A 53,115-nucleotide genomic window follows, 5' to 3' on the forward strand; every position below is an offset into this window, starting at 1 on the left:
TGATGGGGCAAAATGCTCGCACATTCTGACCCACCTACCCGTTAATCAAAATTGCACTTCAAACTTGAATCCGCGAGGTTTTTTGCACCGGCTGAAAGCACGACCCTGGCCACCCCCCACGAACTGTCCGAATTTCTCAAATCCGTGGAACGGCGCGCCTACAAACAGGCGCAGTTCGCCGTGGGCGACGGTCATCTCGCTCTGGACCTGGTGCAGGAGGCCATGCTCAAGCTGGTGGCGCGTTACGCCGATAAGCCTGTTGAGGAGTTGCCGCTTCTTTTCCAGCGCATCTTGCAGAACGCCATCCGCGACCATTATCGCCGGCAAAAGGTGCGTAACCTCTGGGTCACCCTCTTTTCCGGCCTGACGCCAAAAGAGAGCGAGGCGGAGCATGACCCGCTGGAAACCCTGGAGGCCGCCGGCGACGGCCTGGAGGCCGTAGGGGCCAACCCGGCCACCAGCCTGGAACGGGCGCAAACCCTGGCGGCCATCGAGGAGGCGTTGCAAAGATTACCGCTTCGTCAACGTCAGGCCTTCCTCCTGCGTTATTGGGAAGGACTGGACGTGGAAGAGACGGCCAAGGTCATGGGGTGCTCGGCAGGCAGCGTGAAAACCCATTGTTCCCGCGCCGCCCACGCCCTGGCCCAGGCCCTGAAGGCAAAAGGAATCGAGCCATGAATGAAAGCGAGTTGGGACGCAGAATCCGCGACCATCTGAACCTTGGCCTGCGTCACCTGGACCGCGAGGTCCTGCGCCGTCTGGAGGATGCGCGCCGCAGCGCCCTTGGCGCCCTCGAGGCCCAGCCGGCCCACGCGCCTGCCTGGCAATGGGCCGGCGGCCCCCACGGAGGCGGTGGCGGCCATACGGTGGTCCGCCGCTGGCTGTGGCTTGCCATGTTCGTCGCCCTTTTGGGGGGCGCCCTCTACTGGCAGCAGCAGATGACCTTGCAGGAAGAGGACGTGGATGCTGCGCTGCTTGCCGACGAGCTGCCCCTGGATGCGTACCTCGACCACGGCTTCCAAGCATGGCTCGAACGCGCCTCCCAGCGCTGATCGCGGGATTTTTGAGCGGCCTGGTGTACGCTGCGGGCGGCCCCCTGCCGCCGGCACACCCCCCTTCCCCACCCCCTGCCCAGCCCCAGGCCCCCGCACCGCAAACGCCTGCCCAGAAGCCGCCCGCCCAGCCGGCGGCGCCTGCCGCGGCAACGCGCAGCAAGTCCGCCCCCGCCTGGCATCAGCTCAGCCCCGCCCAGCGCCAGATCCTCGCCCCCCTGGCCGCCCAGTGGGACCACCTGCCCGAACGGCAGCGCAGACACCTGCTCCTCGTCGCCCAGAAATATCCCAAAATGACCCCCGTGGAACAGCAGCGGGTGCGGGAAAGGCTCGCCGAATGGGCGCGGCTGACACCGGAGCAACGGGAGCTGGCGCGCCAGCGCTACAAGAAGCTCAAATCCCTGCCACCGGAAAAACACGAAGAGGTCAAGCGCCAGTGGCAGCAGTATCAGACGCAGAAACAGGCCCCCGGGAGCGAGGAACAGGCCTCACCCCCACCCTATGTTTACGGGGGCGGAGAAGAGGAGTCGTCCCCGCCTTAAGCCATCATCCCCGATTTGTCATGCGGCGGGCCGCCTCCTTCGCTTGGCCTTTCGCCAAGTCAAATGCCCTCTGCCTCCCTTCCGGCCTGCCCGCGCCCCAATGACAAATCCGGGATCATTCGTGGGCGATTTCGTCCAGTGTTTCCATCACCTGATTGATGGAGGCAGCCTTGTTTTCCAGCATCGCCACCACATTGCCGATGCTGCAGACCGTCAGCCGATCCCCCCGCACGATCCAGCCCCGCGACGGAGTCCAGCCGCTCATCTGGGAAAAGAGGGAAAAGACATCGGTGTTGCCAGAAATCATGCGCCGGTACCAATGGGCGAAGCGGGCAAGATTGCTCAGCATCTCGTCGGGGATGACGCCCAGGCCCTCAATGATGCTCCCGTCATCCTGAAAACGGCAGACGGCGATCACGCCGTCCAGCACCAGCAAGCGTTTCAGCATCGCCCCCCCTTCACCGTCCCAGCTCACCGAGGGCGGCAAAGGCCGCTTCGTAATCCGCGTCCCGGTTGCGCACCACGACGCCAAAATTGCCATTCACCACCGCCGACCAGTCGAGTCCCACCAGGGAAAAGCCCTGCAATGGCTCGAAACCCGTCTGGCCGGTCAGCGCCTCCCAGCCGCGTGCCTCCAGCGTGGCCACGGCCAGGTTGGCGACACAGGTATGGGCGAGCAGATCCAGCACCTGCGGGGTGAGTTCGCTGCCTTCCCGGATCTGGTGGGCGATGAGGTCACCCTTGTCGCTGTACTGGAAGGCGGCCATGGCGCCCGGCACTTGCATCAGACGGTCGAGATTCATCTATGACTCCTAAAACAAATGGCGACTTGCCGTGGATCAGTAGAGTTTCTCGTTCACATCGCCGCCGATCTTGGCGTACATGTAAACGAGGGGGTTTTCTTCGATGTCGCCCACCTTGGCGCGCATGATGGTCATCACGTCATTGAGCAGACCCGGCGTGTTCTGGCAGAAGCAGAAGATGTTCCCCACCACGCACACGGAGAGGTCCCGCCCGCGCACGATCCAGCCCTGCAGCGGCTTGCAGCCGCAGTCCTCGGGCGCGAAGGAGGAAAACAGTTCCACCTGCATGTTCATGCTGAGGGTATTGGCCCGACACAGGATGGAGGCCATGCGGGCATATTCGGGGGAGAGGTTGCCCTCGTAGGAATAGCGGTCGCCGCGGTAGGCGTATTCGCCGGCGGCGATGACGCCCGGAATCTGCATGAGCTGCGAGATGATGCGCATTGACTTCCTCCCATGCTGCCGCTACCGTCGCAGACTGTCGTCCACGCCGATGGCACGTTTTGACCAGTTGGTTTTAGTCCCATGATAGAGACCGCGACAGAATGTCGCAATCCCCCGCCGGGCCTCCTGCGCCGCCTGGCCGCCATGCTCTACGAAGCGCTGCTGGTGCTGGCCGTGCTCTTCGTCGCCGCCTTTGTTTACCTTCTTTTCCGCAATCCGCAGGCGCCGGGCGGCATGGCCTTCTTCCGCCTTTATCTCGCCTTGGTCGTTGCCGGCTATTTCCTCTGGTTCTGGACCCATGGCGGGCAGACCCTGGCCATGAAGACCTGGCATCTGCGCCTCGTCGGCACTGAGGGGGGCAGCGTCACCTGGCGGCGGGCCTGCCTGCGCCTTGTGCTGGCGGCGGCGGGACTTCTTGCCTTCGGCTTCGGCATCTGGTGGGCCCTGTGGGACCGGGAAGGGCAGTTCCTCCACGACCGGCTGGCGGGCACGCGCCTGATCCGCAGCCGCTAGCCCCAAGGGGGATGAGCCTCAGCGACGCTCCACCCAGGCCATCATGGCCAAAGCGAGCCCCAGGAAAAACAACGTGGGGAGCACGGCGGCAAGCACCGGCGGCCAGTCCTGCAATAGCCCCAGGTTGGCAAACACCCGGTTCAGGAGGTGGAAAAAAAGGCCCACCATGATGCCGCCGAAGACGCGGCCACCCACTCCGGTAAGCCGCGGCTGGTAAAGGGCGAAGGGTACCGCCAGCAGAATCATCACCAGCACCGCCAGCGGATAGACGAACTTGCTCCAGAGGGCGATTTCGTAGCGCGCGGTCCGCTGATTGTTCTCCTCGAGGTGGCGCACGTAGGCGAAGAGATTCACCGCCGACATCTGCTCGGGCACCACGAGGAGGACACTGAGCATGTCGGGATTGAGCACGGAGGTCCAGTGGGCCTCGCGCAGATGGCTCACCCGCACCGAAGCCCCCTCGAAATGGGTCTGTTCCACCTCGAGCAGACGCCAGTGGGAATCCCGGATATGCCGGCCTTCCGCGGCGTAGCTGATGGTCCGCAGGTTATAGGCCGGGTCGAATTCGTAGATTCTCACGCCCATCAGCGTGGAATCCGGCAACACCTCGCGCACGTTGACGAAACTTGAGCCGTCCTTGAGCCACAATCCCGAGCGGAACTCCTGGGCAACCACGGTATTCATGGCCCGCGTGCGCAATTGGGCCGCCATGCGCTCGCTGTGGGGGACGATGAACTCGCCGACGACGAAGCCCAGCAGGACGAAGAGCAATCCCACCCGCAGCCCGGCCAGCGCGATGCGGTAGATGGAAAAACCCGACGCCCGCATCACCGTCAGCTCCGAGTGATGCGCAAGTTGGCCCAAAGCATAGAGGGAGCCGATCAGGGCGGCGATGGGAAAGAGCTCATAGACGTGGCCCGGCGTGAGCAGGAGCACGTGGGCAATGATCTGCGGCAGACCATAATTGCCCTTGCCGAGGGAAGGCAGCTCGTTGATGAGATCGAAAAAGGCGAACAGCACCACCAGGGCGGAGAAGACAAGCAGGGTGCCGCCGAGGATTTCGTGGGCGAGGTAGCGGTCGAGGACTTTCACGCGCGTCGGCCGGAAAACAGGGGCGCCAGGACCAGGCGCCGGTGGAAGAGGGCACTGACCACCAGCGCCATGGCAAGATGCACGCTCCACAGGCCCACCCACGGCGACAATCGCCCCTGGGCCACCCAGGCCTGGGCCACGGACAACAGGTTGCTGTAGATCATGTAAACGAAAATCGCCGTCACCAGGTGGAAGGAACGCCCGCTTCTGGGCTGGATGTAACCCATGGGTACCGCGAGCAAAGCAAGCAGCAGGGCGCCGATGGGCAGGGCGGCACGCCACTGCAGCTCGGCCTGGCCTTCGGGTGTGGGATGGAAGAGCAGAGCCAGCGTGGGCAGGGCCTTGATGCTGGGCTCCACCACCTTCGCCTCGTAGGGCTCAACGCGCAGCAGATAACGCTCGAACTGCAGGATGCGGTAGTCGAGTCGGCCGGCGATGCCCTCGTAGCGGCGGCCGTTTTCCATGACGAGGAAGCGGTCCTGGTTGGGCGCCACCCATTGGCGGCCCTCGCGGGCGACGATGATGCCAAGCCGCCCGTGCTGTTCCGAGCGGACGAACACGTTGTGCACGCTGTCGCCGGCGAGACCGAGACTTTCCACGAAATAGACGCGGTCGGCCTGTTTGCTCTCCCGGAAAAGCCCCGGTGCGATGGCCGACAGCTCCTCCCGGCTTTCCACCTGACTGCGGTATTCCGCGCTCTTGTGCACCGCCCAAGGGGAAAGCCACAGACTGATCAAGGCAATCACCAGCGCCAGGGGAATGGCCACCGTCAACAGCGGCCGAATCCAGGCAGTGACCCCCAGACCGACGCTTTGCCAGACCACCAGCTCATGGTCGCGCCCCATGCGGGTGAAGGTGAGCAGCGTGGCCACGAACAGGGTCACCGACAGCAGCACCGGCAGGTAACTTACGGTGCTGAAGCCCAGGATCACCAGCACCGCCTCCGGCGGAATGGCGCCACTGGCCGCGCGGCCGAGGAAGCGGATCCAAAGCGTGGTGACGAAAATGCCCAGCAACACCGCGAACACCGCCAGCATGTTGAGGAGCAGCTCCTGGACCAGGGCACGACGGTAGAGCATGGGGGTCGAACTTTGACTTTTGGCGGCAAAGACGCGAATAATTCAGAGGGATGCCGGGTTTGGCCCGCTGTCCGCCCGCAGCGCCCGGCCCGGTGCGCGCAAGGCTTCGCAAAAAGAAAAAGGAGTCCGAGGTGGAATTTAACATAAAAAGCGGCAGTCCCGAGAAACAACGTTCGGCCTGCGTCGTCGTCGGCGTGTATGAGGCGCGCAAACTCTCGCTGGCCGCGGAAATGATCGACCGGGTGGCCAACGGGTATTTGTCCGACATCGTCCGCCGCGGCGACATGGAGGGCAAGCTCGCCACCACCCTGCTTCTGCACAACGTGCCCAACACCCTGTGTGACCGGGTGCTGCTGGTGGGATTGGGCAAGGAGCGGGAATTCCGCGAAAACGAATACCGCAAGGCGGTGCGCGCTGCCATCCGCACCCTCAACGACACCGGCGCCATGGAAGCCGTTCTCTATCTCACGGAGCTTCCCGTGCGGCGCCGCAGCGTGGAATGGCGGGTGGAACAGGCGGTGCTGGTGGCCATGGAGGCGGTCTATCGCTTCGACCGCATGAAGAGCAAGCCGGAGGAAATCCGCCGGCCGTTGCGCAGGCTGACCCTGTCGGTGCAACGGCGCAACGAGATCGCCGGCTGCGAGGAGGCCGCGCGGCGCGCCGAGGCCATCGCCCAGGGGGTGAACCTTGCCAAGGACCTGGGCAACCTGCCGGGCAATGTCTGCACCCCCGCCTATCTCGCCGATCAGGCGTTGGGGCTTGGCCGCACCTATGGCCTGGAGGTGGAGGTGCTGGAACAGCCCGAGCTGGAAAAGCTCGGCATGGGGGCCTTTCTCTCCGTGGCCAAGGGCAGCCGCCAGCCGCCCAAGCTCATCGTGCTGCGCTACGAAGGGGGAAACAAGGGGCGCAAGCCCCTGGTGCTGGTGGGTAAGGGCATCACCTTCGATGCCGGCGGGATTTCCCTCAAACCCGCCGCGGAGATGGACGAAATGAAGTTCGACATGTGCGGGGCGGCCAGTGTGCTGGGCACCTTCAAGGCCCTCGGTTTGAGCCGCCTGCCCCTCAACGTGGTGGGGATCATCCCCGCCTGCGAGAACCTGCCCGATGGTGCGGCCAACAAGCCGGGCGACATCGTCACCAGCATGTCCGGGCAAACCATCGAGATCCTCAACACCGATGCGGAAGGGCGGCTCATCCTCTGCGATGCCCTCACCTACGCCGAACGCTTCCAGCCGGAGGCGGTGGTGGACATCGCCACCCTCACCGGCGCCTGCGTCATCGCCCTGGGTCACCACGCCTCGGGGCTGTTCAGCACCAGCGACAGCCTGGCGCGGGAGCTGCTGCAGGCCGGCGAGGAAGCCTGGGACCGGGCCTGGCACATGCCCCTTTGGGAAGACTACCAGGAACAGCTCAAGAGCCCCTTCGCCGACATGGCCAACATCGGCGGCCGTCCGGCCGGTGCCGTCACCGCCGCCTGTTTCCTGTCCCGCTTCGCCCGCAAATACGATTGGGCGCATCTGGACATTGCCGGCACCGCCTGGAAATCCGGCCAGGAGAAGGGCGCCACCGGCCGGCCCGTACCCCTGCTCTTCCACTGGCTGGCCCGGCGCGCCGCCGGCTCGAGGGCTTCGGCGTGACCCGCATCGATTTCTACACGCGGGTGGAGGACCGGCTGCGCTTTGCCTGCCGCCTCTGTGCCAAAGCGTGGGCGAGCGGGCTCAAAGTGGCGGTGCTCACCGCCGATGAGGCGGACACGGAACGCTTCGACCGGCTGCTGTGGACCCTATCGCCCACCGGTTTCGTTCCCCACGTGCGCGCCGACCATGCCCTGGCGGCGGTGACCCCCGTGCTCATCCACCACGAGGCGGAAAGATTCCCCCACGATGACTGCCTCATCAATCTGAGCGGGGAGCGCCCGGCGGTGTTCGCCCGTTTTCGGCGTCTTTTGGAAATCGTCAGCAATGAGGAAGAGGACCTGCGGGGCGCGCGGGAGCGCTTCCGTTTTTACCGCGACCGCGGCTATCCCCTGACCACCCACGACATGGCCGGCGATGAGTGAGCCCGAGGACGATCTTCTTGGCAAGCTGGATGCCCTGATGAAGCGGCACCGGCCGGAGGTGGACGTTCCGGTCCTCACCGACATCGTGGTGCCCTCCCCCCTCGACCTCGACGCCATCCCGGTGCTGACCGAGGCGGTGAGCCACCCCGACGAGCCCGCGCCGGAAGACACTCCCCCCTTCCCCGAATTGCTGCCGGATCTGCCCCCCGAATCCCTGCCCCTGGTCTCCAGTGCCCCCACGAGCGCCGAGACCCAACCCGCCGCCCCGCCCCCAGGCGAAGCCCCGCCGTCCCCCCCGCCGGTGCTGGAATTCGAGATTCCGCCCGAGGCCCGCTATGTGCGCCTGGCCGACCTTACTCCCACCCCGCCTGCCGGGGAGAGCAGCCCCCCCGCGGCGCAAGCGCAGCCGCCCGCCCCTGCTTTGCATGCGCTGTCGGAGGAAACCATCCAGCTCATCGCCGACACCATCAAGGCCGACGTGGCAAAAATCCTCGATGCGCAATTACAGCAGGCTCTCGCTCAGCAACTGCAGGCCAGCCTGCACCTCGCCCTGGACCGGGCCCTTGCCAGCATGCTGGACCAGTTCATGATCCACATGGAGGAAGTCGTGCGCCTGTCCATCGCCAGCGAACTGCAAAAACAACTGGGGCGAAGCGAATCACCGCCAGCGCCAAATGGAAACGACCTGTAGCCAGTATCGAGCCCCCGCTCGCACCCGAGGGGCCACACGCACAGTACAGAACATCCGCCAGGGATCTCGCGCCCTCTGAGCGACCCGGCGCCTTAAGCCAGCCTTGCTATAATCCGCGCTTTTCCGCGCCGGAAGCCTCACCATGGAACTTCCCAAGAGCTTCGAACCCCACGAGATCGAACAGCGTTGGTACCGCATCTGGGAGGAGCGCGGCTATTTCGCGGCGACCCTCGACCCCACGCGCCCGGCCTACTGCATCATGCTGCCGCCGCCCAATGTCACCGGTACCCTGCACATGGGCCACGCCTTCCAGCACACCCTGATGGACGCTCTCATCCGCTACCACCGCATGCAGGGCGACAACACGCTGTGGCAGCCCGGCACCGACCACGCCGGCATCGCCACCCAGATCGTGGTGGAGCGGCAGTTGGAGCGCGAGGGCAAGACGCGCCACGACCTGGGCCGGAAGGCCTTCGTCAAACGGGTGTGGGAGTGGAAGGAGGAATCCGGCTCCACCATCACCCGCCAAATGCGCCGCCTGGGCGCCTCTGCCGACTGGTCCCGGGAGCGCTTCACCATGGACGAGGGACTGTCCCGCGCGGTGGTGGAGGTGTTCGTCCGTCTCTACGAGGAAGGCCTCATCTATCGCGGCAAGCGGCTCGTCAACTGGGACCCGGTGCTGATGACGGCGGTGTCTGATCTGGAAGTGGTGTCGGAGGAGGAAGAGGGCTTCCTCTGGCACATCCGCTACCCGCTGGAGGATGGTAGCGGGCATCTGGTGGTGGCCACCACGCGGCCAGAAACCCTGCTCGGCGACGTGGCTGTGGCGGTTCATCCGGACGATGAGCGCTACCGTCATCTGGTGGGCAAACACGTGCGTCTGCCGCTGGCGGAGCGCTCCATCCCCATCATCGCCGACAGCTACGTGGACCCCGCGTTCGGCACCGGCTGCGTGAAAATCACCCCCGCCCACGATTTCAACGACTGGCAGGTGGGGCAGCGGCACGGCCTGCCCGCCATCAACATTTTCACCCCGGATGCCAAACTGAACGACTTGGCGCCGGCGGAATACCAGGGACTCGACCGGTACGAAGCCCGCGCCCGCATCATCGAGGACCTGGAGGCACGCGGCCTGCTCGCCGACACGCGCAAGCACCGGCTGATGGTGCCGCGGGGCGACCGCACCCATGCGGTGATCGAGCCCATGCTCACCGACCAATGGTTTGTGAAAATGGAAAGCCTGGTGCGGCGGGCGCTGGAGGTGGTGGAAACCGGGGAGCTGCGTTTCGTGCCGGAAAACTGGGCCACCACCTACCGGCAATGGCTGGAAAACATCCAGGACTGGTGCATCTCCCGCCAGCTTTGGTGGGGTCACCGCATCCCCGCCTGGTATGACGAGGAAGGCAACGTCTATGTCGCCCGCAACCGGGAAGAGGCGGAACGGAAGGCCGGCTGCAAGACCCTCACCCAGGACGAGGACGTGCTGGACACCTGGTTCTCCTCCGCCCTGTGGCCTTTCTCCACCCTGGGCTGGCCGGAGGATACGCCGGAGCTGGCGATGTTCCTGCCCACCTCGGTGCTGGTCACCGGTTTCGACATTATCTTCTTCTGGGTGGCGCGCATGGTGATGATGTCGCTGCACTTCACCGGCAAGGTGCCCTTCCGCGAGGTCTACGTGACGGGGCTGGTGCGCGATGCCCACGGCCAGAAGATGAGCAAATCCAAAGGCAATATCCTCGATCCCCTGGACCTCATCGATGGCATCGATCTGGAACATCTGGTGGCCAAGCGCACCGCCAACCTGATGAATCCCAAACAGGCCGCCTCCATCGAAAAGGCCACGCGCGCGGAATTCCCCAACGGCATTCCCGCCTTCGGCGCCGATGCCCTGCGCTTCACCTTCGCCAGTCTCGCCACCCACGGCCGCGACATCAAGTTTGACCTCAAGCGTTGCGATGGCTACCGCAACTTCTGCAACAAGCTCTGGAATGCCAGCCGCTTCGTGCTCATGAACTGCGAAGGCCACGACGTGGGTGTCGATGACACCCGGCCGCTGCAATACTCCGACATCGACAAGTGGATCATCGGCCGCCTGCAGCAGGTGGAGGAGGAGGTGGTAACAGCCTTCGGCCAATACCGCTTCGACCTCGCCGCCCAGGCCATCTATCAGTTCGTCTGGGACGAATACTGCGACTGGTATCTGGAGCTCGCCAAGGTCCAGCTCGCACAGGGGAATGAGGCGGAACGGCGCACCACCCGCCGCACCCTGATCCGGGTACTGGAGGCCACCCTGCGGCTCGCCCATCCCTTCATCCCCTTCATCACCGAGGAGCTCTGGCAGAAGGTGGCACCCCTTGCCGGGGTAAAGGGGGAGAGCATCATGCTGGCGCCCTACCCCAAACCCCAGCCCGAGCGCATCGACCCGGCGGCCGCGGAAAAGGTGTCCCTGCTCAAGGCCCTGGTGGGGGCGTGCCGCACCCTGCGCGCGGAAATGAACCTTCCCCCCGGGCAGAAAGTGGCCGCCGTCGCCCTGGGCGACCCGGCCGTACTCGCCGAACTCAAACCCTATCTCATCGCCTTGGCGCGGCTTGGCGAGCTCACCATCGAAACCCAGGCCCTGCCCCATTCGCCGGCGCCGGTGCAGATCGTCGGCGATTACCGGTTGATGCTGAAGGTCCAGGTGGACGTCGCGGCGGAACGGGCAAGACTCACCCGGGAAATCGAGCGCATCACCGGCGAACTGCGCAAGGCGCAGGCCAAGCTGGACAACCCTGCCTTCGTCGAACGGGCACCGGCCGCGGTAGTGGAGCAGGAACGCCAGCGGCTGGCCACTTTTCGCGCCACCCTGGACAAGCTCAACGCCCAGCTCGCCGCCCTGCCCGCCTGATCTTCAGACGGGCCTTGCGCTGAAATGCCAACACCCGTGTCCCATTTCAGACGCAGCGCCGACCCTGCTCCTTGAGCAGTTGGAGGAAAACCTCGGGGCTGATTTCCTCCACCAGCAAGCCCTCGCTGGGGGGTGGCGCCGAGGCCGGCGCCTGTTCCCGCGCCCGTTCCCGGGCACGGGCGCGGGCGTTTTCCACGGTTTGGGATTTGTGGGGACGGAGCCAGTGGAACATCGCAAACCTCCCTTTTCGTTGCACAGGGAAGCTTTGCAAAAGGCGTGCCATGCTCCGGTGCCTGCCCCGCCCCGCATTGACAAGGCAGGCGGAAGTCCCCAACATCGGCATCCCTGGGCTTACAGGGAGAGGACCATGCCCCACCAGATCATCCAGCTCAAAGACGAGGAAATCCAAATGCTGCGCCGGGAGCTGGAACTCCTCATGGGGGAACGGGAGCTTCTGCTGCGCATCGCCGGGGCGGCGGCAGCCTTCGTCGCCGAGCTCGACACCCAAAGCCTCCCGGAGGAAACTTGGGAGGCAGCGGAACTGCTCGCCGAATTGCTGAACCGTATCCCCGAAGAAACCCTGCGCGAGGCTTTGGAAGCGGTCAAGGCCCACATCGTCAGTGACGGGGCGCAGCAGCACCTCTAACCTTCCGTCGCGCCCTTGCCCTCCACCGGAGCGCCTTTCACCGGCAGCGCGCCGCGAAGCGCGGGCGTTTCCAGGGTGCCCATCAGGACGAGGGGGACGCGGACAGTGGTCGCCTTGGCGCGCAGCTCGGTCACGAGGCTGCCGCTCACGCTGTGATCGGGCTCGATGGTGACCGTCCCAACGGCGCTCAGCAAATCCTTGCGCAGACGCAGCCCCCGGTAGTGGTAGCGGCCCCGTGCCAGCTCCAGATAGCCGGAAAACTCGTTGAAGCGGGTTTCTCCACCAGTCACCACGCTGCGGGAGGCGGCGTTCACCGCCCGCACCAGATCGATGCCTCCCAGCGCCCCCTCCCGGGCCACGAAGGTGGCGCGCACCGTTGGCGCGCCAGCAAGCCCACCGAAGGTGGCGGCAGCCGCTTCGATGCGCACTTTGGCATCCAGGGTGCCCTCGGTGCGCAAAAGGGGCGTGAAGACCGGCATCGCCTGGGCGAGATTCACCCCCTTCACCTCGCCATCGAAGAGGACGCTGAACCCCTCCTGCCAGCGGGCGCGGCCGCTGCCCCGCACACTGCCGCCGTAGAGTTCCCCCTCCAGGGTGGGCACTTCCAACACCCCATCCCGCACCATCCCCTCCGCCGCAAGCCGGTCGAATTCCAGGCCCACGCCCACAGGCGGTATCCAGCGGGTGGCCGCAAGCTCCACCCGGAAGCCTCCCGCCATGGGTTGTAGCGTAAACCTCGCCCGCCGGTCCGCGGTGCTGAGCACCGCCTCCCGCAGCCCCTGGCCCGACCACTCAAGGAAACCGCCGAAGGCCGGCAGCTCCAGGCCCGGCAGAATGAGCCTCACCTGATCCAGCTCCACCCGGGCAAGTCGCAGCGGTGCGGCGGCCTGGCGCTTCGCCCAGGCGCCAAGACGCGGCAGGGCATCCGCCTCCAGGCTCACCCCGGTTAGCCTCACCTGCTCCAGCACGACGACGTCCCTCCCCCAATCGGAAAGCTGCGGGGTGAGCTCGGCGTGGCTTACGCGAATGTCCTGGGCGTGACCAATCGTTACCTGCTCGAGTTTCCAGTGGGGCATGGGATAGGCGGAAAACCGCAGCCCACCGATGCGCACCGGCTCCCCCAGGGTCCGGGAAAGTGCTGCCGCCAGTTGTGGCGCGTAGAAGTCGAAGGAGACCAGGTGCACCAGTAACACCCCCAGAAGCAGGGCGATCCCCAGGAAGGCGGCGGCGGTTTTCAGCCCCTTGCGCCAGTCGAGGTGCACCCGCCACAGCCGCGGCTGCCGGTCCGCGGCGAAAAGGGAGGCAAAGGCCGCGGCGCGGGCCTCCGCTTCCGCCCTTTCCCTTTCCTCCTCTGCGAGCAGGGCGCGGGCCTGCTCTTCGGCGAAACGGCGGGCCTCCTCGGCGGCCTCCCGCGCCGCCCGCTCGGCAGCCGCCTGGGCCGCGGCGCGTTCGGCGGCACGGGCGGCAGCCGCCGCCTCTGCCGCCGCCCGTTGTTCGGCAAGTTCCCGGGTGCGCCGTCTAGCCTCTTCCCGTGCCTGCGCTTCCTCCTCTGCGCGTCGGCGGGCCTCCGCCTCTTCCTGGGCGCGACGTTCCGCCTCCTCCCGCCGCCGCGCTTCCTCCGCAAGCCGCGCCTCCGCTTCCGCCCGCGCCCGGGCCGCCTCCTCCGCCCTGCGGCGAGCTTCCGCCTCTTCCCGGGCGCGGCGTTCCGCCTCCTCCCGCCGGCGCGCTTCTTCCGCAAGCCGCGCCTCCGCTTCCGCCCGCGCCCGGGCTTCTGCTTCCGCCCTGCGGCGGGCCTCCGCCTCTTCCTGGGCGCGACGTTCCGCCTCCTCCCGCCGCCGGGCTTCTTCCGCAAGCCGCGCTTCTGCTTCCGCGCGCGCCCGGGCTTCCGCTTCCGCCCTGCGGCGAGCTTCCGCCTCTTCCTGGGCGCGGCGTTCCGCCTCCTCCCGCCGGCGCGCTTCTTCCGCAAGCCGCGCCTCTGCTTCCGCCCGCGCCCGCGCTTCCTCCTCCGCCCTGCGGCGGGCTTCCGCCTCTTCCCGGGCACGACGTTCCGCCTCCTCCCGCCGCCGGGCTTCCTCCGCAAGCCGCGCCTCCGCTTCCGCCCGCGCCCGGGCTTCCGCTTCCGCCCGCGCCCGCGCCTCCTCCTCCACCCTGCGGCGGGCTTCTTCCTCTTCCCGGGCCCGGGCCTCCAGGCGCCGTTTCACCCGCGCCTCCAGCTCCGCAGCGAGGCGGGCCTCGGCAAGCTGGCGCGCCAGCCGCTGCCGTTCCGCTTCGGCGCGGGCCTTCTCCGCCTCGATCTCCAGCAGACGGGCTTCCAGCGCGGCCTTGTCCGCAGCCTCGGAGGTCTTTTCCCCGGTTTCGGCCTGATGTTTCGCAGTGCCCGCCGGAACCTTCTCCACGGGCTCGGGTGTATGGGTCCCGGCCGGCCGGTTTTCCGGGTTGGTGCGGGCTGGTGCGGGGTTCGCCTTTGCCGCTTCTGCGGCCAGCTCCCGGCCCAGAGCCTCCCGTTCGCGGGCTTTTTCCTCTTCGGCCCGTTGGGCTTCGCGCCGCGCCCGCGCCTCCAGCTCGCGCTGCGCTTCGAAAAAGGCCTGGGTATTGGCCTCATCGACGATGATGGTGGAGGAAAAACCCAGGTCTTCGGCTGCCACGGTGTGGCCTGCGCCGCCCAGGCTGCGGATGAACCCCTGGGCGAGCAGAGTATTCACCACGCTTTCCAGGCGGGACTCGGAAATACGGCCGGCGCGGGCGAGGATGTCAGCCAGGGTGGAGCGGCCATCGACGAGGGCAAGCACGCGGCTTTGCTCGCGGTTGAGGAGCCGCGACTTGCCGGCAGCCTCCAGGGCTCCCTTCGAGGTTTTGGTGAAGACGGTCTTGAGATCCATGGAGATTTCCCACCCCCTGGCCGACAGGGCGGCCATTCCCTTTCATCGTCACGCCACCGCCCGGCTTGAGGCCCAATCGGCGATTATAGACAGACTTATGACGCAACAGCCCCCCATGCCTCACGGGAAAAGCGCTGTCCTTCAGGCGCTTGCAACCCGGAGCGGCAAGCCGGGAGAAGGTGAGAATTTTGTCATTTTTGCCCCTTGAGCGCAGCCAGGCGGCGACGATAGGGCTCCCCCACGACATCGGCCACGCCGGGCAGGGCCAGCACCGCCTGGGCCGCGCGGCGGGCGAGTCCCTGCCGCCATTCCGGCGCGGCCTCGACAATGGCGAGGAGATCCTCAAGGGCCTCGCCATAGGCATCGGCAAGGAGATGGCGGGCTGCGCGCTGGAAGCGCGCCGCGTGGTCGTCCGGCGCCTCCCGCACACGCGCGTCAAGGGTGCTTATTTCTGGTGCCCCATCGGCAGCGAGGATGAGGGTGAGATGGGTGTGCAGGTTTTCGATTTCGGGATGGCTCGCCAGCGCGGGCGGCAGATGCTCGAGCAGGGCATGGGCCCGGGCGTGCTCCCCATGCTGCACCATCAGGCGGGCGAGATCGAGGGGCGGGCGGGGGTCGTCGGGACTGTCCAACGCGGCCTGAGCGAGGCGGGCGTAGGCGGCCTCCACCTGTCCCTGGCGGAAGAGTCGCACGGCCTCAAGCTGCGCCGCGCTCCGTGGGCGGGGCAGGTGGCGATCGAGGGCGGCGCGCAGGACCGGCTCGGCTTCCACCCCCAGGAGGGTTTCCACCACCTTGCCGTGGCGAAAAAACTTCACCGTGGGCAGGCTCACCACGCCCCACTCGCGGGCCAGCGGGCCAAGTTCATCCGTGTTCACCCGCACCAGCAGAAAGCGGCCGCCATAGGCTTCGGCGAGCTGGATCAGCCGCGGCATGAAGACCATGCAGGGGCCGGCGCGGGGCGACCAGAAGTAGGCAAGCACGAGGCCCCGTTCGGAATTGCCCAGCACGAGGGGAGCAAAAGTCTCGGCAGTGGCGTCGATGACGAAGCGGGAGGCCATGATTGATCATACACCCCAGCCGAGGACGCTTGCCGGGCGGAAGGGGACGCAGCCGCGTTGCCGCCGCTTCAGGCTTCGAGGGCGGCCTTCACCCGATCAAGCCGCGCCCGGGCCTCCTTGGCGATTTCGCACACGGCCTTGTTGCTCACCAGCTCCACCATGATGTTGGGATCGAGCAGCAGGATGCTCACCTTGCCATCCGGCTCCTGGCGGACGACGACATTGCAGGGCAAAAGCAGACCGATGTCGGGCTCCAGTTCGATGGCCTTGCTGGCAAGCACGGGATTGCAGGCGCCGAGAATGCGGTAAGGCAGGCGCTCCAAACCCAGCTTGGCCTTGAGGGTGGCGGCGACGTCGATGTCCGTCAACACCCCGAAACCTTCCTTCTTCAATTCCTCGGTCACCCGTTCCACCGCCGCATCGAAGGGCAGGTTCAAGGTCACGCTCAGTCCATACATGTTGCCTCCTGATTCCACGTTGAATTGCCCATTATACGGCTTGCCCTCAAGCCGCGGCCGACCCTGCCGCTATAGCGGATGGAAAGCAGCATAGCGCGTCTTTCTTCAGGAATGCCCGATGCTTGGCAAATATTTCAAATTCTTCACCGGGCGTCCGGCGAAGGAGGCAAAGCCACCTGCGGATGATGCGCCGGCGGGCGCCCCCATCGAGGAAATCGTCCCCCTCCTGGACAAGCCGCCACGGCCCGTGGCGGCGGAAAACCGGGTGGTGGACACCGCCGCCACCCAGTCGGTGGTGAACGACCTGCTGCCCATCGAAACCCACGGCAAACGCACCCGCGTCGCCGACCTGTTGCAGCGCTTCCTGGGACGCCAGCCGGTGCTGGATGCCGCCGGCCACATCCTCGGTTATGAGCTGCGGCTGAAGAAAACCCTGCCCCCGGCAGCCTCGGCCACGCTGCAACAGATGCTGGACGAGATGCTGCTGGCAAGCCTCCTCGATCTCGACATCCACGCGCTGCGCGGCGGCCGCCTCATCTTCGTGCCCCTTTCCGTGCACACCCTGGACAGCGGCTTTCTGCCACGTCTGGCCGGCGAAGGCCTGGTGCTCGCCGTGCGTGCCGAAGGCGAGCCCGTGGAACTGGCGCGGCGTTTGAGCGAGCTCAAAGGCCTGGGTTATGGGCTTGCCCTCGATGAGCCGGAACTCGACGACGCCATGGGGCCCCTTTTGCCCCTTGCCGACTACCTGCGGGTCGATGCCCATGGGCGCGATGCGCTGCGCCTGGGGGAATTCGCGGTGGCCGCGGCCAAACTGAGCCAGGCACGGCTTGTCGCCACCCGCGTCGATGCCGAGGAACTCTTCCTGGCCTGCCGCAAGCTGGGATTCAAGGCTTTTCAGGGTTATGCCTTCACGCGCCTTGCGCCGGACAAGCCCAGCCGCCTCAACGCCCAGCGCCTGCGCGTCATGGAGCTCCTCAACCTGACGTTGAGCCGCGCCGAGATCGAGGACATCGAGGCGGTGTTCAAACGGGAGCCGCTCCTTGCCTACAAGCTTTTGCGCTACATCAATTCCGCCGCCAGCGGCCTGCTGCAGCCGGTGCGCTCCATCAGTCACGCGCTCATGGTGCTGGGCTACGAAAAGCTCTACCGCTGGCTCACCCTGCTTCTGTTCGCCAGCGGCGAGCCGGATTTCCGCACCCTCGCCCTCATGCGCACTGCCCTCGTGCGCGGCCGCTTCGCCGAGCTTTTGGGTCGGGACCGCCTGCCGCGGGAGGCGGTCGATGCCCTGTTCATCGTCGGCATGTTTTCCACCCTCGATGCCCTGCTCAATCTGCCCATGAACGAGGCGCTGGCGGGACTCAAGCTGCCGCTGGAAATCAAGCAGGCTTTGCTTGCGCGGGAAGGCCCCTATGCGCCCTACCTGGAGCTGGTGCTGGCCACGGAGGAAGGGGAGGAACACATCCTGGAAACCTATGCCGCGGTATGCGGCATCGATGCGGCCACCCTCAACGCCGCCCAGGCGGAGGCACTGCGGTGGGCCGACGAGATGGACCAGGCGTGATGCATCTATGGCCAGAGCGGCCCGCCACCACGCCGTGAAGGGAGCGGTTTGAGCGATCAGCTTTCGCGGCGGGGGCGCAGCGGCACCACATGGGCCGAGGCGGCCGGCTGCGTCAATGGCGCAGGCTCGCTCAACTGGCGCACCGACCAGAGGAAGCCGTGGTCGCCATAGACCAGTTCCCACATCATCCTGGAGAGTTTCAGACAAGCCTGCAGGGGATTGTCACAACGCGCCCGCTCCATGTCGATGCGCCACTGGAAGCGTTGCAGGCGTTCCCGCACGTGGGGCGGGGCCTGGGCGATGAGGGCCTCGATGGCTGCCTGGCGGCGCGACTCGAAGGCCGCCGGATCACTCTGCGCCAGGCGCATCCACTCATCGAAATCGAAGCGGGAACCACTCTCGCTCATGACGGGTTCTCCTTGGAGGACCTGTCGTCGATTATGCCTGAGGCTACGCCGCAAAATCCACCAGCCTGGACCTCGCACCCGGCTTTCTGTCTAAAGTGTCATGGTTAGCGCCTCCGCCAGGCTAAGGCTTGTTGCGCCCGTCCCCCTGACGAAAAGGGGCGTGCGCTTGCAGCTCCCCCATCACCTGCGCCACCTGGGCAGCCTCCGCAGTGAGGACGCGGCCGATGAAGGCGGCGAAATCTCCATCGGCAAACCAGTGGGCCGACCAGGTGAGGCTGGGAACGAACCCCCGCGGCAGCTTGTGCTCCCCGCCCGCGCCGCCTTCGAAACGCGCCAGACCCCGTTCGATGCAAAAGGCAATGCCCTGGTAATAGCAGGTTTCGAAATGCAGGCCCGGCACGAATTCGAGACTTCCCCAATAGCGGCCATAGAGCGCCTCGCCATCGAAAAGATTGAGTGCCGCGGCAATGGGCTTGTCGCCACGGCGCGCGAGCACGAGCAGGCACGCCTCACCGAGATGCGTGCCCAGCTCGAGGAAAAACGCCAAGTTGAGATAGGGCGCGCTACCGTGCTCCCGGTAGGTGTGGCGGTAACAGCGGTTGAAGAAATGCCAATCCGCCTCACTGATTTGGGAGCCAATGCGCCACTCGAAGCGCACGCCGGATTCAAAGAGTCGCCGCCGCTCTTGGCGGATTTTTTTGCGCCGCTCACGGGTGAGGGAGGCGAGAAAATCATCGAAGCTGGCATACCCGGCATTGTGCCAGTGCAACTGGACACCCTGCCGCAAAAGGAGACCCCCCTGCGCCAGTTCCTCCGCCTGCTGTCGGGTGGGGAACAGACAATGCCAGGAGGACACCCCCAGCGCGCGCGCCAACGCCAGCGCGCCTTCGAGGAGGCGCTGGCGCGCCGCCGCCTCGCCCAGAAGGCGCGGGCCCGCCACCGGGGTGAAGGGCACGGCGGAGACCAGCTTGGGGTAGTAGGAGCGGCCCCATCGCGCCGCGAAGGCGCGCGCCCAGGACCAGTCGAAGACGAATTCGCCGTAGGAGTCATGCTTGAGATAGAGGGGCAGCGCCGCCTGCAGCCGCCCCTGCCGGCGCAACGCGAGATGCATGGGCAGCCACCCGCTTGCGCCTCCGACACAGCCGCTCGTCTCCAAAGCACGCAGAAAGGCATGGCGCACAAAGGGCTGGCTGCCTGCCAGCGCATCCCACTGGGATGCCTCCACATCGGCGAGGGAGTCGAGCTGCTCAAGGGTTGCCGCCGCTTCCTTACTCATGGGATTTCCTGGACAATTGGCGCTTCCCACTGCCGGATTGCATGACGATGAATCTGCACGAATACCAGGCCAAGGAACTGCTCCGTGAGTATGCCATCCCCACGCCCCGGGGGGTGGTGATCGAAAACACCTTGCATGCCGAAGTCGCCACCAATGAACTGGGAGGCACCAGTTGGGTGGTGAAGGCGCAAATCCACGCCGGCGGCCGCGGCAAGGCGGGCGGTGTGCGCATCGTCCACTCGGTGGATGAATTGCGCCGCGCGGCGGACGAACTTCTGGGCGCGCGCCTCGTCACCCGGCAGAACGCCCCCCAGGGCCAGCCCGTGGCGCGGGTGCTGGTGGAGGAGACCCTGGCGGTAGCGCGGGAGTTTTATCTTTCCCTGCTCGTCGATCGGGAAAAGGAACGCATCGCCGTCGTCGCCTCAGCCAGCGGCGGCATGGACATCGAGGAGGTGGCACGGGACAACCCCGCCAGCATCCTGCGTGAGCTCTGCGATCCCCTGCTCGGTCTGCAGGAATTCCAGTGCCGGCATCTCGCCTTCGCCCTGGGACTTCAGGGGCCTGAGGTGGCGGAGATGACGCGGCTTTTGCGCAATGCCTATCGCCTGTTTGTCAACAACGACCTCTCGCTTCTGGAAATCAATCCGCTGGTGCTCACGGCAGAGGGCAGGCTGCTGGCGCTGGACTGCAAGATGAGCGTGGACGACAACGCGCTGTGGCGGCGGCCGCGGCTTGCCGATCTGCGTGACCCCACCCAGGATGATCCGAAGGAAGCCGCCGCCCACGCGGTGGGGCTCAATTACATTGCTCTCGACGGCAACATCGGCTGCATGGTCAATGGCGCGGGGCTGGCCATGGCCACCATGGACCTCATCAAGCTGCACGGCGGTGAACCCGCCAATTTCCTCGACGTGGGCGGTAGCGCCACGGCGGAGACTGTGGCCAAGGCCTTCAAGATCATCCTTTCCGACCCCAAGGTGAAGGCCGTGCTGGTCAACATCTTTGGTGGCATCATGCGCTGCGACATCATCGCCGAGGGCATCATCCAGGCGGTGAAGGAAGTGGGCGTGAAGGTGCCGGTCATCGTGCGTCTGGAAGGCACCAACGTGGACCTGGGACGCAACCTCCTCGCCCAGTCGGGGCTCACCATCACCTCCGCGGCAAGCCTCACCGAAGCGGCGCAGCTTGCCGTGGCTGCGGCCTCCTGACGCCCTGCTCCCCCATCCCGGGGACCTGATCGCCCCTCAACCCGCGCGCAGGGCCGCGCGACGGCCCCGGTGCACCCGCACGCCGGCGAGGATGACAAGGCCGATCACGAAATAGGCGCCCACCACCAGCATCGCCAGACGGTGATCGCCACCGGTGAGCCAGGTGCCCACGCCATAGGTGAGGGGACCGAAGACCGCCGAGAGCTTCACGGCGAAGCCCCACAGACCGAAGAATTCGGCGCGGCGGCTTGCCGGCGAGAGCAGCCCCACCAGGGCACGGCCCGCCGATTGGCTGGCGCCCATGCACAGGCCGGCGATGTTGGCGGCAAGCCAGAAAAGGAGCGGGCCGCGCGCGGCATAGGCGAGAACGATCATCAGCAACCAGCCGACGAGGGTGAGGGCCACCGCCGCCACATGGCCGATCCGGTCCTGCAAAGCGCCGAAGAGCAGCGCCCCCACGGCGGCGGTGATGTTGACGACGAAAATGAGCTCGATGGTCTGCCGCACGCTGAAACCCATGACCTGCTGGGCATAGATGGCGGCCAGGGCAATTACCGCCTGGATGCCCGCCTGATAAAAGAGCGTGCACAACAGGAAACGGAAAAGATCGCGGAAGCGCCGCGCCTCCTTAAGGGTTTGCAAAAGACGCCGGAAGGCCTGCTGCGCCGCGCCGGCGGAGTCGGGCGCAGGGCTTGCCCGCTCGCGCAGAAAGAGAAAAGTGGGCAGGGCGGCGAACCCATACAACGCCGCCGTGATGAGGAGGGTGACCGCTACCGCCTCTGCCGGCGGCTTTCCCCGCGCCTGCGCCCAGCCGATGTAGGCAAGGCAGAGGGCGAGACTCACCAATCCCCCCAGATAGCCAAGCCCCCAACCCCAGGCAGAGACGCGTCCCACGGCGCGGGGCCGTGCCAATTCCGGCAGAAAGGCGGCGATGAGATTCTCGCCGGTGCCGTAGAAGAAATTGGACAACACGAGAAACAGCACCGCCGGCGCCAGGCTGCCGGGGCCGGTCAGGGAAAGCAGCGCCGTGAAGACGACACAGCCCAGGGTGGCCACGGCCAGGAGCAACTTTTTCGCCGCCCGCGCATCGGCATAGGCCCCCACCAGGGGGGCAGTGAGCACGATGAGGAGATAGGAGAAGGACAATGCGAGCGTCCACGCCAGCGTGGCCCAGGGCGCGCCGCCGGCGATCACGGAGACGAAGTAGGCATTGAACACCGCCGTGATCACCACCGTGGTGTAGCCGGAATTGGCGAAGTCGTACAACGCCCACGCCCAAACCTCCCGGGGCATCACACCGGAATTGAGCAGGGCGGAAGCGGACGTCTTCTTCATGGGTGACAAGCATAGCGGAAGCCCGCTTTCTGTCGTGGCTTTTTGTCTGCGGTTTACCGTGCCGGTGGGAACGGTTACCCTTCACGGTTGCCCCAGGAAAAGCGGACATGAACGACACCGATCTTTCGCGCCTCAACATCGACCGCGATCTGCCCCTGCGGCGGCGCCGGCGCTGGCCTTATCTCCTTGCCGCCGTGGCGATGACCGCCGCGCTGCTGGCGTGGGCCTGGTTCACCCAGCGCGCCGTGGCCGTGGAAACCACCACCGTGACGCTGGCCTATCCGTCCCAGGCGCTTGCCTTGTTCAACGCCACCGGCTACGTCACCCCCGCGCGCAAGGCCGCCGTGGCCTCCAAGGCCTCCGGTCGGCTGGAATGGCTGGGGGTGACCGAAGGCAGCCGGGTGCGCGCCGGGGAGATCATCGCCCGCCTGGAAAGCCAGGACATCGCCGCCCAACTGCGGCAGGCGCAAGCCAATGTCGAGGTTGCCCTGGCCCAGCGGGAACAGGCCGCCGCCGAATGGCGCGATGCCCAGCAGGCCGCGCGCCGGGCGCGGGAGCTTGCCCAGCGCAATTTCATCTCCGCCTCGGCGTTGGATACGGCGGCGGCGCGGGAAGAGCGGGCGCGGGCGGCGCTTGCCGCCGCCGAAGCCGCGGTGGCCGCGGCGCAGGCGCAGGCGGCGAACGTGCGCGTGCTCCTCGACTACACCGCCATCCGCGCCCCCTTCGACGGCATCGTGCTCACCAAGCATGCCAATGTGGGGGACGTCATCACCCCCTTCACCTCCGCCCTGGAAACCAAGGGGGCGGTGGTCACCCTCGCCGACATGTCCACCCTGGAAGTGGAGGCGGACGTTTCGGAATCGAATCTGTCCCGGCTGCGGCCCGGTCAGCCCTGTGAAATCCAGCTCGATGCCATTCCCGACGTGCGTTTTTCCGGACGGGTGGCGCGGATCGTGCCCACGGTGGACCGCACCAAGGCCACCGTGCTGGTGAAGGTGGCCTTCGATGCCCTCGATCCCCGGGTATTGCCGGACATGGCGGCCAAGGTGGCCTTCCTCGCGCGGCCCCTCCAGGAGGCGGAACGCCAGGCGCAACCCGCGCTGCCGGCGGGCGCCGTGGTGCGGCGCGACAAAGGCACCGTGGTGCTGCGGGTGAAAGCCGGGCGCGTCGAGGAAGTGCCGGTGGTGCTGGGGGAGCCCATCGGCGATCTGGTGGTGGTGAAAAGTGGCGTGTCGCCGGGCGATACGGTGGTCCTCAACCCCGGGGATTTGCGCGATGGCCGCCGCGTGCGCACGGCCAGGCCTTGACATGGCGCTTGTTGTCATCCGCCATCTGCGCAAATCCTACCGGCGGGGCGCCCAGATCGTGCCGGTGCTAGAGGACATCAGCTTCGACATCGAGGAGGGCGAATTCCTCGGCCTGATGGGCCCTTCCGGTTCCGGCAAGACCACCCTGCTCAATCTCATCGCCGGCATCGACAAACCGGACTCGGGCCTGCTTCAGGTGGGTGGCGTCGACATCACGCAGCTGGATGAGCCTTCCCTGGCCGCCTGGCGCGCCCGCCACGTGGGCTTCATCTTCCAGTTCTACAATCTGATGCCCGTCCTCACCGCACTGGAGAACGTGGAGCTGCCGCTCCTCCTCACCGGCCTTTCCCGCCGGGAGCGGCGCGCCCGGGCGGAACTCGCCCTGTCCATGGTGGGACTTGCCGACCGCATGGACCACTACCCCGGGGAACTGTCGGGGGGCCAGCAACAGCGGGTGGCCATTGCCCGCGCCATCATCACCGACCCCACCCTGATCGTCGCCGATGAGCCCACCGGCGACCTCGACCGGGCCTCGGCGCGGGATGTCCTCGATCTCCTGGATCGCCTCAACCAGGAGCTCCACAAAACCATCATCATGGTCACCCACGATCCCAAGGCGGCGGAACGCGCCCACCGTCTGCGCCATCTGGACAAGGGCGTGCTCACCGACGAGGCCCCCGCCACCGACACCCTGCCCTGAAATGACCCGCCTACCCGATGCGGCTGCGCCAAAACCCCCTGTTGCCCCCGCTGGCCGGGCCGGCGGTTGCGCGACGGGAGGTCTTTCCTTCCCGGAAGCTTAACGCGCCCGGGCCACGCCATGCTCTTCCGGCTGATCCTCAAAAACGTCTTCCGCCACCGCTTGCGCACCGCGCTCACACTCCTTGGCGTGACCATCGCCGTGCTCGCCTTTGGGCTCCTGCAGACCGTGGTGGGGGCCTGGTATGCGGGCGCCGAGGCCACCTCACGCACGCGCCTCGTGACCCGCAACGCCATTTCGCTGGTGTTTCCCCTGCCCTTGTCCTACCAGCAGAAAATCCGCGCCATACCCGGTGTGACCCAGGTCTCCCATTCCAACTGGTTTGGCGGCATCTATGGGAGCGAACGCAATTTCTTCCCCCAGTTCGCCGTGGAGGCGGAAAGCTACTTCCGTCTCTATCCGGAATTCCGCTTAAGCGGGGAGGAGATGCAAGCCTTCCTCCGTGACCGGCAGGGTGCCGTGGTTGGTCGCAAACTGGCCCAGCGCTTCGGCTGGAAGATGGGCGATATCGTCACCCTGCGCGGCACCATCTGGCCCGGCACCTGGCGCTTCGTCATCCGCGGCATTTACCGGGGTGCGGAAGCCACCACCGACGAGGGGCTGTTTTTCTTCCATTGGGATTACCTCAACGAAGTGGCGAAACGCCAGTACCCCCGACGCGCCAACACAGTGGGGGTGTTCATCGTCGGCATCAGTGATGCGGGACGGGCGGCGGCCCTCTCCTCGGCAGTGGACGAACTGTTCCGCAATTCCCTGGCGGAGACGCGCACGGAAACGGAAAAGGCTTTCCAGCTTTCCTTCGTCTCCATGACCGAGGCCATTCTCCTCGCCATCCAGGTCGTCTCCTACGTGGTGATCCTCATCATCCTCGCGGTGATGGCCAACACCATGGCGATGACGGCGCGGGAACGCCTGGCCGAATACGCCACCCTCAAGGCCCTGGGTTTTGGCCCCGACTTCGTGCGCCTTTTGGTCTATGGGGAATCCCTGGCCATCGCCACCCTTGGGGGTGCGCTGGGCATTGCCCTCACCTTCCCCGCCGCCTACGCCTTTGGCGGGCAACTGGCCAGTCTCTTCCCCGTCTTCCGCATCCAGCCGGCCACCCTTTGGCTGCAGGCCGCTGCCGCCATCGCCGTGGGTGTGGCGGCGGCCGCGGTGCCGGCGGAGAAGGGGGCGCGGGTCAACATCGTGGCCGGTTTGCGGAGCATTGCCTGATGTCGCTCACCGGTGTGCCCTTCCCCTATGTGGCGCGCAATCTCGTCACGCGGCGCATGACCACGCTGCTCACCGCAGGGGGCATGGCGCTGGTGGTCTTCGTCTTCGCCACCGTGCTCATGCTGAGCGAAGGCCTGCGCGCGGCGCTGGTGCAAAGCGGCGCGCCCGACAACGCCGTGGTGATCCGGCGTGGTGCCCAGACCGAAGTGCAAAGCGGTATCGAGCGCGCCCAGGCGGCCATCATCGAAAGTCAGCCGGAAGTGGCCTTCGATGCCGCGGGCCGGCGACTGGTGTCCAAAGAGGTGGTGGTGTTGATCAGCCTGCGCAAGCGGGAGTCCGGAGGACCAGCCAACGTCACCATCCGCGGCGTTGGGCCCCAGGGCCTGGCCCTGCGCCCCCAGGTGAGACTCACGGCGGGCCGCATGTTCCGGCCGGGTGCGTCCGAAATCATCGCCGGCAGCAGCGTGGCGCGCCGTTTCCAGGGTGCGGGAATCAATGAGACCGTCCGCTTCGGCCAGCGGGAATGGCGGGTGGTGGGGATCTTCGAGGCCGGTGGCAGCGCCTTCGATTCCGAAATCTGGGGCGATGGGGAACAGCTCATGCAGGCCTTCCGTCGCCCGGTCTATTCCTCGGTGGTGGTGAAGCTCGCCGATCCCACACGGTTTGCTGCTTTCCGCACCCGCCTGGAGACGGACCCCCGCCTGACGGTGGAAAGCAAGCCGGAGACCCGTTTTTACGCCGACCAGTCGGAGGTGCTGGCGCGCTTCATCGAAATCCTGGGACTGGCGCTTGCGGTGATCTTTTCCCTGGGCGCCACCATCGGCGCCATGATCACCATGTACGCTGCCGTCGCCAACCGCATCACCGAAATCGGCACCCTGCGCGCCTTGGGCTTCACCCGCCGGCACGTCCTCATCGCATTTCTCGCCGAGTCCCTGCTGCTGGCGCTTTCCGGCGGGGTGGTGGGCGTGGTGGCGGCTGCGTTCATGCAGTTCTTCACCCTCTCCACCATGAACTGGCAGACCTTCTCCGAGGTCGCCTTCGGCTTCCGCCTGACGCCGGGCATCGTGCTCGCCTCCCTGGGTTTCGCCGCCCTCATGGGGGTGGTGGGCGGCTTCCTGCCGGCGCTGCGCGCCGCGCGCCTCAGCATCGTGGCTGCCCTACGCGCCGCCTGATCAAGGACCCCAGGCGGCCCGCACCTCCGCCTCCGCCCGTTGCACCCGCTGACGGGCCTCCTTGAGCGCCCGCCGTTGGGCTTCGGCCGCCTCCTCGAGTCTCTGCCTCTGTCTCCGTGCCTCCTCCAACTCGCGGCCCAGGGTTTCCTCGCGCTGCTTCGCCTCCGCGAGTTCCTGTTGGGCAAGCTGATACGCCCGTTCGGCCTGCGCCGCCTCTTTGCGCGCCATCTCCAGCCGCAACTGGGCCGCCCGCGCCGCCGCCTCGGCAAGGGGGCGCTCCGCCATCGCCACCGCGGGCAACAGGAAGGCGAGTAACAACAGACGTTCAACGCGCCCCATAACCGAAGCTTCCCTGCCACTCGCCGTCGCGGTAATCAATGGCAAGCCAGTCCGGTGTGTAGGCTTCGGCGTGCACGATGTCCACCTCGGCAAGCGGCGGCGGCCCATCGGCCACCTTCGCCCCACAGGCACGGCTCACCACCGGACGGAAGCGCACGTGGAGTTTCTCCGCCGCCACCTCACCCGCCGCCCCTTCCCCAAGCTCGCGGAAGTGCACCCGCTTGCGGATGAGGCAACTGAAATAAAGTTCCATCTCCGCCAACAGCGGCTGCTGGCGCGCGGCGAGTGCGATCTGCGCCCGGGGCGTGAGATGGAGGGTGATGGATTTTCCGTTCACGGTCACCGTGGGCATGGATGTCCTCCGCAGCAATGCAGGATTATTCCTCCCTTTACCTCACCCCTGTCAACCGCAGCGGGGATGCAGCGTTTTTCCTTTTTGTCCGCGACGGTTCCCACTCACACACGGAGGTCAGCATGAATAAGTCTCTTGCCATCCTGTTTGCGACTTTGAGCTTTGCCGTTGCCGCCCACGCCGCCGATGAGCCGCGTAGCCCCCGCGCCACCCCGGCCACCCCAGCCATGCCGGCGACCCATGAAGCGGGCAAACCCGCCGAGCCCCCCAAGGCCACGCCCGCCACCCCCGCCCAGCCCGCGATGCCCGCCGCAGGGGAGCATGAAGACAAGGGCAAACACAAGGGCGCCGGTAAGGGCAAAAAAGCCGGCCAGCACTGATGTCCACACCGCCCCGTCCGGGGCGGTTTTCCGTTCTAGGGGTTGCCCACGCTGCCCAGCCAGAAGGCCTGGTCCATGCGCAGAAATTCGTCATAGGGGATGTAGTGGGAGCCGTCACAGGAAAAGGTGAGGCCCACGATGCCGTTGAAGAGATTGAGGGTGCCGGAACGCAGGTAGAACATCTCATCCATGAAGCGCAATGCCTTGAGCTGATCCAGCACCGGACGAATGCTTTCCTTGGGCACCGCCACGCCCGCGGGATAGGGACGACGGGGATAGGCAAGACAGCTGTCGGGATCGATCAGCGCTTCGATGCCCAGCAGCCGGTAACGGTAGGGATCGTCGATCACCCACAGCACCGCCCGGCTGCTGGAAAAATGCAGGATCACGTGATACACCCCGTGATCCACCATCAGTTCCTCCACCACCCCCAGCACGGTGTCGATGTGCCGGTCCATCTCGCTTTCCGCGCGCGTCTGATGGAAAACCGTGCCGCGGATGGAAGGATCGCCCTTGATCTGGCGCCAGTAGCGGGGCTCCTCATAGAGTTCCCGGGTGAGTGGCAGATCGTGGAGGAAGAAATCCGCACCGACGAAGCCCAGCACCAGGCCGGATGCGTTGCGCACCAGCTGGATCGCCGTCAGCGCCGGGCGCTTTTCCCGCAGGCTGATGTAGGCCTGGGACAGGCGGAAGCCGTCCGCCGGCACCGCCTCGCGTAGGTAGGGCCGTTCGGAACGGTCGCGACCGAAATCCGCCTCCACGATGCCCTCGTGGCCCACGTTGTCGCTGATCTGCACACCGTGCACATCGAGGGCGTAGAGATATTTGCAATGGGGCACCCGGGGCAGCATCTCCTCCAGCACCGCATCCAGCCGGGCGCGATCGGGCCAGACGGCGGCCACCGCCCGCGCCACCGCGGCGAGAGGCGCGGCAAGCAGCGTCTTCAGCTCGCGTCGTTGCGCGGCAATACTTTCCTGCAGGGTTTCCTTTGGCGGTTGCATGGCCGGTAGGATAGCGCCCCATTGTTGCAGAAAGAAATGGGGAGCCCCTCCCGCGCCGCGCCCGCCGGAAAAAAAGCGCAGGTGGGCAGGCCGGATTTCGGCGAAAAACGGGCGGCGCGAAGGCTACCCTGCGCCCCATTCCCTTTCAGGCGACGCTGCCGAAGCTATTGTCGCAGGCGGTAAAGGGCGGCCTCACACCGGCAAGGCGGCAGCCCTGGGCAATGGGCCCGCCGGGGAGAAGCGTGTAGAGATAGCGCAAGCCCCCTTGGGCGTGGAACGCTTCGTCGAGGGCATCGTGCAGGTCACGCAAATGGATGGGCAGACCGGCTTCCTGATGGCGCAGGAAATAGGCACGCAGCGCCTCACACACCTGCCAGTGGGCATCGGTGAAGGCAAGTCCCTCCGCGGCAGCGATGCGTTCCGCATCGGTACGCGACCAGGGGGTGATGATGGATTCAGCATGGGGATCACGGGGAATGTCCGGCCCGCTGCCGGAAAAAGTCTCAGAAGCGATGGCCATGGTGCGTCCTCCTTCCACTCTTGCCATGCTGGACAGTTTGAGATTAGTTCGTGGCCGGCCCGGATTCAAGGCGATCCCGCCAGTAGAGGTAGATCACCTGCACGGCAAGCGGCAGGGCCTCGCACAGACGCGCATAGCTTTCGCCTCCGGAGGGTGTAAGGCAGGCCAAGCGCTGGATCACCTCCAGGGGCTGGCGCAGCATGCCGCCCGCCGCGCCGGCCCAGTGCTCGCCGAAGAGCCGGGTGCCGGCGAGGAAACCCTCACACCAGGGACGGGGATCGAAGCGCACCCGCAAGCCATCCGCCACCGCCTCCCACACCGGTCGGAAATCCCCCTGGCGCAAACCCTCTTCGATGTCCCGGTAGAGGGCCAGCGCAAGCCCCAGCATTTCACCCGCCTGTTCCCCGCTGGCAAAGACCGGTTCATCGAAGACCAGCCTGATCCATTCCTCCGCCGACAAGGCCTCCGGGCCGCTCACGGCAGCGGTGAGAAAACCATGGGCACGGGACACACCCATGGCATCGGGCCCGCAGGCGCGGGATCGCAGGAAGCCTTCCAGGCGGGCGAGATCGGCCTCGGTGAGGGGTCGGGAAGGCACGGGGAACATCGTCGCAGCTTGCGCCTGGCAACACCAATCGTCAAGCCCCGTCCCCGGCGCAAGGACAAAGCGGTGCGGCTTCAGGGTTTCTCATCATGCTCGTGCAGCCGGGTGATGCTGGCCACCGTACGCAACACTTCCTCGTCGGGCAGCGGGGGCTCACAGCGCTCACGGTTCCAGCACAACAGAAGCTCCGCCACCACGTCCGGATCGACACCACGCCACAGCAGGTGTCCGGCGAGAGACGCAATGGTGCTGTTGCGCCGCCCCTCCGGCACCCCGCGCGCGATGAGCTCGCGCCAGTAGGCAACGGGATGTCCGGCGCGGGCTCTCGCATCACTGAGCAGCCAGCGGGGCAGGGGCGCCAAGGGGCGTTCCCGCGGCGCATGACCGGGACGCCAGACATAACTGCGCCCGGAAGGGTGGATGGACGGCGGAGCGACGATCAGTCCCCCATCGCCGCGCAGATCAATGCCCGGCGCCAGGCCCACGCGGTTACGGACTTCCACCCCCGGATGGGCGAAGTAGAGATGCCGTCCGCCACCGCCCGAGACCGCCTCCACGGTGATGGGCAGGGGGCCGTGCTCCCTTTCCAAGCGCGCGAGACTCGCCTCGCCCCCGTGCGCCGGATCGACGTCGAGCACCACCAGACCGGAGATGGCGCCGGTGACGATGGCCACGTTGGCATCGGGCCAGCGCGCGAACCACGCGCGCACCTCTTCCGGCGTCGGGCGGCTGGTCTGGTAGGTCTGCCAGGGGATGAGGGGACGCTTATCCCGCGGGCGCACGGGGAGCACGGCCCACCCGCGGGCAACATAATCGAGGGCGGCCTGGGCGCAGACAGAAAGCCGCATCAGTCGAGACGAAGCAGCGGGTGCTGGGCGCGCGCCGTCCGTGACCAGAGGGAAAGACCCGCCTGCTGATCAACGGTCTCCACCGCGAGGATGAAATCCGGGTCGTCGAAGTCCACCTGAGCCGTCGCCCCCTTGGCCTGCAGATGGTCGATCAGAAAATGGTCGAGGAAGCGTTCCTCCACCGGGCTCACCAGACGGCCGCGAAAGCCGCGGCGGTGCATGCGCACGTGGAACCGGCTGCCGGCAAGTTCTTCGAGCCATGGCAACGCGGCACGGCCCGCCTGGCTTTCGAATTCCTCCGGCGACTGGAAATGGAAGGTGACGGTCACCGGCACGATGCGCGCCACGAAACTTTCGATGCCGGGAACACGCTCCGCCTCCGCGAGAAAGGCCAGAGGATCGGCCGCCTGTCCCACCATGACGTTGTAGTAGGCGGTGGACTGCAGGGAGGCGAGCGGCGCGAGCAGCTCGCAGGCGCGCGCAAACCCCTGGTCGCGCGCGGTGATCACCACGTTCCAGTCGGGCATTTCCCTTTAGCCACGCTCGTAGGTACCCATCAGCACTGCCTCCGCCAGCACATGGCCGGACATGGCGCGTTCCAGCTGGGCCTTGGTGATGGCCCCCATCTCGGGCAGACGCGTGTCCAAGGCATAAAGCTTGAAGAAATAGCGATGGCGGCCGATGGGCGGACACGGTCCGCCGTAGCGGGTGCGGCCGAAATCATTCATGCCGGCAGTGGCCCCCTTCGGCACGCCCGCCGCTTCCGCCAGCCCCGGAAGCTCGGGAGGCAGGTTGTAGAGCACCCAGTGCACCCACACCATGCGCGGCGCGCGCGGGTCGGGGGCGTCGGGGTCGTCCACGATGAGGACCAGGCTCTTCGTTCCCGGCGGCACGCCGGTCCATTGCAATGGCGGCGAGACATCCCGGCCATCACAGGTATAGACGTCGGGAATCTCCCCTTCGTGGGGGAATGCAGGGGATGTGAGCTTCATCGCTGTCTCCTCAATCCGTCGGGCGGACCGCCCCATCATTTGAACCGCGCCGCCACCCGCTCCACCGCTGTGCGCAGATCGTCCCAGGCCTTCTCCGCCCCCGCGCGCAGTTCCTCCCAGGCTCCTTCGACCCCTTCGCGGATGGCTTCCAGCCGTGCCCGCAGCCGGTTGCGTAACACTTCCAGAGTTTCCAGCTCCCGATTGAATTCGCTTTTGAGTTCCAGCCTCGCCAGGGAAGCCTTGACCTTCAGTTCTTCGATGCGGGCTTCGAGGGCCTTGAGTTCCTCCTCGAGGCGTGCCTCGAATTGCCGCTGCCCGGTGGCGGAAAGGGGTGCCTTCCCGGCGGCGAGCATGCGGTCGATTTCGGCCTCCGCTTCCAGCCAATCCTGCACCGGATCGCCGCCGACGAAACCGCGACGCTCCGCCCGGAAATAAGCCGCCTCCGCAATCATGCGCCGGCGTTCCTCGGCTGTGACAGGGATACGGGGCTCTGCCATGATGAGTCCTCCTCAGGATGAAATCGAAACTGCTCCCGGCGCCTGATGGCACCGCTCCCCTTGGGCAAACCGGCATTTGCGGGGATTGGGCCTGCGCCCTGCTTTGCACTCTAGACCATACCGCCCCTCACCATGGGGCGTAGGCAAACCCCGCCCCGTATGCTGAGCCACCACGTCCTTCGTCACCGTCCAGCGTGCCGTCGACATATTGCAGGATCTGGACATAACAGGCGCTCATGGGGAGGCCCGTGGCGGTGAGCGGGGGCTATACTTGTGCTTTTGCTTGAGGGACCCTGCCCATGCGCCCGCTTTACCTGCTCGTTACGACGCTTGCCCTCACCGCCTGCCTCGGGACCACCGCCATCGGCGATATCCTTGCCCATCCCCGCGAATATGCGGGCCGCAACGTCACCGTGCAAGGCGAGGTGAAAAACGTCTTTTCCCTGCTCGTCATCAAGTATTTCACCCTCGACGATGGCACCGGCAGCATCACCGTGGTGACCGAGCGCCCGTTGCCGAAGAAAGGGGAACGCATCAAAGTGAAGGGGCGCGTGGAGGAGGCGTTCTCCCTGGGCGAGCAGACGCTCACCCTGATCATCGAGGCGCCCGATGAGCGCCCGCCCCGATCTTAAGGGGAAAACCGCGGTAAAATCCGAGTTTTTCGCAAAGCGGGGCGCATCGTGAGCGATTCCCTGATCGAAATTTCGGACCTTCATTTTTCATACGGCGACCGGCCCGTCCTGCAGGGCATCGACCTCAAGGTGCCGCGGGGCAAGGTGGTGGCCATCCTTGGCGCTTCCGGCTGCGGCAAGACGACCCTTTTGCGCCACATCGGTGGCCAGCTCAAGCCCGCGCGGGGCAGTGTCCGGGTGGCGGGCCAGGTGGTGCACGAGCTCGACGACGAGGCCCTCTACAGGCTGCGGCGCAAAATGGGCATGATGTTCCAGGCAGGCGGCCTTTTCTCCGACCTCACCGTCTTCGACAATGTCGCCTTTCCCCTGCGGGAACACACCAACCTGCCGGAATCCATGATCCGCGACCTCGTGCTCATGAAGCTGGACGCGGTGGGACTGCGTGGCGCCCGCCATCTCTACCCCAGCGAGCTGTCGGGGGGCATGGCCCGCCGCGTGGCGTTGGCGCGGGCCATCGCCATGGATCCGGAACTGCTCATCTACGACGAGCCCTTCGCCGGGCTCGACCCCATCTCCCTCAACGTCATCGCCAACCTGATCCGCAAGCTCAACGACGCTTTGGGCATCACCTCCATTGTCGTCACCTACGACGTGAGCGAGTCCATCAAGGTGGTGGATTACATCTACCTCATCCTCGACGGCAAAATCGCCGCTGCCGGCCCCACGGAGGAAATGGTGGCCTCCAAGGACCCCTTCGTGGAACAGTTCCTGCACGCCAAACCCGAAGGCCCCGTTCCCTTCCACTTCCCGGGACTACCCTACGGCCACGCCTTAGGATTTGCCTAAAGCCTCCGCGGCGCAAAAGGGAAAACCCGGGAAGACACGGAGGCCTCAGGAACGCAACCGCACCGGGGTCCCCTGTCTTCTGTCCCCTGCCCCCTGTAACCTGAAGCCTACCCTCCCCTCACCAGCAGCACCGGGCGGCTGGCCACGCGCACGATGCCTTCCGCCACGCTGCCCAGCAGCAGATGGGACAGTCCGCGCCGGCCATGGGTGCCGGCGACGATGAGATTTGCCGGCCAGTCTTCGGCTTCCTTGACGATGGCTTCCGCCAGGCGCTGGCCGACGGTGGTGATTTCCAGCAGTTTGAAATCGCCCTCGATGCCCGCCGCATGGACCCGCTTGATGAGCCGTTCCAGGAGAGCCTGGCCGCCCCTCGCCATGGCATCCCACAGCGCCTGGGGATTGACCCACTCGCCTTCCCAGTCCCAGATCACTTCATCCACGGCGTGCACCAGGCGCAGACGGGAACCTAGGGCCTTGGCAAGTCCCATGGCCTCCTCCAAGGCGCGCTCTGAGGTGGGGCTGCCATCGACGGCGACGAGTATGCGTTCGTACATGATGGGTTTCTCCCTTCAACGTGAAACAACGCGAAGCGTTTCCGCGTGCTCCCCCTTCCGGGGGCGGGCAGGCGTGAGGGAACCGATTACGGCGAAGCCGTTTCATCCTTCCCGGCGGCGAGGCGCCAGGATGGTCAGCGCGGCACTACGCGCGCCAACTCGCCACTGCCTTCGATGCGCACCGCCATGCCCGACTTCAGGCGCTCATCCACCGGCTGCACGATGGTCACCGTGCCGCCGCTGTTCATCTGTACGGTGATGCGCTGGGCATCTTTTTTCTTCATCTTGCTCTCCACCACCGTGCCTGCGGCGGCACCGGCAGCGGCACCGATGACGGTGGCGGCGGTGGTGCCGCGGCCCTGGCCGATCTGGGACCCGAGCAGGCCGCCGGCCACGGCACCGGCCACCGTACCGATGCCGAATTTGTAGTCTTCATCCACCTTGATGAGCTCGATGTGGGTGATGCGTCCGTTGCGATCGGTCTGCACTGCACTGCCGGCTGTCTCGCCATATTTCGGCCCACCCCAGTCGGGCGCGCCGGCGCAACCGGCACCCAGGGCGAGCACCATGAGCCACGGAATCAAGTGAGAGGTCTGCATGTCTGCTCCTTCGCTGATCGGGCCGCCAACGGCCCACGCCTTCACTCTAGACAGTCTGCGCCGCGGGCGCAAGGCGGTCAGAGGAAGCGCTGACCGTGCTCGCGGGTGGCGTGGAAGGCGACCTGCGGCCACTTTTCCATCACCACGTTCAGGTTGTAGCGGTTGCTGGCGAGGTAGACGGGATTGCCGTCCACGTCGGTGGCCAGCCGCCTCATCTGTTCCTTCTCGAAATCCCGGCGCGTGGACGCATCGGGGAAGACGAGCCAGCGCGCGGTGTGGATGTCGGCCGGCTCATAGATCGCATCCACCTTGTATTCCACCGCCAGGCGCGCCGCCACCACCTCGAACTGGAGCAGCCCCACCGCCCCCAGCAGCAGCTCGCCGCCGGCAAGGGGCTCGAAGACCTGGATGGCGCCCTCCTCCCCCAGTTCCTGCAGGCCCTTCAACAGTTGCTTGGCCTTCATCGGGTCGCGGGGACGGGCACGGCGGAAAAGCTCCGGCGCGAAATAGGGGATGCCCTTGAAGGCGAGCTTCTCGCCCTCGGTAAGGGTATCACCGATTTGCAACTGACCATGGTTGTGAATACCGATGATGTCCCCGGCGACCGCCTCCTCCCGGTGCAGCCGCTCGTTGGCCATGAAGGTGAGGGCATGGACGAGCTTCATTTCCCGGCCAAGGCGCATGTGGTTCACCTTCATGCCGGGGCGATAGCGCCCGGAGCAGACGCGGAAGAAAGCGATACGGTCCCGGTGTTTGGGATCCATGTTGGCCTGAATCTTGAACACGAAGCCGGTGAAGGCGGGCTCCGTCGGCTTCACCTGGCGCGTGCCGCCGTCGCGCGGCTGGGGCGCTGGCGCCCACTCGATGAGCGCCTCGAGCACCTCCTGTACACCGAAGTTGTTGATGGCGGAGCCGAAAAAGACCGGTGTCTGCGTGCCGGCAAGGAAGCGCCCCTGATCGAAAGGCGCGGCCGCGCCCTGGATGAGTTCCACATCCTCGCGCAGGCGGGGCACCTCGTCGGGGAAAGCGGCCATGAGCGCCGGATGGTGAAGGCCCTCAATGATCTCCTGGTCGCCGCGCCATCTTTCCTCACCGGCACTGAAACGCAGCAGACGCGCTTTCGGCAGGTGCCACACGCCGCGGAAGTGCCTGCCCATGCCGATGGGCCAGGTGATGGGGGCGCAATCGATTTTCAGCACCGATTCGATCTCCTCCAGGAGGGCGAGGGGCTCGCGTCCATCCCGGTCGAGCTTGTTGATGAAGGTGATGATGGGGGTGGCACGCAGACGGCACACCTCGAGCAGTTTGATGGTCTGCGCCTCCACGCCCTTGGCCGCATCGATCACCATCACCGCGCAATCCACCGCGGTGAGCACGCGATAGGTATCCTCGGAGAAGTCCTCGTGGCCGGGCGTGTCCAGCAGATTGATGACATGCCCCGCGTATTCGAACTGCATCACCGAACTGGTGACGGAGATGCCCCGCTGCTTTTCCACCTCCATCCAGTCGGAGGTGGCGTGCCGAGCGCTTTTGCGCGCCTTCACCGTACCGGCAAGCTGGATGGCCCCGCCAAAGAGGAGCAGCTTTTCCGTGAGCGTGGTCTTACCCGCGTCGGGATGGGAGATGATGGCAAAGGTGCGCCGCCGTGCCACCTCCAAGGCAAGCCCGGCGTCGGAAGAAAGTGCAGACATGAAAGGCAAACCAAAAAGAAAACCGCCGCAAGCGGCGGCGGTAACCTGGTGGCGATTATACCCCGTGCGCAGGCAGTCGGGGTGAGCCGCCGCGTTTGGCCCGATACATGTCCGCATCGGCGCAACGCAGCAGGTCGTCGGCGTTCACGCCATCGGCGGGGAAGAAGGCAAGCCCGATGCTCGCCCGCACCCTCGCTACTCTGCAGTCGAGGGCGAAGGGCTCGGCGAAGCAGGATTCGATGCGGGCAACCAGGGCCTCGATCTCGCTGCCCGGCCCCACCCCGGGGAAAATCCCCACGAACTCGTCGCCCCCATAGCGACAGAGGGTGTCCCCTTCCCGCAGCACTTCACGCACCCGGCGCGCCACTTCCACGAGGAGCGCATCCCCCACCTGGTGGCCGCAATGGTCGTTGACCGCCTTGAAGCCATCCAGGTCGAAGAGCACGAGGGCAAACTCGCGGCCGTCGCGCCGCCCCAGGGCCACCGCCTGCGCCAGCCGGTCCATGAGCAAAAGCCGGTTCGGCAGCCCGGTGAGGGGGTCCCGATGGGCAAGCTGCCAGAGCTCCCGCTGCAGGTTTTCCGTCTCCGTGACATCCTGGACGGTGCCCAGGAGCCGCAAGACGCGTCCCGTCGCGTCCCGCTCCGCCACCCCCTGTTCCAGCATGTGGCGCACGCTGCCATCGGGCAGAACGATGCGGTGGGTGAAACGGTAGGGCTCGCCCAAGGCCAGCGCCTGGGTCACCATCTGATGGAAACGCCTGCGGTCATCGGGATGCACCCGCGCGATGAAGTCGTCGTAGGTGAGCATCCCCTTGCCGCCATCGAGGCCGAAGAGGGAATGGATTTCCTCGGCCGCGGTGAACCGTCCGCTTTCCACCTCCCATTCCCAATGGGCCATGCGGCCAATGCGCTGCGCCTCCCGCAACAGGTCCGCGGTGTGCTTGAGCTCCCGCGTCCGCTGCGCCACCTCCTCCTCCAGGGTGTGGCTCAGCTTCTGCAGACGGGCGGCGGTTTCGGCATGACCGGCCATTTCATCCAGAAGCTGCTGCCGATCCCGGCGGCTGCGCTGCACCACCACCGCGCCGGTGACGATGGTGAGGACCATGGCCGCCAAGCCCAGCCCACCGAGGGCAAGCAGGGTGCGCCCATAGAGGGCACGGGCGCGGGCAATGGCCTCGGCTGTCCTCTGCCGGTAAAGCTCTAGAAGACCCTCGGTGCGCGCCAGCACCGCCTCCTGAAGGGGCACCGCCTGGGTGAGCAACAGGCGCCGTGCCTCCTCCACCGCCCCCGCCTCCTCCAGCTCCAGGATGCGTTCCACGACGAGAGCCGTTTCCCGGTTCGCCGCGCGTGCTGCGGCCAATGCGGCCCGTTCGGCATCATCCTGCGCCGCCGCCTCCACTTCACCGCGCACCTTCATGAAGCGCTCCGCCAGGGCGTAGATGGCCTGGCGGTACTCGTCCCGCCTGAAGGGATCAAGCTCCGTCAAAAGCATGTTCACCCGCAGCATGCGCTCCCGCACCGTGCTCCGCATCTCGTGGATGCGGGCAAGCTGCGTATTCTGCATCTCCACGATGCCCTGCACTTCCGCCCGCAGGGTGCGCAGGCTCAGGATCGCCATGCCGGTGACCAGGGCGACCAGTACCAGCTCGAAGGCGAAGGCGAATTTCAGCCAGCGGAGGAAATTGTTATGGGTGGGATCAGCCATGGGCGCGTTTTGGATCCTGCAACGCCTGGCAGAAATAGCGGCCGACCCGGGCCGGTCTTTAGCGCCGGGCCTGCCGCTGGGTTACCGTGGCTATGCGCCAGGGGAAAGCGTGCTCGTGGGCACGCCCCAGGAAGGCGGTCTGCCCTTGCCCTACGGGGACGGGCAGACGCTGACCGTGCGCGCCTTCACCGGCATCGGCGTGTTCGCCTTCGACGCCGCCATCCAGCGCATCGTGGAACGTCCCCACCCGGAGCAGGCAGTGCCCCTTGCCGACTACGGCGTCGCCTTCGAACGCCTGACCCTGGGACAGCGGGTCATGCTGCAGAACTTCGTCTATCACCACCTGCTGCACGGCAACCGCCTCAGGGTGTGAAAGCCCGAGCCGGGTCCAGGGCTTGCCGGGTCGAAGGCGTTAGCGAAGGGGCACGGAAGAGGAAGGCCGTGGCCACCCACGGGGAAGGGCGCTTCTGGTGGGCCCGCTGGGACTCGAACCCAGGACCAAAGGATTATGAGTCCTCTGCTCTGACCGGCTGAGCTACAGGCCCGAAGACGCGAAGCCAAGGTCCGCGCAAGGCCGCCATTCTATGCGCGCGGGCCAAGGGGGCGCAATCGGCAGCCGACGCACCCATGAAAAAAAGGCCGGCAATGCCGGCCTTTCGCGAAATGATCGCCATCACTCGTCGAGGAAGCTGCGCAGCCGCTCGGACCGGCTGGGATGGCGCAGCTTGCGCAGGGCCTTGGCTTCGATCTGACGGATGCGCTCGCGGGTGACATCGAACTGTTTGCCCACTTCCTCCAGGGTGTGGTCGGTATTCATTTCGATGCCGAAGCGCATGCGCAGCACCTTGGCCTCCCGCGGCGTCAGCGACTCGAGCACCTCCCGCGTCGCCTCGCGCAGACTGGAATACACGGCGGCATCCACCGGCTGCATGGTGGAAACATCCTCGATGAAATCGCCCAGATGTGAATCCTCGTCGTCGCCGATGGGCGTCTCCATGGAAATCGGTTCCTTGGAGATCTTGAGGATCTTGCGGATTTTCTCCTCGGGCATGTCCATCTTTTTCGCCAGCAGCGCGGGATCGGGCTCCTGCCCCGTCTCCTGCAGAATCTGGCGCGAGATGCGATTCATCTTGTTGATGGTCTCGATCATGTGCACCGGAATACGGATGGTACGCGCCTGATCGGCGATGGAACGGGTGATGGCCTGCCGGATCCACCAGGTGGCGTAGGTGGAAAACTTGTAGCCGCGCCGGTATTCGAACTTGTCCACCGCCTTCATGAGGCCGATGTTGCCTTCCTGGATCAAATCCAGGAACTGCAGCCCCCGGTTGGTGTATTTCTTGGCGATGGAGATCACCAGGCGCAAATTGGCCTCGATCATCTCCCGCTTCGCCCGCCGCGCCTTGGCCTCGCCAGTGGACATCTGCCGCGAGATCTCCTTCAGGTCCTTGATGGGGATGCCCACCCGGGCCTGCACGGCCATGAGTTTTTCCTGCAGATCAAGGATGTCGTGCTTGAAGCGCGCCAGTTGCTCCACGTAGGGCTTGCGGGCGCGCAGCTCCTGCGTCAGCCACTCCGGGTTCACCTCATTGCCCGGGAAGGACTTGATGAAATGCGCCCGGGGCATGCCGCACTTGTTGACGCACAGCTCCATGATGGCCCGCTCGTAGCCGCGTACTTCCTCCACCAGCTTGCGCACGCTGTCGCAGAGGTTTTCGATCTGCTTGGCGGTGAAGCGGATGCCCATCAGTTCGTTGGAAATCTGCTCCTGCAGTTTCTTGTAGCTCTTGCTGTCCGGGCCGTGCTTTTCCAACGCCTTGACCATTTTGTTGTAGAGCTGACGGATGACGGCGAAACGCTCCAGCGCATCCGCCTTGAGCTGCAGCAGGCTCGCCGACTGCACGCTGCCGGCCTCCTCCTCGTCCGCCTCCACCTCGTCGGCGGCCATGGACTCTTCGTCCGCCTCCGCCATTTCCTCGCTGACCTCCTCCACGTCGTTGGGATCGATGAGGCCATCGATGAGCTCGTCGATGCGCATTTCGTCGCGCTCGACCTTCTCCGCCATGGCGAGGATTTCGGCGATGGTGGTGGGACAGGCGGAGATCGCCTGGATCATGTGTTTGAGGCCGTCCTCGATACGTTTGGCGATCTCGATTTCGCCCTCACGGGTGAGCAGCTCCACCGAACCCATCTCCCGCATGTACATGCGCACCGGGTCCGTGGTCCGGCCAAACTCGGAATCGACGGTGGACAGGGCCTGCTCGGCCTCCTCCACCACGTCCTCGTCGGCCGCCACCGCCGTGTTTTCGGTCATGATCAGGGTCTCGGCATCCGGCGCCTCGTCATAGACATTGATGCCCATGTCGTTGAGCATGGCGACAATGCCCTCGATCTGCTCCGCATCCAGCATGTCGTCGGGCAGGTGGTCATTGATCTCCGCATAGGTGAGGTAGCCGCGCTCCTTGCCCAGGACGATGAGATTCTTCAGACGCAGCCGCCGTTCGTCGGCCTCGTTGGGCCGGGTGTCCTGCTTGTCGTATTCGCTAGCCATAGTGATGCCCGAGTCCAGGTTGGTTTTGGATTGCGCCAAAAAAACTGCGTATTTTAACCAGTTTTCGGCTTTCCGCCTACAGCCTTTAGGCGGGGCGCCTCGCGGCAAGTTCCCGCCGCAGAAGCTCTTTTTGCTCCGGGGTGAGTCCCTGGGCACGTTCCAGCGCCAGCAGCCGCTCGATGCGCCGCCGCCGCACCGCCTCGTTGACCCGCGCCAGGGCGTCGGCGAATTCCCGTTCCAGATCGAAACCCTCGTCAAGGAGCAGGGCTTCCGCCGCCACCGCTTCCAAAAGCGGCCTCCATTCCGAATCGCGGAAGGCCTCCAGGAGCTGGGCGCCGGTTTCCACATGGGGATGGTCCGCCAGATATGCAAGCACGGCCTCCACCAGCCTGCCCTCGGCATCGTCGGCGGCCTCCGCCTCCCACGTCACGCCGCGCGCCAGGCTCGGCCGCGCCAGAATGAGCCGCAGTAGTTGCCGGTTGCGGGAGGGGGCGCGGCGATGGGGGGGCGCGGCTGGCCGGGTGGGCTCCGCCCGGGAGACTGGCGCGGCGGGCAGCAGGGCATCGATTTCGACCGGGTTGAGTCCAGCAAGCTCGGCGAGCCGTTTGCGCAGCAGGGCGGCAAGAAGGGGAGCCCCCACTTTCCCGATCAGGGGCCGGGCCGCCTGCAGAAGGCGCGCGCGGCCTTCCGCGCTGTCAAGGTCATCTCCCGCCGTCAGTTCCCGGAACAGGAATTGGCTCAAGGGCACGGCTTCCTTGAGCAGACCCTCGAAGGCGGCGCGCCCCTGACTGCGGATGAAGGAATCCGGATCCTCGCCTTCCGGCAGCAAAAGGAAGGCGACCCGCGCCCCATCGGAAAGCGCCGGCAGGCTGTTTTCCAGGGCCCGCCAGGCGGCACGCCGTCCCGCCGCATCGCCATCGAAGCAAAAGACGATGTGGTCGGCAAGGCGCAGCAGACGTTCCACGTGTTGGGCGGTGGTGGCGGTGCCTAGGGTGGCCACGGCGTATTCCACGCCGTGCTGGGCCAGGGCCACCACGTCCATGTAGCCCTCCACCACCAGCACGCGGCCAGCCTCGCGGATGGCCCGGCGCGCCTGCGGCAGCCCGTAGAGCTCCCGCCCCTTCTGGAAGAGCGGCGTTTCCGGCGAATTGAGATATTTCGGTTCCCCCGCGCCCAGCACCCGCCCACCGAAGCCGATGACATTGCCCCGCTGATCGAGGATGGGAAAAATGATGCGGTCGCGGAACCGGTCGTGCCGGTGGCCGTTTTCCCCTTCCACCACCAGCCCCGCCTCCACCAGGGCGCGCGAGGTGGCGTAGTCGGGGAAAACAGCCTTCAGATTCTGCCAGCCGGGAGGGGCATAGCCGATGCCGAAGCGGGCGGCGATCTCCCCGGACACGCCCCGCCCCTTGAGATAGGCGATGGCCTCCGGTGCCGCCTTCAGGGCCTGACGGTAATAGTCCAGTGCCTGGCGCAGCACGGCCGCCAACGCCGTATGTCCCCCCTCCTGCTGCCGCGACGCCTGCCCGCGTGCCTCCGGCACCGCCAGCCCCAGCCGGCCGGCCAGCAATTTGACCGCCTCGACGAAACCGATGCCCTCGTATTCCATGACGAAGCCGATGGCGGTGCCATGGGCGCCACAGCCGAAGCAGTGATAGAACTGCTTGCTGGGGCTTACGGTGAAGGAGGGGGTCTTTTCCTGGTGGAAAGGGCAGCAGGCGGTGTAGTTGGCGCCGGCCTTTTTCAGCGGCACATAGCGCCCCACCACCTCGACGATGTCCAGGCGAAGGAGGAGCTCATCGATGAAGGACTGGGGAATCATCCTTCCCTCATCACGCGCAGCGTGTTCGCCTACGCAAAGGCAGGAGTGAAGGGCGAGGACGGAGGCGTCATGATCGTCAGCGGGCAAGCCGCGCCTTGACCAGGGCGGAGACCTTGCCCATGTCGGCGCGCCCCGCCAGCTTCTGCCGCAAGGCGTTCATCACCCGCCCCATGTCCGCAGGGGTGCTCGCCCCCGTCTCCGCGAGGGTGGCCTCGATGAGGTTTTGCACTTCCTGTTCGGAAAGGGGCTCGGGGAGGTAGGTCTTCAGCACCTCGATCTCGAATTTTTCCGCGTCGGCGAGGTCCTGGCGGCCACCTTTCTCGTACTGGGCCACGGACTCCTGCCGCTGCTTGATCATCTTTTCGATGACGGAAAGGACCTGGGCGTCGTCGAGCACGATGCGCTCGTCCACCTCCCGCTGTTTGATCGCCGCCAGAAGCAGCCGCAGGCAGGACAGCCGCTGGGCATCCTTGGCGCGCATGGCCTGTTTCATGTCCTCGGTGATGCGGTCTTTGAGCGTCATGGTGTCTTCCCCCACCGGCAAGGTTGAGCGGGCCGGCCTCCTGCAATGTTAGCACCCACCCCCCTCGCCGATGAAATCGCCCTCAAGGATGGGAAAGCGGCGCCGTTGTTGAAGAGGTTACCCCGCCCGGGCCTTGAAACTGGTATGAAAGTCCCTGCTGGTCTGCGCTTCAAACTGGTGGCCATCACCCTGGTGGGTGTGGTCACGGCTTTCGTCGTCGTGGGCAGCCTGCGCGTGCAGGCGGAGCGGCAACGCCTGATGAACGAGCTGGCCCGCTCCGGGCAGGAACGCGCGGCCCTGCTGGCGGAAGCCGTGGCCAATCTGGTGGTGGGCTACGACTATTCCAACATGGAGTCCCTGGCCGATCGCCTGGTGCGCCAGGAGGATGTGCTCGCCGTCACCATCCGCGACCGCACGGGTAAGGTCATGGTGACGCGCACAGCACCCCACCTGCCCGGCACAGCGAGTCTCGCCTTCCGGCTGCCTGTCCTCTTCACCGGCAAACCGGTGGGCGAAGTGGAGCTCCTCCTCTCCCTGGCCCGGCTGGAGGGGCAAATCGCGGCCGTGTATCGAAATGTTCTCCTCGAGCAGGCCTTTTTCAGCCTGTTGCTGGCCCTGCTCATCCATTTTGCCGTCTCCCGCCTCATCGTGAGGCCGGTGGTGGACTTAAGCCGCCACATGCAAAGCCTTGAGGAACAGGGAGACACCGCCGCGCCCCTGCCGGAGGTGCGCAGCAGGGACGAAATCGGCGAGCTCGCCCGGGTCTTCGGCGCCCTCCAGGCAAGGGTGGCGGAAACCCAGCAGCGCCTGCGGGAAAAAATCGACCTCGCTGGCACGGCCCTGATGCAGACCAACGAGGCACTCCAGGCGCGCACCCAGGAGCTGGAAGCCCGCACCCGGGAGCTGGAGAAGGCGCTGGCGCTGGTGGAAAAACTGGCGGTGACCGACAGCCTCACCGAGCTGCGCAACCGCCGCTATTTCGACGACCACCTGGCGGCGGCCTTTGCCCGCGCCCAGCGCTTCGGCGAGCCGCTATGCCTGCTTTTGGCGGACGTGGACCGCTTCAAGGAGATCAACGACACCTTCGGCCATGCCGCGGGGGATGTGGTGCTGCAGGCCCTGGCCGCCGCCTTCCGCGCCCGCATGCGCAGCACCGATGTGGTGGCGCGCCTGGGGGGCGACGAGTTCGCCTTTCTTCTGCATCACACCACCGCCGGGGAAGCCCGCGTGGTGGCCGAAGAGCTGCTTGCCCTGGCCGGAAATCTGAACCTGAGCTTCGAGGGCAAACCCCTTGCCGTGAGCCTTTCCATCGGCGTGGCCTGTACCGACAGACTCACCCACAGTGTGGAGGCCCTCTACGGTGCCGCCGACGAAGCCCTCTACGAGGCCAAGCGGCGCGGCCGGGGCCAGGCGGTGTGTTACCCCTTTGCAAGCCATCTCAATGCATGAAGGAGTCGATGATGTTGGTTTGGCGCAGTGTGCTCTCCGTCCTCCTCCTCTGGGCCGCCACCGCCCAGGGGCAGACCCTCTTCCTCGGGTCCGTCGCCATGGATGTGCCCGCCGAAATGGTGCGAAGGCTCACCCCCCTCACCGAATACCTGAGCCGCAAGACCGGGCTCGACGTCCAGTTCCGCGCCTCGCCCAACCTGGGCTCGGCGGTGAATGACCTGGGAGGCAACGTGACCCAGATCGCCTATCTCACCCCCGTGGCCTATCTGGAGGCGCGGGAAAAATACGGCGTGGAACCCTTGGTGAGCCCCCTGACCCACGGCCAATCCACCTTCACCCTGGTCATCGCCGTGCGCGCCGACAGCCCGTACCAGAAGGTGACGGACCTGCGGGGCCGGCGCTTCGCCTTCGGCGACCCCAAGGCGTTGCTGCAGCCGGCGGTGGTGGTGGGCAGCGGCATCCGTCTGGAGGAGTTCGCCGCCTACGATTACCTCAAGCATTACGACAACATCGCCAAGGCGGTGCTCAACCGGGATTTCGATGCCGGCATTCTCAAGGACACGGTTTTCGAGGAATTCGAGGCGCGGGGGCTGCGACGCCTTTATACCTCGCCGCCCCTGCCGGGCTACGTGTTTGCGGTGAACTCCACCGTGCCCGCCGCCACCGTGGCCAAGCTGAAGGCGGCTTTTCTCGAGCTCAAGGCGACGGATCCCGCCCACAAGGCCATCCTGCGGGAACTGGACGCGGGCTATGACGGCTTCGTCACCGTGACGGACCGGGACTACGAGGTCATCCGCCGGCTGATCGCCCCCTTCCGCAAGCCCTGAAGGGGGAAGGCGGGCATAAGCGGCCGGCGGGCGCCGCCGGCGCAGAGGACAAGAGGTTGAGGGGCCGCCGGCCATGGGGGCGGAGACGGGCCCATCGCAGCCCCCGCCGGCTGGAAAAGGGGTTCAGTACAGCTTGGGCGGCAGCATCTGGCTGCGCAGCCGCTTGTGGTGGCGCTTGATCGCCGCCGCGAGCTTGCGCTTGCGCTCGGCGGTGGGCTTTTCGTAGTACTCCCGGGCCCGCAGCTCGGTGAGCAGGCCGCTTTTTTCGATGGTGCGCTTGAAGCGGCGCAAAGCCACATCAAAGGGCTCGTTTTCCTTCACGCGTACGACAGGCATCAAACCCCCTCGGTCAAATACGAAAAAGTGCAATCTTAACGGGAAAAAGCCCGCCGAACAAGGCTTGCCGCGGTACAATCCCCCCATGCGGGTGCTGGGGATCGAAACCTCCTGTGATGAGACAGGTGTTGCCCTTTACGACACGGAACGGGGGTTGGTCGCCCACGCCCTGCATTCCCAGGTGCGCATGCACGAGGAATACGGCGGGGTGGTGCCCGAGCTCGCTTCCCGCGACCACATCCGCCGCATCCTGCCCCTCATCCGCCAGGTCCTGGCGGAGGGCGGGCTTTCCGTGGGGGATGTGGATGCCATTGCCTACACCGAGGGGCCGGGTCTGGCGGGCGCCCTCTTGGTGGGCGCGGCGGTGGCCTGCGGGTTGGGCTTCGCCCTCGGGCGGCCGGTGATTGGCATCCATCATCTGGAAGGCCACCTCCTTGCCCCCCTGCTGGAGGCCGAGCCGCCGGCCTTCCCCTTCGTCGCCCTGCTGGTTTCGGGCGGTCACACCCAGCTCATGGCCGTGGAAGGAGTGGGCCGCTACCGCCTGCTGGGGGAGACCCTGGACGACGCCGCGGGCGAAGCCTTCGACAAGACGGCAAAACTTCTGGGTCTGGGCTATCCCGGTGGGCCAGCGCTGGCACGCCTGGCCGCCCAGGGCCGGCCGGGGCGCGTCCGCCTGCCGCGCCCGATGCTTAACAGCGGCGATCTCGATTTCAGCTTCAGCGGCCTGAAAACGGCCGTGCTTAAGTTCGCGCGGGAGCATGTCCTCGACGCGGAAATGCGCGCCGATCTGGCGGCAGAGGTGCAGGAGGCCATCACCGAGGTGCTCACCGCGAAGGCCATGGCGGCGCTGGAAGCAACGGGGCTTTCCCGCCTGGTGGTGGCGGGCGGCGTGGGGGCCAACGCCCGCCTGCGGGAGCGGCTGGCCGAGGCTGCCGCCGGCAGGAGCGTGCGGGTTTTCTATCCGAAGCTGGAATTCTGCACCGACAACGGAGCCATGATCGCCTTCGCCGGCGCCATGCGCCTTGCCGAGGGGCGCCGCCAGTATGGCTTCGGCGTCCGCCCCCGCTGGGAGCTGGCGAGCCTGCGCCCGCCCTCAGGGTCGCCCGTGCAGCCGCTCGACTAAATCCATCAGCCAGCCGCTGCCGGTGAAACGGGCGAGCTCTTCCGGATAAAAGAGGATGGCGTAAAGAACCGCCAGCACCGCGAGCAGCAGGAGGTGGCCGAAGAGGTTTTCCGGCTTGAGCACCCCCCAGTAGCGCATGGTGAGGAAGACGAGGTCTTTCTCGTGTTCCGCCATCTTGCGGTAGCGGCGCAGCCACGCCACCACTAGATAAACGCCGTAGCCCCCCGCCAGCGCCACGAACACGGCGCGGAAAACGCCGAACAGGTCCATGCCGCCACCGAGCACCCGGTGATAGACCAGGGAAACCCAGCCCATGAGAAAGGCGGCGGCCACCGCGATCAGCACGTTGGCGATCAGCCGCCGGCGCTCCCGCGCGATATCCCGCTGGCGGGCGACAAAGAAGCCGTCGATCTCCCGCTTGAAGTATTCGACCTTTTCCTGCACCAGGCTGGCGATTTCCGCCTTGGCCGCAGCGATGCGCGCATCCAGGGTCTCCCCGAGCCGGTCGGCGGCGTAGTCCACCAGCTCCTTCACGTCCGCCTTGGTGAACTGCCGCTGGGCGTGGAGCTCCTCGGAAATCCGCGTGAGCTTGTCGTCCACCTCGCGGCTTGCATCCATGACGATCTCGCGCATTTCCCGCGCCGCCATGACGATGCCGTCACGGACAGTGGCATCCAGCCGCTCGCCGGCCCGGTCGATGGCATGCTCCGCCACCTTCTCCAGGCTGCTCCTGGCGTAATCCATCTCCTTTTCGAACCAGGCCATGGCCACTCACTCGGGGGGCATGTCCTGGGGCCGGGGGCGGGGCCCGGCAAAACCGGCCTCTTCACCCCGCAGCAGACGGCGGATGTTGGTCCGGTGGCGCCAGACGAGGAGCGCGGCGAGGAGGATCACCAGCCCCGTATAGAGCCCCGGCAGCATGAGGGCGGCAAAAATGGGTGCCAGGGCCGCCGCCACCAGCGCCGAGAGGGAGGAGACGCGGAACATGGCGAAGGTGAGCAGCCAGGCGGCGGCCGCTGCCGCCGCCACCCACACGCTCAGGGCGAGGAGGATGCCGAAGGCGGTGGCCACCCCCTTGCCGCCGCGGAAGCCGAAAAACACCGGAAACAGATGCCCGAGGAAAACGGCAATCCCCGCTCCGGCCACGGCAGGTTCCGGAATCTGCCAAAGGGGGCCGAAATGGAGGGCCGCGGCCATCACCAGCCAGCCCTTCGCCGCATCGCCCACAAGGGTGAGCGCCGCCGCTGCCTTGCGGCCACTGCGCAGCACATTGGTGGCGCCGGGGTTGCCCGAACCATAGGAACGGGGATCGGGTAGGCCGAAGATCCGGCTCACGATCACGGCAAAGGAGAGCGAGCCCACCAGGTAGGCGCAGACGAGAAGTGCTATCGGGGCCATGGCAAAACCAGATAAAATGCGAGACTTTTTGATTTTACGTCAGTTTTTTCGTGGACATCATTTTTCTGCGGGATTGGCGCATCGAGCTTTCCATCGGCATCTATCCGTGGGAGCGCAGGATGCCGCAAACCATCGAGCTGGAACTGGACATCGGCCTGCCCGGAAGCCGCGCCGGCCAGACCGACCGCATCGAGGACACGCTGGATTATGGCGCCATTGTGGGCCGCATCGAGGAAAGCCTGAAGGGAAGGCGCTTCGACCTTCTGGAAGCGTTGGCGGAACACATCGCCCACATCGTCCGCCATGAATTCGGCGCCCCCTGGGTGCGCGTCACCGTCACCAAGCTTTGCATGCTGCGCAACATCCGCCGCGTCGGCCTCACCATCGAACGGGGCGAAAGGATCTGAACGCCCATGGAGGTCCTCGCCTACGGCTTCGCCGCCGGCGTCATCCTCCTCGCCTATTTCGTGCGGGGCATCTCCGGCTTCGGCTCCGGCTTGATCGCCGTGCCGCTGCTCGCCCAGGTCTTTCCCCTGATTAAGGTCGTGCCCTTCGTGCTTCTCCTCGATGTCACCGGCTCGGTGATCCTGGGGCGCGCCAACCGGCGCCTGGTGGCCTGGAAGGAGCTCAAGCCGCTGCTGCCCGGCAGCGCGGTGGGGGTGGGAGTGGGAGCCACCCTGCTCATGAATCTGGACCGCCAGGCTTTGCTCGCCACCCTGGGCACGGTGGTCATTCTCTTTGCCCTGCGCAATCTCCTCTCCCTGGGGGGCAGTGAGCCCGTCTCCCGCTGGTGGGCGCTGCCCGCCAGTCTCGTCGGCGGCACGGTGAGCGCCCTGTTCGGCACGGGAGGGCCGCCCTATGTGATCTATCTCAGCCACCGGATACGGGACAAGTCGGTCTTCCGCGCCACCACCTCGCTCCTCTTCGTCATCGACGGCGGCCTGCGCATCGTAGTTTTCCTCGCCACCGGCATCCTCACCGCCGCCACCTTCGCCGCCTATGCCGCAGCGCTACCCCTCATGGCCCTCGGCCTGTGGCTGGGCAGCCGTGTCCATGTGGGCATCAGCAATGCACAGATGGTGCGCCTGATCGGTCTTTTGCTGTTGGGCAGTGGCGCAAGCCTCCTGTGGAAAGCGCTGGCCTGAGGCCTTCATCCCCGCGGATGATGCCGGGCGTGCAGCGCCTTGAGCCGCTCCCGCGCCACGTGGGTGTAAATCTGGGTGGTGGAGATGTCGGCATGCCCCAGAAGCATCTGCACCACGCGCAGATCGGCGCCGTGGTTGAGGAGATGCGTGGCAAAGGCATGACGCAGCGTATGGGGGGACAGCGTCTCCCTGATACCCGCCCGCCGCGCATAACGCTTGATGAGATTCCAGAACATCTGCCGGGTCATGGCGCCACCGCGACCGGTGACGAACACCGCCTCGCTCACCCGGCCCGCAAGCAACGCCGGCCGCGCCCCGGCTAGATAACGGCCAAGCCATTCCGCCGCCACCTCCCCGAGGGGCACCAGCCTTTCCTTCGCGCCTTTTCCCATCACCCGTACCACCCCTGCCTCGAGGCTCAACTGGGCAAGCGCCAGCCCCGTCAGTTCACTCACCCGCAGACCGGTGGCGTAGAGGGTCTCCAGCATGGCGCGGTCGCGCAGACCCAAAGGCGTGGTGACATCGGGCGCGGCCAAGAGTGCTTCCACTTCCCCTTCGCTCAGGCTTTTGGGCAGCGGCCGCGGGCGTTTGGGGCGCTCCACCTCCAGGGTGGGGTCCACGGTGAGGCGACCCTGCCGCAGAGCATGCTGGTAGAAGCGCCGTACGCTGGAGAGGAAGCGGCCGGTGCTGCTCGCCTTCATGCGGGGCGCCCATTCGGCTAGGAAGGCCAAAAGCTGCGCCCGACTGGCGGTGGTGAGGTCCGCCCCCCGCGCCTCCAGCCAGACGGCGAATTTGGCGAGATCGCGCCGATAGGCCGCCAGGGTGTTGCGGGACAAGCCTTCTTCGAGCCACAGGGCGTCGCAGAATTCGTCCAGCAGCGCCGCGCTGGCCGCCGATTCCGCGCGTCGCTCATTGCGCCCGCTCATGGGCTAGCAGCCACTCCTTGATGGCGAGGGCAAAACCCTCTCTTTGCCCCATGAAGCCGCCGATACCCCCGCGCGCCACCACCCGGTGACAGGGAATCACCAAGGGGATGGGATTGGCGCCACAGGCCTGCCCCACCGCGCGGGCACTGGACCCCAGCCTCCGGGCGAGCTCCCCATAGGTCACCACCTCCCCCGGCCCGATGCCCCTCAAGGCCGCCCACACCCTTTGCTGATGGGGGCTCCCGCCGGGGCAAAGCGGCAGGTCGAAGACGTGACGGGGATCGGTAAGATAGGCTTCGATCTCTTCCACCACGCGCGCGGTGAAGGCATCCTCCGGCGCCTTGGGCGTCGCCCCGCGCGGCAGAAAATCGATGGCGATGAGGCGATTGCCCTGGGTGCGGATGCCCAGGGTGGCGAAGGGCGTGGCAAGCTTCGCCTGATGGAGCCTCATGGGGCACGCTTCCGCGCAGGGCGCGTGGTCTTTCCGACAGGCTGCGGTGCCCGCTGGGCGAGGGCGTAGCGGTGTAGCGCCGCCGCCTCGAGGCCAAGCCCCGCCCTTTCCAGATAGGCGAGCGCCCTCTTCAGGGTCTCGGTGGCGGCGAGGTCGGGGTTGCGCAAATCCGTGGCGAGCACCGCCTGCACCGCCGCATCGGCGGCAAGCTCGGGCCGGCCCTCGAGTTCCCCGTAACGGGCCGCGGCCAGCAGGACCGCCGGGCGCGCCGATGGCGGCAGCGCCTCGGCGGCATCGATGGCAAAGCGCAGACCGGCCTCAGGCGACACGGGCGCCTCGCCCCAGGGCGAGGCCTTGAGCAGGCGCGCCGCAAGCTCTCCCCGCCCCCCTTGCGCGAGGAGGACAAAAAGCCGCCGACGCGCCGTCTGCCGGGTTTCGGCCTGGCTACCCTTCTGCGCCAGCGTCCCATACACCACCCTCGCCCGCAGCGGCTCCGTTGCCGCAAGCCCCGCGGCCAATGCCAGCCAGGCTTCATCCTCGCCCTGCAGAAGCTGGGCGCGGTTGCCCGTCGCTTCCCCCAGCGCACCATAGCTTCGCCAGAGCGCGGCAAGCCGGTCTTTCTCCCCCGCCGCGGCCTCCCGCTCCAAGGCGTCGAGGGCAAGGAGCGGATCCCCCATTTTTGCCGCCGCCACCGCCAGCACCCGCACCCAGTCGGCGGCCTGGGGAACGCGGGCGAGCTCCGTCCCCGCCCGCGCCGCCGCCTCCTCCGGCGCCATCAACCCGGCTTCAAGGCGGGCCCACACGGCCACCGCTGACGCCGAATCCAGTTGATTGAGCCAGGTGAGCGCCTCCGCGGCGCGCCCCTCGGCAAGCAGCCCCCGCACGAACTCCGCCGCCACCTCCCGCTCCAGCGGCGCGAAATCCTGCTGATACCGCAGCATGGCGCGATAGGCTTCCTCCGGCCGGTGATCCGCAAGCCAGGAACGGATCACCAGGCGCCGCGCCCAGCGGTGGTTTTCGGAAGACAAAGGAAAGGTCCACAAAAGCCGCGCCAGCTCCGCGCGGGCGGCCGCCCCCTCGCCCCGTTCCAGATGCGCCCAGGCGGCATGGCCCAGCACCTTTTGCCGGAAATCGGCAGGAAGCTCCGCTGGCAGGTCCTTCACCCGCGCCAGCAGCCGGTCGGGCGCCTGGATTTGCGCCAGCAGGGTAAGCCGCAGCGACTCCCATTCCAGCCAGTCGGGCGCCTTGGGGTTTGCCGGCTGGTCCCGCTCCACGCGACTGAGGGCCAGCCGCGGCAGGCCCAGTTCCAGGAAGGTGCGGGCGGTGGTCAGGGAATCGGCCGCTGCCGCAAGGGGGAGCAGAAAGAGAAGGAGGCCAAGGCGCCGCATGGCGGGCATTTTATACCCCGCCCACCCCTGTGGGGGGTGGCATGGGCGGGCTTGACTGGCCAATGGCATGGGGCGGGTCGAAGACAATGGGGGGAACGGGCACCCTGCGACCCTGATGAGACGCGGATGGATTCCCTCCCTTTGCGGGGCGGAAGGCGTTTTTCGTTTTTCCCAGGGCGCGTTGAACGCGCGCAGGGGGCAAGGCTTGCCCCCTTCGGCGCCGCCATGGGGCGGATCGTTGCGCGAGGCTCGCCGTTACTGGGCCGCCGCCTGGCTTTTACCGGTGAGCTTTTCCTTGATGCGGGCCGATTTACCGGAGCGGCTGCGCAGGTAGTAGAGCTTGGCGCGGGCCACGTCACCCTTGCGCTTCACCTCGATGGAGGCCACCGTCGGCGAATAGGTCTGGAAGGTCCGCTCCACGCCCTCGCCAGAGGAAATCTTGCGCACGATGAAGGAGGAATTGAGGCCGCGGTTGCGCTTGGCGATCACCACCCCCTCGAAGGCTTGCAGCCTTTCCCGGTTGCCCTCCTTCACCTTCACCTGCACGACGACGGTGTCACCGGGGGCGAAATCGGGGATGGTCTTCCCCAGACGGGCGATTTCTTCCGCTTCGATTTGCTGGATGAGATTCATGGCTTACTCCTTGTTTTCCCATTCGGTCGGCGGGCCTCATGCGTCCCCGTCGATGCCGCGTTCCCGTTTCAATTCCTGCCAAAGCCTGGCCTCTTCCGGGGTCAGGCGGTGTTCCTTGAGCCAGCGCGCAAAAAGATCCGGCCGTCGCTCCCAGGTGCGCAACATGGCTTCCTTCAGCCGCCACAGGCGGATGCGCTCGTGGTGCCCCGACAACAACACCGGCGGTACCGGCATGCCCCGATAGACTTCCGGCCGCGTGTAGTGGGGATGGTCCAGCAGGCCCTTGACGAAGGACTCCTCCACCACCGAGTCCGCATCGCCCACCGCTCCCGGCAGTTGACGCACGACGGCGTCGATCACCACCATGGCGGCGAGCTCGCCACCGGAGAGCACATAGTCGCCGATGGACAGCTCCTCATCCACCTCGCGCTGGATGAGCCGTTCGTCCACGCCCTCATAGCGCCCGCAAAGCAGCACGAGCCCCGGCTCCCCGGCCAGGGACATGACCCGCGCGTGATCCAGCCGCGCCCCCTGGG

At 66.3% G+C, this 53,115-nt stretch carries 60 protein-coding genes and 1 tRNA gene (1 of these 61 only partly in view); 24 read left to right on the forward strand and 37 right to left on the reverse strand.

What is annotated here, in order from left to right; all coding sequences use genetic code 11:
- Window positions 1-105: 105 nt before the first annotated feature.
- Genes K6T56_05575 through K6T56_05585 form a run of 3 tightly spaced genes read left to right on the forward strand, consistent with a single transcriptional unit; the run spans window position 106 to window position 1,594 of the window.
- Window positions 106-678: an RNA polymerase sigma factor gene (locus tag K6T56_05575; protein ID MCL6555813.1), complete on the forward strand. Its 573-nt coding sequence runs from the start codon at window positions 106-108 to the stop codon at window positions 676-678.
- Window positions 675-1,052: a DUF3619 family protein gene (locus K6T56_05580; protein ID MCL6555814.1), complete on the forward strand. Its 378-nt coding sequence runs from the start codon at window positions 675-677 to the stop codon at window positions 1,050-1,052. The genes K6T56_05575 and K6T56_05580 overlap by 4 nt, the downstream gene beginning before the upstream one ends.
- Complete coding sequence (locus tag K6T56_05585) at window positions 1,025-1,594, forward strand: DUF3106 domain-containing protein (protein MCL6555815.1); 570 nt, start codon at window positions 1,025-1,027, stop codon at window positions 1,592-1,594. Before K6T56_05580 ends, K6T56_05585 begins: the two co-directional genes overlap by 28 nt.
- A gap of 115 nt (window positions 1,595-1,709) precedes the next feature.
- On the opposite strand, the gene K6T56_05590 is transcribed toward K6T56_05585, so the two are convergent.
- Genes K6T56_05590 through K6T56_05600 form a run of 3 tightly spaced genes read right to left on the reverse strand, consistent with a single transcriptional unit; the run spans window position 1,710 to window position 2,841 of the window.
- Window positions 1,710-2,042, reverse strand: coding sequence for a DUF2173 family protein (locus tag K6T56_05590; protein MCL6555816.1), 333 nt, complete (start codon window positions 2,040-2,042; stop codon window positions 1,710-1,712).
- A 10-nt stretch (window positions 2,043-2,052) separates the two neighbouring features.
- Entirely contained in the window at window positions 2,053-2,397 is a 345-nt protein-coding gene (locus K6T56_05595; GenBank protein ID MCL6555817.1) for a DUF2173 family protein, read from the reverse strand.
- 36 nt (window positions 2,398-2,433) lie between these two features.
- On the reverse strand, window positions 2,434-2,841 hold the full coding sequence (locus K6T56_05600) for a DUF2173 family protein (protein MCL6555818.1): 408 nt from the start codon (window positions 2,839-2,841) through the stop codon (window positions 2,434-2,436).
- An 81-nt stretch (window positions 2,842-2,922) separates the two neighbouring features.
- On the opposite strand from K6T56_05600, the gene K6T56_05605 reads away from it, so the two are divergent.
- Window positions 2,923-3,354, forward strand: coding sequence for an RDD family protein (locus tag K6T56_05605; GenBank protein ID MCL6555819.1), 432 nt, complete (start codon window positions 2,923-2,925; stop codon window positions 3,352-3,354).
- Between the two features lie 18 nt (window positions 3,355-3,372).
- Here the strand turns inward: K6T56_05605 and lptG are convergent, their stop codons facing one another.
- Together lptG and lptF are read right to left on the reverse strand one after the other, a co-directional pair.
- Window positions 3,373-4,446, reverse strand: coding sequence for an LPS export ABC transporter permease LptG (lptG, locus tag K6T56_05610; protein MCL6555820.1), 1,074 nt, complete (start codon window positions 4,444-4,446; stop codon window positions 3,373-3,375).
- Window positions 4,443-5,525, reverse strand: coding sequence for an LPS export ABC transporter permease LptF (gene lptF / locus K6T56_05615; protein MCL6555821.1), 1,083 nt, complete (start codon window positions 5,523-5,525; stop codon window positions 4,443-4,445). Before lptF ends, lptG begins: the two co-directional genes overlap by 4 nt.
- 50 nt (window positions 5,526-5,575) lie before the next feature.
- On the opposite strand from lptF, the gene K6T56_05620 reads away from it, so the two are divergent.
- The 4 genes from K6T56_05620 (at window position 5,576) to K6T56_05635 (ending at window position 11,162) form a co-directional block, all read left to right on the forward strand.
- A complete protein-coding gene (locus K6T56_05620; GenBank protein ID MCL6555822.1) occupies window positions 5,576-7,162 on the forward strand; it encodes a leucyl aminopeptidase in 1,587 nt (528 codons plus the stop codon).
- Window positions 7,159-7,584 carry a DNA polymerase III subunit chi gene (locus K6T56_05625; protein MCL6555823.1) on the forward strand — a complete coding sequence of 142 codons (426 nt, stop codon included), beginning with the start codon at window positions 7,159-7,161 and terminating at the stop codon, window positions 7,582-7,584. The genes K6T56_05620 and K6T56_05625 overlap by 4 nt, the downstream gene beginning before the upstream one ends.
- Window positions 7,577-8,275: a hypothetical protein gene (locus K6T56_05630; GenBank protein MCL6555824.1), complete on the forward strand. Its 699-nt coding sequence runs from the start codon at window positions 7,577-7,579 to the stop codon at window positions 8,273-8,275. The genes K6T56_05625 and K6T56_05630 overlap by 8 nt, the downstream gene beginning before the upstream one ends.
- Before the next feature lie 142 nt (window positions 8,276-8,417).
- Complete coding sequence (locus tag K6T56_05635) at window positions 8,418-11,162, forward strand: valine--tRNA ligase (protein MCL6555825.1); 2,745 nt, start codon at window positions 8,418-8,420, stop codon at window positions 11,160-11,162.
- Between the two features lie 46 nt (window positions 11,163-11,208).
- On the opposite strand, the gene K6T56_05640 is transcribed toward K6T56_05635, so the two are convergent.
- Complete coding sequence (locus K6T56_05640) at window positions 11,209-11,394, reverse strand: hypothetical protein (GenBank protein ID MCL6555826.1); 186 nt, start codon at window positions 11,392-11,394, stop codon at window positions 11,209-11,211.
- Between the two features lie 135 nt (window positions 11,395-11,529).
- Between K6T56_05640 and K6T56_05645 the strand changes: the two genes are divergently transcribed.
- Complete coding sequence (locus tag K6T56_05645) at window positions 11,530-11,808, forward strand: hypothetical protein (protein ID MCL6555827.1); 279 nt, start codon at window positions 11,530-11,532, stop codon at window positions 11,806-11,808.
- Here the strand turns inward: K6T56_05645 and K6T56_05650 are convergent.
- The 3 genes from K6T56_05650 to K6T56_05660 form a co-directional block, all read right to left on the reverse strand.
- Window positions 11,805-14,687: an AsmA family protein gene (locus K6T56_05650; GenBank protein ID MCL6555828.1), complete on the reverse strand. Its 2,883-nt coding sequence runs from the start codon at window positions 14,685-14,687 to the stop codon at window positions 11,805-11,807. The two genes, K6T56_05645 and K6T56_05650, sit on opposite strands and share 4 nt — an antisense overlap.
- A 191-nt stretch (window positions 14,688-14,878) precedes the next feature.
- Window positions 14,879-15,745 (reverse strand): tetratricopeptide repeat protein, encoded by an 867-nt coding sequence (locus K6T56_05655; GenBank protein MCL6555829.1) that lies wholly within the window; start codon window positions 15,743-15,745, stop codon window positions 14,879-14,881.
- A gap of 68 nt (window positions 15,746-15,813) precedes the next feature.
- Entirely contained in the window at window positions 15,814-16,203 is a 390-nt protein-coding gene (locus K6T56_05660; GenBank protein MCL6555830.1) for a DUF302 domain-containing protein, read from the reverse strand.
- A gap of 118 nt (window positions 16,204-16,321) precedes the next feature.
- Here K6T56_05660 and K6T56_05665 point away from each other — a divergent pair, with 118 nt between their 5' ends.
- Entirely contained in the window at window positions 16,322-17,764 is a 1,443-nt protein-coding gene (locus K6T56_05665; protein MCL6555831.1) for an HDOD domain-containing protein, read from the forward strand.
- 56 nt (window positions 17,765-17,820) lie between these two features.
- On the opposite strand, the gene K6T56_05670 is transcribed toward K6T56_05665, so the two are convergent.
- Entirely contained in the window at window positions 17,821-18,171 is a 351-nt protein-coding gene (locus K6T56_05670; protein MCL6555832.1) for a DUF3135 domain-containing protein, read from the reverse strand.
- Window positions 18,172-18,292: 121 nt separating this feature from the next.
- Window positions 18,293-19,447, reverse strand: a complete 1,155-nt coding sequence (locus tag K6T56_05675; protein MCL6555833.1) for a GNAT family N-acetyltransferase — start codon at window positions 19,445-19,447, stop codon at window positions 18,293-18,295.
- Between the two features lie 47 nt (window positions 19,448-19,494).
- Here K6T56_05675 and sucC point away from each other — a divergent pair, with 47 nt between their 5' ends.
- Window positions 19,495-20,655, forward strand: coding sequence for an ADP-forming succinate--CoA ligase subunit beta (gene sucC / locus K6T56_05680; protein ID MCL6555834.1), 1,161 nt, complete (start codon window positions 19,495-19,497; stop codon window positions 20,653-20,655).
- A 36-nt stretch (window positions 20,656-20,691) separates the two neighbouring features.
- On the opposite strand, the gene K6T56_05685 is transcribed toward sucC, so the two are convergent.
- The gene (locus K6T56_05685) at window positions 20,692-21,990 is read right to left on the reverse strand and encodes an MFS transporter (protein MCL6555835.1); all 1,299 of its coding nucleotides are present in this window, start codon (window positions 21,988-21,990) and stop codon (window positions 20,692-20,694) included.
- Window positions 21,991-22,097: 107 nt separating this feature from the next.
- On the opposite strand from K6T56_05685, the gene K6T56_05690 reads away from it, so the two are divergent.
- The 4 genes from K6T56_05690 to K6T56_05705 all read left to right on the forward strand — a co-directional run bounded on the left by K6T56_05690 (window position 22,098) and on the right by K6T56_05705 (window position 26,447).
- Window positions 22,098-23,297: an efflux RND transporter periplasmic adaptor subunit gene (locus K6T56_05690; protein ID MCL6555836.1), complete on the forward strand. Its 1,200-nt coding sequence runs from the start codon at window positions 22,098-22,100 to the stop codon at window positions 23,295-23,297.
- Between the two features lies 1 nt (window position 23,298).
- The gene (locus tag K6T56_05695) at window positions 23,299-23,997 is read left to right on the forward strand and encodes an ABC transporter ATP-binding protein (GenBank protein ID MCL6555837.1); all 699 of its coding nucleotides are present in this window, start codon (window positions 23,299-23,301) and stop codon (window positions 23,995-23,997) included.
- 120 nt (window positions 23,998-24,117) lie between these two features.
- The gene (locus tag K6T56_05700; protein MCL6555838.1) at window positions 24,118-25,272 is read left to right on the forward strand and encodes an ABC transporter permease; all 1,155 of its coding nucleotides are present in this window, start codon (window positions 24,118-24,120) and stop codon (window positions 25,270-25,272) included.
- On the forward strand, window positions 25,272-26,447 hold the full coding sequence (locus K6T56_05705; GenBank protein ID MCL6555839.1) for an ABC transporter permease: 1,176 nt from the start codon (window positions 25,272-25,274) through the stop codon (window positions 26,445-26,447). Before K6T56_05700 ends, K6T56_05705 begins: the two co-directional genes overlap by 1 nt.
- Here the strand turns inward: K6T56_05705 and K6T56_05710 are convergent, their stop codons facing one another.
- On the reverse strand, window positions 26,448-26,786 hold the full coding sequence (locus tag K6T56_05710) for a hypothetical protein (GenBank protein ID MCL6555840.1): 339 nt from the start codon (window positions 26,784-26,786) through the stop codon (window positions 26,448-26,450).
- A complete protein-coding gene (locus K6T56_05715) occupies window positions 26,773-27,138 on the reverse strand; it encodes a hypothetical protein (GenBank protein ID MCL6555841.1) in 366 nt (121 codons plus the stop codon). The genes K6T56_05710 and K6T56_05715 overlap by 14 nt, the downstream gene beginning before the upstream one ends.
- A gap of 122 nt (window positions 27,139-27,260) precedes the next feature.
- Between K6T56_05715 and K6T56_05720 the strand changes: the two genes are divergently transcribed.
- Window positions 27,261-27,518, forward strand: a complete 258-nt coding sequence (locus tag K6T56_05720) for a cell envelope biogenesis protein TolA (protein ID MCL6555842.1) — start codon at window positions 27,261-27,263, stop codon at window positions 27,516-27,518.
- A 35-nt stretch (window positions 27,519-27,553) separates the two neighbouring features.
- On the opposite strand, the gene K6T56_05725 is transcribed toward K6T56_05720, so the two are convergent.
- The 7 genes from K6T56_05725 to K6T56_05755 form a co-directional block, all read right to left on the reverse strand.
- Window positions 27,554-28,519, reverse strand: coding sequence for a PDC sensor domain-containing protein (locus K6T56_05725; protein MCL6555843.1), 966 nt, complete (start codon window positions 28,517-28,519; stop codon window positions 27,554-27,556).
- 145 nt (window positions 28,520-28,664) lie between these two features.
- Entirely contained in the window at window positions 28,665-29,039 is a 375-nt protein-coding gene (locus K6T56_05730; GenBank protein MCL6555844.1) for a TusE/DsrC/DsvC family sulfur relay protein, read from the reverse strand.
- 43 nt (window positions 29,040-29,082) lie between these two features.
- Window positions 29,083-29,637, reverse strand: coding sequence for a YecA family protein (locus K6T56_05735; GenBank protein MCL6555845.1), 555 nt, complete (start codon window positions 29,635-29,637; stop codon window positions 29,083-29,085).
- Between the two features lie 80 nt (window positions 29,638-29,717).
- A complete protein-coding gene (locus K6T56_05740; protein ID MCL6555846.1) occupies window positions 29,718-30,491 on the reverse strand; it encodes a bifunctional DNA primase/polymerase in 774 nt (257 codons plus the stop codon).
- Window positions 30,491-31,018, reverse strand: coding sequence for a hypothetical protein (locus K6T56_05745; protein MCL6555847.1), 528 nt, complete (start codon window positions 31,016-31,018; stop codon window positions 30,491-30,493). The genes K6T56_05740 and K6T56_05745 overlap by 1 nt, the downstream gene beginning before the upstream one ends.
- A 6-nt stretch (window positions 31,019-31,024) precedes the next feature.
- The gene (locus tag K6T56_05750) at window positions 31,025-31,519 is read right to left on the reverse strand and encodes a YbhB/YbcL family Raf kinase inhibitor-like protein (protein MCL6555848.1); all 495 of its coding nucleotides are present in this window, start codon (window positions 31,517-31,519) and stop codon (window positions 31,025-31,027) included.
- Window positions 31,519-31,980, reverse strand: coding sequence for a DUF2934 domain-containing protein (locus K6T56_05755; GenBank protein MCL6555849.1), 462 nt, complete (start codon window positions 31,978-31,980; stop codon window positions 31,519-31,521). Before K6T56_05755 ends, K6T56_05750 begins: the two co-directional genes overlap by 1 nt.
- Before the next feature lie 299 nt (window positions 31,981-32,279).
- Here K6T56_05755 and K6T56_05760 point away from each other — a divergent pair, with 299 nt between their 5' ends.
- Window positions 32,280-32,612, forward strand: a complete 333-nt coding sequence (locus K6T56_05760; GenBank protein ID MCL6555850.1) for an OB-fold nucleic acid binding domain-containing protein — start codon at window positions 32,280-32,282, stop codon at window positions 32,610-32,612.
- Between the two features lie 48 nt (window positions 32,613-32,660).
- On the forward strand, window positions 32,661-33,458 hold the full coding sequence (locus K6T56_05765) for an ABC transporter ATP-binding protein (protein ID MCL6555851.1): 798 nt from the start codon (window positions 32,661-32,663) through the stop codon (window positions 33,456-33,458).
- A gap of 107 nt (window positions 33,459-33,565) precedes the next feature.
- On the opposite strand, the gene K6T56_05770 is transcribed toward K6T56_05765, so the two are convergent.
- From K6T56_05770 to K6T56_05785, 4 genes are all read right to left on the reverse strand, one after another.
- The gene (locus tag K6T56_05770) at window positions 33,566-34,012 is read right to left on the reverse strand and encodes a universal stress protein (GenBank protein MCL6555852.1); all 447 of its coding nucleotides are present in this window, start codon (window positions 34,010-34,012) and stop codon (window positions 33,566-33,568) included.
- A gap of 134 nt (window positions 34,013-34,146) precedes the next feature.
- Window positions 34,147-34,611: a glycine zipper 2TM domain-containing protein gene (locus K6T56_05775; GenBank protein MCL6555853.1), complete on the reverse strand. Its 465-nt coding sequence runs from the start codon at window positions 34,609-34,611 to the stop codon at window positions 34,147-34,149.
- A gap of 77 nt (window positions 34,612-34,688) precedes the next feature.
- Window positions 34,689-36,302: a peptide chain release factor 3 gene (locus K6T56_05780; GenBank protein MCL6555854.1), complete on the reverse strand. Its 1,614-nt coding sequence runs from the start codon at window positions 36,300-36,302 to the stop codon at window positions 34,689-34,691.
- 55 nt (window positions 36,303-36,357) lie between these two features.
- Window positions 36,358-38,007 carry a diguanylate cyclase gene (locus tag K6T56_05785; GenBank protein ID MCL6555855.1) on the reverse strand — a complete coding sequence of 550 codons (1,650 nt, stop codon included), beginning with the start codon at window positions 38,005-38,007 and terminating at the stop codon, window positions 36,358-36,360.
- Between K6T56_05785 and K6T56_05790 the strand changes: the two genes are divergently transcribed.
- On the forward strand, window positions 38,006-38,380 hold the full coding sequence (locus tag K6T56_05790; protein ID MCL6555856.1) for a flagellar brake protein: 375 nt from the start codon (window positions 38,006-38,008) through the stop codon (window positions 38,378-38,380). The genes K6T56_05785 and K6T56_05790 overlap by 2 nt on opposite strands.
- 95 nt (window positions 38,381-38,475) lie before the next feature.
- Here K6T56_05790 and K6T56_05795 read toward each other — a convergent pair.
- The 4 genes from K6T56_05795 to K6T56_05810 form a co-directional block, all read right to left on the reverse strand.
- Window positions 38,476-38,552: transfer RNA gene (locus K6T56_05795), tRNA-Ile, on the reverse strand.
- 128 nt (window positions 38,553-38,680) lie between these two features.
- Window positions 38,681-40,558, reverse strand: coding sequence for an RNA polymerase sigma factor RpoD (gene rpoD, locus K6T56_05800; GenBank protein MCL6555857.1), 1,878 nt, complete (start codon window positions 40,556-40,558; stop codon window positions 38,681-38,683).
- Window positions 40,559-40,643: 85 nt separating this feature from the next.
- Window positions 40,644-42,380: a DNA primase gene (gene dnaG / locus K6T56_05805; GenBank protein MCL6555858.1), complete on the reverse strand. Its 1,737-nt coding sequence runs from the start codon at window positions 42,378-42,380 to the stop codon at window positions 40,644-40,646.
- 76 nt (window positions 42,381-42,456) lie between these two features.
- Window positions 42,457-42,903: a GatB/YqeY domain-containing protein gene (locus K6T56_05810; protein ID MCL6555859.1), complete on the reverse strand. Its 447-nt coding sequence runs from the start codon at window positions 42,901-42,903 to the stop codon at window positions 42,457-42,459.
- A 144-nt stretch (window positions 42,904-43,047) separates the two neighbouring features.
- On the opposite strand from K6T56_05810, the gene K6T56_05815 reads away from it, so the two are divergent.
- Both K6T56_05815 and K6T56_05820 read left to right on the forward strand, forming a co-directional pair.
- Window positions 43,048-44,352: a diguanylate cyclase gene (locus K6T56_05815; protein MCL6555860.1), complete on the forward strand. Its 1,305-nt coding sequence runs from the start codon at window positions 43,048-43,050 to the stop codon at window positions 44,350-44,352.
- Between the two features lie 8 nt (window positions 44,353-44,360).
- The gene (locus K6T56_05820) at window positions 44,361-45,179 is read left to right on the forward strand and encodes a PhnD/SsuA/transferrin family substrate-binding protein (protein MCL6555861.1); all 819 of its coding nucleotides are present in this window, start codon (window positions 44,361-44,363) and stop codon (window positions 45,177-45,179) included.
- Between the two features lie 123 nt (window positions 45,180-45,302).
- Here the strand turns inward: K6T56_05820 and rpsU are convergent, their stop codons facing one another.
- Entirely contained in the window at window positions 45,303-45,515 is a 213-nt protein-coding gene (gene rpsU, locus K6T56_05825) for a 30S ribosomal protein S21 (GenBank protein MCL6555862.1), read from the reverse strand.
- A gap of 85 nt (window positions 45,516-45,600) precedes the next feature.
- Between rpsU and tsaD the strand changes: the two genes are divergently transcribed.
- The gene (gene tsaD / locus K6T56_05830) at window positions 45,601-46,638 is read left to right on the forward strand and encodes a tRNA (adenosine(37)-N6)-threonylcarbamoyltransferase complex transferase subunit TsaD (protein MCL6555863.1); all 1,038 of its coding nucleotides are present in this window, start codon (window positions 45,601-45,603) and stop codon (window positions 46,636-46,638) included.
- Here tsaD and K6T56_05835 read toward each other — a convergent pair.
- Window positions 46,609-47,403 carry a hypothetical protein gene (locus K6T56_05835; GenBank protein MCL6555864.1) on the reverse strand — a complete coding sequence of 265 codons (795 nt, stop codon included), beginning with the start codon at window positions 47,401-47,403 and terminating at the stop codon, window positions 46,609-46,611. The genes tsaD and K6T56_05835 overlap by 30 nt on opposite strands.
- Window positions 47,404-47,409: 6 nt before the next feature.
- Window positions 47,410-48,036, reverse strand: a complete 627-nt coding sequence (gene plsY / locus K6T56_05840; GenBank protein MCL6555865.1) for a glycerol-3-phosphate 1-O-acyltransferase PlsY — start codon at window positions 48,034-48,036, stop codon at window positions 47,410-47,412.
- A gap of 50 nt (window positions 48,037-48,086) precedes the next feature.
- Here plsY and K6T56_05845 point away from each other — a divergent pair, with 50 nt between their 5' ends.
- Together K6T56_05845 and K6T56_05850 are read left to right on the forward strand one after the other, a co-directional pair.
- On the forward strand, window positions 48,087-48,443 hold the full coding sequence (locus K6T56_05845; protein MCL6555866.1) for a dihydroneopterin aldolase: 357 nt from the start codon (window positions 48,087-48,089) through the stop codon (window positions 48,441-48,443).
- Window positions 48,444-48,449: 6 nt separating this feature from the next.
- A complete protein-coding gene (locus K6T56_05850) occupies window positions 48,450-49,181 on the forward strand; it encodes a sulfite exporter TauE/SafE family protein (GenBank protein ID MCL6555867.1) in 732 nt (243 codons plus the stop codon).
- 5 nt (window positions 49,182-49,186) lie between these two features.
- Here the strand turns inward: K6T56_05850 and xerD are convergent, their stop codons facing one another.
- The 5 genes from xerD to trmD form a co-directional block, all read right to left on the reverse strand.
- On the reverse strand, window positions 49,187-50,107 hold the full coding sequence (gene xerD, locus K6T56_05855; protein ID MCL6555868.1) for a site-specific tyrosine recombinase XerD: 921 nt from the start codon (window positions 50,105-50,107) through the stop codon (window positions 49,187-49,189).
- Window positions 50,091-50,558 carry a methylated-DNA--[protein]-cysteine S-methyltransferase gene (locus tag K6T56_05860; protein MCL6555869.1) on the reverse strand — a complete coding sequence of 156 codons (468 nt, stop codon included), beginning with the start codon at window positions 50,556-50,558 and terminating at the stop codon, window positions 50,091-50,093. Before K6T56_05860 ends, xerD begins: the two co-directional genes overlap by 17 nt.
- The gene (locus K6T56_05865; protein ID MCL6555870.1) at window positions 50,555-51,946 is read right to left on the reverse strand and encodes a hypothetical protein; all 1,392 of its coding nucleotides are present in this window, start codon (window positions 51,944-51,946) and stop codon (window positions 50,555-50,557) included. The genes K6T56_05860 and K6T56_05865 overlap by 4 nt, the downstream gene beginning before the upstream one ends.
- Before the next feature lie 255 nt (window positions 51,947-52,201).
- On the reverse strand, window positions 52,202-52,579 hold the full coding sequence (gene rplS / locus K6T56_05870; GenBank protein MCL6555871.1) for a 50S ribosomal protein L19: 378 nt from the start codon (window positions 52,577-52,579) through the stop codon (window positions 52,202-52,204).
- Window positions 52,580-52,615: 36 nt separating this feature from the next.
- Window positions 52,616-53,115, reverse strand: partial view of a tRNA (guanosine(37)-N1)-methyltransferase TrmD gene (gene trmD, locus K6T56_05875; GenBank protein MCL6555872.1) — the 3' portion only. 244 nt of this gene lie beyond the right edge of the window; 500 of the gene's 744 nt are visible here — the last part of the coding sequence; its start codon lies beyond the right edge, outside the window; the stop codon is at window positions 52,616-52,618.

It is taken from the genome of Burkholderiales bacterium (genome assembly GCA_023511995.1).
In the GTDB taxonomy this organism is placed as follows: Bacteria; Pseudomonadota; Gammaproteobacteria; order Burkholderiales; family Thiobacteraceae; genus Thiobacter.

Excerpts from the sequence above, each read along its gene's own strand:
- K6T56_05580 (MCL6555814.1), top strand. The coding sequence starts at position 675 with ATGAATGAAAGCGAGTTGGGACGCAGAATCCGCGACCATCTGAACCTT.
- K6T56_05585 (MCL6555815.1), top strand. The coding sequence starts at position 1,025 with ATGGCTCGAACGCGCCTCCCAGCGCTGATCGCGGGATTTTTGAGCGGC.
- K6T56_05590 (MCL6555816.1), bottom strand. The coding sequence starts at position 2,042 with ATGCTGAAACGCTTGCTGGTGCTGGACGGCGTGATCGCCGTCTGCCGT.
- K6T56_05595 (MCL6555817.1), bottom strand. The coding sequence starts at position 2,397 with ATGAATCTCGACCGTCTGATGCAAGTGCCGGGCGCCATGGCCGCCTTC.
- K6T56_05600 (MCL6555818.1), bottom strand. The coding sequence starts at position 2,841 with ATGCGCATCATCTCGCAGCTCATGCAGATTCCGGGCGTCATCGCCGCC.
- K6T56_05605 (MCL6555819.1), top strand. The coding sequence starts at position 2,923 with ATGATAGAGACCGCGACAGAATGTCGCAATCCCCCGCCGGGCCTCCTG.
- lptF (MCL6555821.1), bottom strand. The coding sequence starts at position 5,525 with ATGCTCTACCGTCGTGCCCTGGTCCAGGAGCTGCTCCTCAACATGCTG.
- K6T56_05620 (MCL6555822.1), top strand. The coding sequence starts at position 5,576 with ATGCCGGGTTTGGCCCGCTGTCCGCCCGCAGCGCCCGGCCCGGTGCGC.
- K6T56_05630 (MCL6555824.1), top strand. The coding sequence starts at position 7,577 with ATGAGTGAGCCCGAGGACGATCTTCTTGGCAAGCTGGATGCCCTGATG.
- K6T56_05635 (MCL6555825.1), top strand. The coding sequence starts at position 8,418 with ATGGAACTTCCCAAGAGCTTCGAACCCCACGAGATCGAACAGCGTTGG.
- K6T56_05640 (MCL6555826.1), bottom strand. The coding sequence starts at position 11,394 with ATGTTCCACTGGCTCCGTCCCCACAAATCCCAAACCGTGGAAAACGCC.
- K6T56_05645 (MCL6555827.1), top strand. The coding sequence starts at position 11,530 with ATGCCCCACCAGATCATCCAGCTCAAAGACGAGGAAATCCAAATGCTG.
- K6T56_05650 (MCL6555828.1), bottom strand. The coding sequence starts at position 14,687 with ATGGATCTCAAGACCGTCTTCACCAAAACCTCGAAGGGAGCCCTGGAG.
- K6T56_05655 (MCL6555829.1), bottom strand. The coding sequence starts at position 15,745 with ATGGCCTCCCGCTTCGTCATCGACGCCACTGCCGAGACTTTTGCTCCC.
- K6T56_05660 (MCL6555830.1), bottom strand. The coding sequence starts at position 16,203 with ATGTATGGACTGAGCGTGACCTTGAACCTGCCCTTCGATGCGGCGGTG.
- K6T56_05665 (MCL6555831.1), top strand. The coding sequence starts at position 16,322 with ATGCTTGGCAAATATTTCAAATTCTTCACCGGGCGTCCGGCGAAGGAG.
- K6T56_05670 (MCL6555832.1), bottom strand. The coding sequence starts at position 18,171 with ATGAGCGAGAGTGGTTCCCGCTTCGATTTCGATGAGTGGATGCGCCTG.
- K6T56_05675 (MCL6555833.1), bottom strand. The coding sequence starts at position 19,447 with ATGAGTAAGGAAGCGGCGGCAACCCTTGAGCAGCTCGACTCCCTCGCC.
- sucC (MCL6555834.1), top strand. The coding sequence starts at position 19,495 with ATGAATCTGCACGAATACCAGGCCAAGGAACTGCTCCGTGAGTATGCC.
- K6T56_05685 (MCL6555835.1), bottom strand. The coding sequence starts at position 21,990 with ATGAAGAAGACGTCCGCTTCCGCCCTGCTCAATTCCGGTGTGATGCCC.
- K6T56_05690 (MCL6555836.1), top strand. The coding sequence starts at position 22,098 with ATGAACGACACCGATCTTTCGCGCCTCAACATCGACCGCGATCTGCCC.
- K6T56_05695 (MCL6555837.1), top strand. The coding sequence starts at position 23,299 with ATGGCGCTTGTTGTCATCCGCCATCTGCGCAAATCCTACCGGCGGGGC.
- K6T56_05700 (MCL6555838.1), top strand. The coding sequence starts at position 24,118 with ATGCTCTTCCGGCTGATCCTCAAAAACGTCTTCCGCCACCGCTTGCGC.
- K6T56_05705 (MCL6555839.1), top strand. The coding sequence starts at position 25,272 with ATGTCGCTCACCGGTGTGCCCTTCCCCTATGTGGCGCGCAATCTCGTC.
- K6T56_05710 (MCL6555840.1), bottom strand. The coding sequence starts at position 26,786 with ATGGGGCGCGTTGAACGTCTGTTGTTACTCGCCTTCCTGTTGCCCGCG.
- K6T56_05715 (MCL6555841.1), bottom strand. The coding sequence starts at position 27,138 with ATGCCCACGGTGACCGTGAACGGAAAATCCATCACCCTCCATCTCACG.
- K6T56_05720 (MCL6555842.1), top strand. The coding sequence starts at position 27,261 with ATGAATAAGTCTCTTGCCATCCTGTTTGCGACTTTGAGCTTTGCCGTT.
- K6T56_05725 (MCL6555843.1), bottom strand. The coding sequence starts at position 28,519 with ATGCAACCGCCAAAGGAAACCCTGCAGGAAAGTATTGCCGCGCAACGA.
- K6T56_05730 (MCL6555844.1), bottom strand. The coding sequence starts at position 29,039 with ATGGCCATCGCTTCTGAGACTTTTTCCGGCAGCGGGCCGGACATTCCC.
- K6T56_05740 (MCL6555846.1), bottom strand. The coding sequence starts at position 30,491 with ATGCGGCTTTCTGTCTGCGCCCAGGCCGCCCTCGATTATGTTGCCCGC.
- K6T56_05745 (MCL6555847.1), bottom strand. The coding sequence starts at position 31,018 with ATGCCCGACTGGAACGTGGTGATCACCGCGCGCGACCAGGGGTTTGCG.
- K6T56_05750 (MCL6555848.1), bottom strand. The coding sequence starts at position 31,519 with ATGGGGCGGTCCGCCCGACGGATTGAGGAGACAGCGATGAAGCTCACA.
- K6T56_05755 (MCL6555849.1), bottom strand. The coding sequence starts at position 31,980 with ATGGCAGAGCCCCGTATCCCTGTCACAGCCGAGGAACGCCGGCGCATG.
- K6T56_05760 (MCL6555850.1), top strand. The coding sequence starts at position 32,280 with ATGCGCCCGCTTTACCTGCTCGTTACGACGCTTGCCCTCACCGCCTGC.
- K6T56_05770 (MCL6555852.1), bottom strand. The coding sequence starts at position 34,012 with ATGTACGAACGCATACTCGTCGCCGTCGATGGCAGCCCCACCTCAGAG.
- K6T56_05775 (MCL6555853.1), bottom strand. The coding sequence starts at position 34,611 with ATGCAGACCTCTCACTTGATTCCGTGGCTCATGGTGCTCGCCCTGGGT.
- K6T56_05780 (MCL6555854.1), bottom strand. The coding sequence starts at position 36,302 with ATGTCTGCACTTTCTTCCGACGCCGGGCTTGCCTTGGAGGTGGCACGG.
- K6T56_05790 (MCL6555856.1), top strand. The coding sequence starts at position 38,006 with ATGGGCGCGTTTTGGATCCTGCAACGCCTGGCAGAAATAGCGGCCGAC.
- K6T56_05785 (MCL6555855.1), bottom strand. The coding sequence starts at position 38,007 with ATGGCTGATCCCACCCATAACAATTTCCTCCGCTGGCTGAAATTCGCC.
- rpoD (MCL6555857.1), bottom strand. The coding sequence starts at position 40,558 with ATGGCTAGCGAATACGACAAGCAGGACACCCGGCCCAACGAGGCCGAC.
- dnaG (MCL6555858.1), bottom strand. The coding sequence starts at position 42,380 with ATGATTCCCCAGTCCTTCATCGATGAGCTCCTCCTTCGCCTGGACATC.
- K6T56_05810 (MCL6555859.1), bottom strand. The coding sequence starts at position 42,903 with ATGACGCTCAAAGACCGCATCACCGAGGACATGAAACAGGCCATGCGC.
- K6T56_05815 (MCL6555860.1), top strand. The coding sequence starts at position 43,048 with ATGAAAGTCCCTGCTGGTCTGCGCTTCAAACTGGTGGCCATCACCCTG.
- K6T56_05820 (MCL6555861.1), top strand. The coding sequence starts at position 44,361 with ATGATGTTGGTTTGGCGCAGTGTGCTCTCCGTCCTCCTCCTCTGGGCC.
- rpsU (MCL6555862.1), bottom strand. The coding sequence starts at position 45,515 with ATGCCTGTCGTACGCGTGAAGGAAAACGAGCCCTTTGATGTGGCTTTG.
- tsaD (MCL6555863.1), top strand. The coding sequence starts at position 45,601 with ATGCGGGTGCTGGGGATCGAAACCTCCTGTGATGAGACAGGTGTTGCC.
- K6T56_05835 (MCL6555864.1), bottom strand. The coding sequence starts at position 47,403 with ATGGCCTGGTTCGAAAAGGAGATGGATTACGCCAGGAGCAGCCTGGAG.
- plsY (MCL6555865.1), bottom strand. The coding sequence starts at position 48,036 with ATGGCCCCGATAGCACTTCTCGTCTGCGCCTACCTGGTGGGCTCGCTC.
- K6T56_05850 (MCL6555867.1), top strand. The coding sequence starts at position 48,450 with ATGGAGGTCCTCGCCTACGGCTTCGCCGCCGGCGTCATCCTCCTCGCC.
- xerD (MCL6555868.1), bottom strand. The coding sequence starts at position 50,107 with ATGAGCGGGCGCAATGAGCGACGCGCGGAATCGGCGGCCAGCGCGGCG.
- K6T56_05860 (MCL6555869.1), bottom strand. The coding sequence starts at position 50,558 with ATGAGGCTCCATCAGGCGAAGCTTGCCACGCCCTTCGCCACCCTGGGC.
- K6T56_05865 (MCL6555870.1), bottom strand. The coding sequence starts at position 51,946 with ATGCGGCGCCTTGGCCTCCTTCTCTTTCTGCTCCCCCTTGCGGCAGCG.
- rplS (MCL6555871.1), bottom strand. The coding sequence starts at position 52,579 with ATGAATCTCATCCAGCAAATCGAAGCGGAAGAAATCGCCCGTCTGGGG.